This window comes from Dietzia psychralcaliphila (assembly GCF_003096095.1).
Classification (GTDB): Bacteria; Actinomycetota; Actinomycetes; order Mycobacteriales; family Mycobacteriaceae; genus Dietzia; species Dietzia psychralcaliphila.
The window spans coordinates 400,850-457,538 of the sequence record NZ_CP015453.1; the positions used below are offsets into that span (position 1 = coordinate 400,850).

A 56,689-nucleotide genomic window follows, 5' to 3' on the forward strand; every position below is an offset into this window, starting at 1 on the left:
CACCACCGACCAGATCATCGAGCGGGTGTCGATCCCCTGGGAGCAGGGCACGATGCCCGGGTGGTTCCTCCGGCCGTCCACCGATCCGGAGCCCCGTCGGACCCTGGTGATGGTCAACGGCAGTGACGGAGCGACCAGCGGGCTCTGGCACAACGGCGCGGCCGGTGCGCTCGCGCGTGGGTACAACGTGCTGCTGTTCGACGGACCGGGGCAGCAGTCCATGCTGTTCGAGCGCGGGATCGGCTTCCGCCCGGACTGGGAGTCGGTCCTCGCCCCCGTCGTCGACCTCCTCCTGGGCCGCTCCGACGTCGACCCCGCGAGACTGGCCGTCTACGGCCTCAGTCAGGGCGGCTACTGGGTGCCGCGGGCCCTGGCGTACGAACACCGCTTCGCCGCCGCGGTCGCGGACCCCGGGGTCGTGGACGTGGCGGCGTCGTGGAACGCGCACATCCCCTCCAGCCTGATGTCGTTGTTCCGGGCGGGCAAGAAGGAGGCGTTCGACCGCGACATGTCCCTGGGGATGAAGTTCTCGTCCTCGACAGCGCGGACGTGGGCGTTCCGTGCCCGCCCGTACGGCGAGACCGGGTACTTCGACACCCTCGCCGAGGTCCACCGCTACACGCTGACAATCGACGAGATGTCCGGGATCACCACCCCCCTGCTCGTGACCGATCCCGAGGACGAGCAGTTCTGGCCCGGCCAGTCCGAGCAGCTCGCCGCCGGCGCGAGCGGCCCCACCGAACTGGCGCGGTTCACCGCCGCCGACGGCGCCAACTTCCACTGTCAGCCACTGGCGAGGCAACTCACCGACGCGCGGATGTTCGGCTGGCTCGACTCGGTCTTGGCTTGACCGCCTGACCGCCTGACCGCCTGACCGCCTGACTGCCGGGTCCGCCGCTCGCGGGATCGTCGGTCAGGCTGTCGTCTCGTGCAGGTCCGCGGCCGAGACGTGGCGGATGATCTCGAGCACCCGCGGGTAGGCGCGGGAGTCCCCTGACACGAGGGAGACGTGGTCCTCGTCGTTGAACAGGATCATCTTGGCCTTCCCTCCGGCCTGGACGACCGCATCCACGTAGCGCTGGGAGTTCTCTGGTGACACGGTCACGTCGCGGGCACCGTGCATGGCGACCACCGGGGTGTCGGCGTCGATGTTCTGGATGGGATCCACCTTCGCGTAGCGTTCCGGAACCCCCGCCGGGGTGCCGCCCATCGCCGTGACGATCCTGTCGTCGCCGTGGGTGGCCGCGTAGACCATGTCCAGTGGCCCGGCGATCGAGACCACCCGCGTCGGTCGGAACGCCGGCTTCGCGCCGACCTCGTCGTCCTCCAGCAGGTGCCGGGTACCGCCCCAGACGGCGAGCTGTGCCCCCGCGCTGTGCCCCACCACCAACTCGTCGTCGGTGGTGATCTGTGGGAACTTCTTGTCCACCTCGGCCACGTGGTCCAGTGCGTTCGCCACGTCGTGGAAGGTGGTGGGCCATCCGCCGCCCGAACCCACCCGCCGGTACTCGATGTTGTAGACGGCCATGCCGCGGCTGGCGAGCTTCCGGGCGAGTGGATCGAAGGCGTCAGCCCCGATCTGGTCCTGCCACGCCCCGCCGTGGATGAGGACAGCCAGGGGGATCGAGTCGATCCGCTGTTCGCCTGCGGGGAGGTAGAGGTCCGCCCAGTTCTGCTCCGGATCCGGAGTGTCGTGCGTCGGGTACTCGAACCGCTGGACGGTGACCTCGTCGAGTCTGGCGGGGGCGCCGAGATCGGTGACCACGACCGGCGCCGCGCCGGTGGTCACGCATCCGGAGCCGAGCGCCAGGACGGTCGTCAGGCCCAGGCCGATCCGCGCGGCTCTCATGGGCCGTGAAGAGCGTCGTCGCTGTGGCATGACCACCCTTTTCTCAGGTTTGTATCAGGTTGAGCCGTTCGCAGGCTTCTGCTGGACGCCTCGGCCGACTACATCGATCCGGTAAGGGGTTCCGGATCGGGTAATGAAATCGATCTTAGAATGCGCGGCGCGAAAATACGAAGAGGCTCCAGTTAACAGGAGTGGTCAATGTTGGGTGGGGGTGGGCGGCCGTGGCCCTGATTGGCCGGGGCAGGCCCGTGCGGGGGCGCAGTGGCAGCACCCGCAGGCCGTTCGCTCAGTGCCGGCGAGTCGGAACCGTCAGTTGACGACCCGCACCCGCCCGAGGTCCGGGGCACGCAGAGGGCCCTCCTCGGTGACGTACCGGAGCAGCGCGTCGATGTCCGTGAGGCCGGCCTCGCGGCGTTCCCCGCGCTCGGCGAGGGGCGAGCCGTTGAACTCCGGGGAGGAGAGGAACTCGTTCACCACGACGGTGTACTCGCGGCCGGGATCGACCGGTTCGTCGTCGACGAGGAGCTCGGTGACCCGCTCGCCCGCCGGGCGCCGGGTGTCCACGGTGTAGCTCACGTTCGACGAGACCGCCGGGCCGTTGTTTCCGATGTCATCGGCGAAGTAGTCGAACGCGTCCTGCAGCTCCTGGCCCGTCACGGTCACCAGGTAGAGGCGGTCGCCGTAGGGCTGGACGGTGTGCAGGGTCGCGTAGTCCAGGGGGCCCTGAGGCAGGTCAGTGCGCAGCGAATCCGGGTTGGACAGCGCCAGTTGGGCGCCCCGGCCCCGGGTGGCGTGGAGTTGGCAGTCGGCGATGACGTTCGCCAGCGGGGACTCTCCGTTGGCGTCCATCCCCCGGGAGATGCTCTCGGTGGCGGAGCCGAGAGGCTTGCGGGCTTCGGGCGCGGCGGCGGCACCGGCCTGACGCACGAGTTCCTCGGTTCCCGGGTCGGGAGCGATGTCGAGGTTCACGGTCTGGTTGAACGCCGAGGTCTGGGGACGGATGACATCGCCGGTGGAGGGGTCGACGGCGAGGTCGACGACCGTGACCGACCGGCCGTGGGACGCCGGCGCCACCACCACCCGCTCGTCGTTGTCCGCGTCCAGCACCCGGCAGGTGGCGGGCCCGCCGGAGGCGCCGACGATCAACGCGTCGACGGCAGGGTTCAGGCGCTTGACCAGGTCGAGCTGGGTGAGTTCGTCCGGACAGGCGCCGGGGTCGAGGTTGCCGTGCACGGTGGTGGACTGCACCAGGCCCACGATCGCCTCCACGCCGAGGAACTTCAGCGACTCGACGGTCTCGTTGACAGCCCTGACGGGGTCGGCCAACCGGGTCGTGGTCTCGGGGGCGCTGTCGGAGGGGAGCGTGACCGCCACGACCCCCACGCGGACATCGCCGATCCGGTGGATCGCGAACGGGAAGGTGGGCGCGGCGTCGGGGGAGGGGATGACGTTGGAGGCGAGGAACGGGAAGGCCGCGCCGCGGAACGGCGGCAGGGGCGGGTCCACGCGGCAGTCCTGCTCGGTCCGGCATCCCGGCCTGACCAGGGCGCGGGTGTGGTCGGCACCCTTCTCCAGTTCGCGCCTCCCGACGCCGGCACCGTCCACGCCGAGGCGGTTGAAGAATTCGATGGTCGGTCGGTCGCCGAGCAGTGCTGCCTCCGGTGCGGTCCCACCGATGGAGTCGCCGGTGGCCAGTAGGAGCGCGTCTCCGGCCTGGTCGCGCAGCTTGCCCACCGTCGCCGCGAGATGCGCACCTCCACCTGCCGGACGCACGTTCCCCGAGCCGTCACGCAGTTCGCCCTGGAACCCCACCGGCCGCGACAGCGCGCCGGAGAACTCGCCGATGCCCAGGATGCGCACCGACTGCGTCTCGACCGCGGGCGTCCACGGCCGGCTCGACTCGCCGGTGTTGGCACCGGCGTGTGGCGTGGGTGCGAGCGTGAGTGTCAGTGCGCCTATCGCCACGATCACCAGTGTGATGAGCGCGGTCCGGCGGAGCGAGGGTGAGCCCTGGTCGCGGTCGAATCCGGAAGAGTGTGAGCCGGGCCATACGGACGTATCGACCGCCGAAGAGTTCACGTTGTGACATGAACCCTGCTGTGTCATCCGGCTCCTTCGGTCCCGATCCGTCGCGGCGCGCCGGATCACGAGCAGGAGTTCCACTCTGCCCACGCGAACCCCGCCCACTGTGCCGGTGTGAGGTCACGGGAGCCCGCCGGAAGAGTCACGTTCCGGTCACAAAACCGCGGGCGGCGTCCAGGAGACGGTCGTTCTCCACCGTGTCGCCGATCGTCACCCTCACTCCGTAGCCGCCGAAACACCTGGTGACGACGAGGTGGTCGCGGCAGTGTGAGTCGAATGCGGCCGCGGCGTCACCGAGCGGCAGCCACACGAAGTTGGCCTGACTCTCCGGCACGGAATGGCCCAGTTCGATCAGCGCGTCCCGGACCCTCGTGCGTTCGGCGACCACGGCGTCCGTGCGGTCGCGGAGCTCGTCGCCCGCCTCGAGGCAGGCGATGCCGGCGGCCTGGGCCAGCGAGCTCACCGAGAAGGGGACGACCATCTTGCCCACGGGAACCACCAGGTCGACCGGCCCGGTCAGGTAGCCCACGCGGAGGCCCGCCAGGCCGTACGCCTTGGAGAACGTTCGCAGCGCCACGACATTGGGCCTGGTCACGGACTCTGCCACACCGTCGACCGGGTCATCGGAGCGCACGTACTCGTAGTACGCCTCGTCCAGGGCCACCGTGACCCGCTCGGGAACCCGGTCGAGGAACGCGGAGAGCTCGGCGCGGGAGACTGCCGGTCCGGTCGGGTTGTTGGGCGTGCAGACGAAGATCAACCGGGTCCGATCGGTCACGGCCTCGGCGATCGCGTCGAGGTCCAGGGCACCGTCGGCCCGGTTCGGGACCGGGACCGGGACCGCGTGCGCGATGCGCGAGATGATCGGGTAGGCCTCGAACGATCTCCAGCCGAAGAGCACCTCGTCCCCGGGGGAGCACACCGCCTGGACGAGTTGTTGACACAGGGCCACAGAGCCGCAGCCCGCGGTCACGTTCTGCGCCGGGATGCCGAGGAACTCCGACAGTCGCGACACCAGCGCGCCGGCGGTGATGTCCGGGTAGCGGTTCGCTCCGGCCGCAGCGTCCGCGATGGCCGCCGCCACGCTCGGCAACGGCCCCGCGGTGGTCTCGTTGGAGGCGAGTTTGATCGCGCCCGGGACGGTCGCGCCGGGGACGTATGAGGGGATGGCGTCGAGGTCGCTTCGCACGTCGGGGGACATGCGTACAGAGTAGGACCACCGGATGAAGGCGAGGTGTCCGGGCGTTTTGCGTACCGCGCCGACCGGTGTGTACTGTTATCCCTCGTTGGCTCAGCAGAGCCTCCAGGAGGCGTGCCAGAGCGGCCGAATGGGACTCACTGCTAATGAGTTGTCCTCCTTAAAGGGGACCGGAGGTTCAAATCCTCTCGCCTCCGCCATGCTGGAGCACCGGGTAACCGGCTGAACTGGCACGACAGATGAATAATGCGCCCGTAGCTCAATGGATAGAGCACCTGACTACGGATCAGGAGGTTAGGGGTTCGAGTCCCTTCGGGCGCACCATTGCAGTATCGGCAACGCCCTCGTCCACGCGGACGGGGGCGTTCGTCGTTCGTCCCACCGCGGGCGCGGATCGGCACCTCACGGGGTCGCGTCTCACAGGGCCGTGGCCGTGTTCCGCCGGTGCGCCCGCAGTGTCTCGGTCTGGTCCCAGATGACGATCACCCAGATGGTGGCGATGACACTCCAGCGGATCGCCGCGGTGGACAGGTCGTCCTGACCCGCCGAGACGATGTCCGGGTGGATCACCGAGTCCTGGCTCAGCACCAGAACAGTGAGGAAGGCGCCGAACACGACGTCGGTGACCACCTCGATGGCCACCCGCCACCGGGAGCTGGCCGGGCGAGCAAGTCGCCACACCTGCACCAGCGCCAGCGCTCCGATGAGCAGCAGGTAGCCCGCGAGCCAGACGGTGGGGATGTCGGGATTCACCAGTGGCTCGCCGCCGTTGAGGTGGCCGATATAGAGGAACGTCGACGGCACGAATGGCACCGCGGCCAACAGTGCGAGGAGATTCAGCGAGACGATCGCGTCGATGCGGGTATCCGGTCGAACCCGGGGATGGTCGAGTTCGGACGGGTCCCAGATGGTCGACTTCGCGAAGGCGCTGCGTGCGCCCACGGGTGTGGACCGCTCGACGATCGTCACGATCAGGGTCCAGGCCGCGAACACCCACAACAGGGCGGACAGCGTCCCGCTGACGACCTCGCCGATGAGGCCACCCAGCTCGGCCTGTGGGGCGGTCGCGACGTAGATGATTCCGCTGGCGAGTGCGGCGAGGACGCCGACGATCGGGAGGAGCCACCGGAGCACCCGTGCCCAGACCGGGTAGGCCTCGGGCCCGATCAGATAGGGGCGCGCGCCCGAGTAGCGGCGTGCCAGTGCTGCGGGGTCGCCCAGTCGGCCGAGCACTGCGCGTTCGGCCGAGTCGGGATCGGGGGCTGCGGTCCCGTCACCGGGGGAGTGGAGCTCGGCCGCGACCATATCGTCGATGATCGCGGCGATCTCCAAGGAGATGTCGTCGCTCTGGCCGTCCGGCAGTCGCCGGATCACCTCGGCGATGTAGCGCTCGGTGAGTGTGGACATCACGTATCCGCCTTCCGTAGATCCGTGTAGCCGGCGCCCAGGGCCAGCCATTCGGAATGGAGTCGATCGGCGGTCTGGACGCCGAGCTCGGTGGTCTCGTAGTACTTGCGGGGTCGGGGTTCCTCGGTGCGCCAGGTCGAGGTGAGCAGGCCCTGCCCCTCCAGGCGGCGCAGCAGCGGGTAGAGCGTGTTGGCCTCGGTGGTGATGCCGGCCTCGGCGAGCGTGGTGAGCAGGGCGTACCCGTATCGCGGGCGCCTGCAGGCCAGCAGGCTCGCCAAGACCACCGATCCGCGCCGGAGCTCCTGCAGGTGGGTGCCGAGAACCGCGTCGGCGTCGTCGCTCATGTCTCACACGTTAGTGTGCGTCACACAGTATGTCTACTACGCACTGTGAAGTGGGGAGCCTCAGGCCGTGGGGCGTCGACCCGTCGCGATCCACCGGATCCTGATCCCTGCGAGACGTGCCCTGTCCCGGTGGAGTCGGTCCACCTCGTCGTCTAACGTTTGCGGTGTCCGGGGGGACACGGCCGAGGGCGGAAGTTGGTCGGTTCGAATGCGCGCCATCGCTCACACGGGACTCCTGGCAGTCGTAGGAGCGTCGCTCGCTACGGCGCTGACACTCTCCGGCTGCGCTGAGACCGTCGATGATCCGGTGAACACCCCCGGGAACGAGAGCGCACTGCCGGAGCAGACCGCCGAGGACTCCCCGGAACCACCGGCGGTGCTGGACCAGCAGGGCGTGAACGCCGGGCATCCGCTCGCGGCGGAGGCCGGGGTGGAGATGCTCGCCGCCGGCGGAACGGCGGTGGACGCGGCGATCGCCGCCGCGTTCGCTGTCTCGGTGGTGGAGCCCTACGCCTCGGGCGTGGGCGGAGGTGGCTCGGCCCTGGTCGCCACCCTGGACGCGGCTCCGGAGGCATTCGACTACCGCGAGGTCGTCGCCGTGGACGGCGTAATCCCGCCGTCGAACACCGGGATCCCTGGTTTCGTCGCCGGGATGGCGGAACTCCATGACCAGCACGGCACCCTCGAGTGGGCCGAGCTGCTGGAGCCCGCCGCGCGGATGGCCGAGGGCGGTGTTCCGGCCACCGCCACCCTCATCGGGAGGATCGCCGTGGGCGGCGCGGGCGCGATCGCCGGTCTCGAGCAGTTCTCACCGGGCGGGGCGCCGCTCCAGGCGGGCGCACCGCTGGTCCAGGCCGAACTCGGTGCCACGCTCCGGACGCTCCAGACCGAGGGGCCGGAGAGTTTCTACACCGGCGAGGTCGCCGGGCAGCTCACGGCTGTCGAGGGGATCGACCCCGCGTCACTGGAGCGGTACGAGGTCCAGCGCAGCGAACCCCCGCAGGGCCCCGTGGGGGACCACCGCGTGGTCTCGGGTGCTCCGGCGCTTCCGGGTGTCGCGCTCATCCAGATGCTGCAGGTGCTCGAGAGCCAGGGGATCTCCGGGGTGGACCCGGAGTCGACGGAGTATCTCCGCCTCGTCTCCGAGGCCTGGGTCCTGGCCGAGCAGACCGTCCGCACGGAGCTGGGCGACCCGGACTTCACCGACGTACCCGTCGACGAGCTCGTCGACCCGGTGAGGAATGCCGAACTCGTCGGCGGCGCCGCGCCCACGGCGCCGACCGGAGATGCACCGGCCGACCAGGGCGGGGACACTGCGGGCGGGGACACTGCGGGCGGGGACACTGCGGGCGGGGACACTGCGGGCGGGGACACTGCGGGCGGGGACACTGCGGGCGGGGACACTGCGGGAGGGGACACTGCGGGTGGTGACACGGTGGGCGAGAACCTGGAGACCCCGGGGAACACGACGCACCTCACCGTCGTCGACAAGGACGGCACGGTGGTGTCGATGACCAACACGCTCACGCAGTTCTGGGGTTCGGGAACCGAGGTCGGCGGGTTCTTCCTCAACGATCAACTCAGCAGGTTCGACACCGTGGACTCCCCCCGGAACCAGCCCGAACCGGGCAGACGATCGGTGACGTGGTCCAACCCGGCCCTGGTCCTGGACGACGAGGGCCGGCCGGTTCTGGGGATCGGCACCCCGGGTGGGGCGAACATCCTCAGCATCCTCGCCGTCACACTCACCCGGTGGGGACTGATGGGTCAGTCGCTGGAGGAGGCGGTGGACGCTCCGCGGTTCCGATTCGATTCCGCCTCGCAGACGCTCGTCGTCGAACCGGCGTTGGTGGGGTCACCGGCGGCCCAGGGGGTCGGTGCACTGGGGTGGCAGGTCTCGCAGTCCCCGGGAGGGCTCTTCGGCTCGGTACAGGCGCTGGAGATCGACTACGACGATCGGACGGTCTCCGGGCCCACCGATACTCGCCTCGAAGCCGGGACGGTGATCGAGGAGGCGGAGGGGTGATCGTGGACGGTCATCGTGGACGGTGATCGCGGACGCGGAGGAATGACCGTGGGGTGCGCGCCCGCCTGCCCGCCCGCTCGCTCGTTCGCCCGGTGCCGCACCCCGCGGCCGGGACGGGGGTGGGGCGCCCGTTCCGTACGACGACGAGGTCGGCCCCTTCGTAGGCTGTGACGATGACCACTCCCGCCCGAGACGCGATCCGCCGCAACGCCGGCCATCTGGCGTCGGTGGCACTGGTGATCATGTGGAGCTCGGGCTTCGTGGGCGCCGAGCTGGGGATCCGGAGCGGTGGTACCCCGCTGCAGCTGTTGGGCTGGAGGTTCTCGATCCTCGGCGCGCTGCTGGTGGCGGTGTGCCTGGTGCTGGGGGTGCGGTTGGCCGACCGGAGGGCCTGGGCACGGCAGGCGGTGTTGGGGCTGTTCAGCCAGGCAGTGTTCCTCTTCATGATCTTCGAGGGGGTCGCCCGCGGCGTCGACGGGGGGACGGCGGCGCTGATCGCGGCGCTGCAACCCCTGCTCGTGGCGACCGTCGCGGGCAGGTTCCTCGGCGAACGGACCACGCCGGTCATGTGGATCGGCATGCTCCTCGGGATGGCGGGCGTCGTGGTGGTGGTCTCCGGGGGGCTGGGAGCCGGGATCGCCCCGTGGTGGGCGTACCTGTTCCCGGTGGGCGGGATGCTCAGCCTCGCCACGGGCACGGTCCTCACCCAGCGTCTGCGGCCGAAGGAGACTCTGCTGCAGTCGATCACCATGCAGTCCGTCGTGGCGGCGGGGGCCCTGGTGGCGGCGATGCTACTGACGGGGCAGGGCAGGGTGCCGGTGGACACCGAGTTCTGGGTCGCGGTGGCCTGGTTGGTGTTCCTGTCCACGCTCTGTGGGTACGTCCTGTACGTGTTCGTCACCCGCACCCGGGGCGCCACCGTCGCCAGCGTGCTGCTCTATCTGACGCCGCCCACCACCATGATCTGGGTGTGGCTGATGTTCGGTGTGCCGATCACCCTCCTCGCGGTGGTGGGTATGGCCGTCAGCGCGGTCGGAGTGGTCCTGGTGCTGCGGTCCCGGGCCACGGCACAGGCTCAGCGCGGGCGCAGGTAGAACGCGGCGGGCCGACCGCGTAGCGCGGTGGCCAGGTCCGGCTCGCGGGGAGGCTGTGGACGCGGCGGCCCGGGCGGGAGAGTATTCACGGGTGAACCCGGAACAGCCCGACCACATACAGCGGACGCTCGCGGACCTCGATGCCCGGCTCGGGAGAATCGCCGCCGAGATGGCGGAGGTCCGGGCCGGTCTGGCGTCACTCGGTCGGCAACCGCAGCCCGGGCAACCGGCGCATCCGGGGCAACCGGGTCACGCCGCGCAGCCTGCGCCGGGCATGCCCCACCCGGCGACACCTGCCCGGGCGCCGCAGCCGCAGCAGGCGTACCCGCAACCGGCCCACCCGCAACCGGCCCACCCGCACCAGCCCGGGCCCGAGCGGGCCCCGGTGTGGCGCGCGGGAGCCCCACACGCCGGTGCTCCTGGTCACGGCGGATACCGCCCTGCCGGTCCGGTCGACGGGCCCCGCCCGCAGCCGGGCCCCGACCCCGCCCAGCCCGGGTGGCCGCGGCGCTCTGCAGAGCCCCGCCCCCGCCGGATGCCCCGGTTGACCGCCGCCACGGTGATCGCGGCGATCGGCGGCTCCGTGATGCTGGCCGGGATCGCGTTCCTGCTGGTGGTGGCGATCCAGGCCGGGTTGTTCCCGCCGATCGCGCGGGTCGTCGCCGCAGCGGTGCTGGCGCTCGTCCTGGTCGGGCTCGGGCTGTGGTTGCAGTCCCGGCACGAGGCCACGCCCGAGCGCCCCATCAACCCCGGTGCGTTGGCACTGGTCGGCACCGGCCTGGCTGCGGCGATGCTCGATGTGATCGCCTGCACCACCCTCTACCAGTGGATACCCGTTCCGGCGGCGTACATGTTCGTCGGCGGGTTGGCGCTCGCGGGTATGGCCCTGGCGCAACGATGGTCCTCCGGGCTGCTCGCGTGTCTGGTCTCGGCCGGCACGATGGTCCTGGCTCCGTTCATCTCCACGGGCGTGGAGCTGCCGGTCTTCCTGGTGATCCTGGCGATCGCCACCGCCGTGCTCGGAGCCGACCTCGGGGTCGCGGTCAGGGTGGTGTGGTCGGTGTTCCCGGCCCCGGTCCTGGCGGGCTACCTCTCGCAGACGCACCTCCACGACCGGGGCGAACAGATCGCCCTCATCGTGGCCGCCCTCGTCTTTGCCGCGGTGGGCGTCGGGGTCGGCTGGACAGACTCCGTGCGCCGCCGCCCGGCACCCGAGAACGCGGCTCTCGTCGTCGTCCCCACCGCCGTCCCCCTGATCCTCATCTCCGGACTGTCACTCCTGCGGCCGGGTTGGCCGGTCGGGTTGGTCCTGGCCGCCGCCTACCTGACGGTCGCGGTCCTGGCCGGACGGCGTGCCCAGGAACCGGGACCGGTCCTGCTGTCCGCGGTCTCGGGGGTCGTGGGCAGTGTGCTGCTGTTCGCCGCCTGGGTGGAGTTGGGCGGACAGGAGATGACGAGCCTCGCGCTGACCCTCAGCGCCACGGGGTACGTCGTGGCGGCGGGCCTGTGGGGCCGCCGTTGGATGGACTGGGTGGCCGGCATCGGCGCGGCGATCGCGCTGACCGTGTACCTGTTCGTCAACCAGCCGTTCCTCGCCCTCGACGAGGGGGCGGCGGTCCGCGAGCTCTCCTACTGGGACGTGGTGGCCGCGTTCGCGGTCACTGTCCTCGCCATCGCCGCGACGTGGTGGGCCTCCCGTCGGGTGCCGCGCCTGGCCGCCAGAGTGGTGATGGCGGGCGCCGTGGTGGCGCTGTTGGCCTTCTCGGTGATGGTGGTTGCGGCCGGCGTGGTGATCGGTGACCTGGCGGGGGCGTCCCGCAACGGGTTCCTCGTGGCGCATCTGGTGGTCACCGTGCTGTGGATCAGTTGCGCGGCCTGGCTGATCCTCACCCCGAGTCCGCGTCTCTCGGAGGCCCGCAAGATGGGCTTCGTGTTGGGCTCACTCGCGCTGGCCAAGCTGCTGTTCCTCGACCTGGCCACGCTGCCCGGCCTGTTCCGGGTGCTGTCCTTCATCGCGGTGGGCGCGGTGATGCTGGCCGTGGCCGTCCGCTACCGGGGTGGCGCGGACGGTTCCGGCACGGACGTGATGGGCACGGATGTGCGCGGCACCGACGGGACCCGCGGACCGTACTACCGCAGCGACACCGAGCCGTCGGGGAGCGGCTCCCCGAGATAGACGCGGAAGGCGCGCGGCTCCGCGCCGGACATCAGGACCTCGACCTCGGGATGGTCGACCTCGTCCGGGTCGTCCGAGTGCAGGCTCCAGACGACCTCACGGGAGTCGGTGAGGTCCCGCAGTGCGAGGCGCGTGGCGCGCACCCAGGTCACGTGCCGGAGCGCCGGTTCGTCGCGGAGATCGTCCCCGGCCATGCCGTCGCGGTCGCGGAGGTCGACCATGAGGCGTTCCCCGTCGGGGGCCTCGTACGCGGTGCAGACCTGGTCGACGAGGACGGAGAGTGGCCACGACGGGCCGGAGCCGAGCAGATCGACGATGATCATGCGTGCATCGCCGACCTGGCAGGCCGTCGGTGTGGTGAGGACCTGGAGCCTGTCGGCCACGTCCTCCGTGATCTCGATGAACTGAACGGTCATGGTGAACCCCTGTTCCGGCGCTGCGGTCGACGGAAGGGCTCGCGGCGCGGCCCGGGCCGTCCCGACTGTGACGTAGATCATACAATACGGCCGTGGCCGAAGAATCTCGGTCAGATGACGATCACGGAAACAAGGACGCGTGATGACAGTCGGAACCGCAGGTCAGTGGATAGGGTCGGCACGTGACCACACCGCAGACCGGACCCGGCGACACCACCACGACGGTGCAGTCCGACGCCTTCACGCTGTCCTACACCGGGTTCGATCCGGGCGAGGAGGGACTGCGGGAGACCCTCACCTCCACGGGAAACGGTTACCTCTGCACGCGCGGCGCTGCCGAATGGGAGGACGCGGACGGGGTCCACTACCCCGGGACGTATGTCCACGGTCTGTACAACCGCGCGACCACGATGCTCGGCGGGGTCCCGGTGCACAACGAGGACCTGGTCAACCTCCCCAACTGGCTACCGCTCAAGCTCCGCATCGGCGGCGCGGAGGTGCTCCGGCTCGCGGACGTGGAGGTCCTGGACTACCACCACGAGCTCGACTTGAGGTCGGCCATGCTCACCAGGCGGCTGCGATTCCGGGACAAGGAGGGCCGCGAGACCGATCTGGTCAGCCGCCGGTTCGTCTCCATGGCCTCCTTGCACCACGCCTACCTCGAGTGGACGATCACTCCGCTCAACTGGTCGGGAGAGGCCGAGGTGGTCACCGCGCTCGACGCGCGGGTCACCAACGACGGTGTGCCACGCTACCGCCAGCTCGAGAGCGACCACCTGCGACCGGGGAGCACGGTGTTCCCCGAGTCGAAGGTCATCGCCGTCAAGTCCAAGACGCGGCAGTCCGAGGTCGTCGTCAGCCTGGCCGCGCGCACCCTCGTCCGCTCGGCCGGGGAGGAGATCGACGTCCCGCGCGCGGACTTCCGGACCCCGGACTACATCCAACAGACGCTGAGCCTGGACCTCGAGCGCGGGGTCCCGGTCACCGTCGAGAAGTCGGTGTCACTGTTCACCTCGCGCGACCCCGCCACCGGGGACACGACCTTGCGGGCCTATCGGTCGGTGGCCCGCTCCCGGCCCTTCGAGGCCGCCTACGCGCACCATTGTGAGTCGTGGGACCGCCTGTGGCAGGCGTGTGACATGCAGGTGTTCGGCGACGACGAGGCCCAGCACCTGCTGCGGGTCCACATCTGCCACATCCTGCAGACGTGCTCCCACCACACCGCGGACCTGGACGCCGGGGTGCCCGCCCGCGGGATCAACGGGGAGGCCTACCGCGGGCACATCTTCTGGGACGAACTGTTCGTGTTCCCCTTCCTCACCTTCCGCACCCCGGATGTCACCCGGGGCCTGCTGATGTACCGCTACCGCCGGGTGTCGGAGGCGCGGGCGGCGGCCGACGCCGCCGGCTATGAGGGCTTCATGTTCCCGTGGCAGAGCGGGTCGTTGGGCACCGAGGAGACCCAGGAGGTCCACCTCAACCCGCTGTCCGGGAGGTGGGACGAGGACCTCTCCCACAACCAGCGCCACGTGAGCGCGGCCATCTTCTACAACGTCTGGCAATACGTCACCCTCACCGAGGACACCATGTTCCTCGAGTACCGGGGGGCGGAGATGATGCTCGGCATCGCCCGCTTCTGGTCGTCGATCGCCCACTACTCGCCGGAGCGGGACCGCTACGAGATCCACGGCGTGATGGGGCCGGACGAATACCACGAGAAATACCCCGGGTCGTCCGAGGGGGGCTTGCGGAACAACGCCTACACCAACGTCTTCGTCGCCTGGATCTGCGATATCGCGGCCAGCCTCCTCGATCTCCTGCCCGCTCCCCGCGCCGACGCGGTGCGCGCCCGGCTCGAGTTACGCGAGGAGGAGATCGCCCGGTGGAAGGACATGAGCCGCAAGATGTTCGTCCCGTTCCACGACGGGGTGATCAGCCAGTTCGAGGGATACGAAGACCTCGAGGAGCTCGACTGGGACGCCTACCGCGCCGAGTACGGCAACATCCAGCGGCTGGACCGGATCCTCAAGGCAGAGGGTGACACTCCGGACCGGTACAAGCTCGCCAAGCAGGCCGACGCGGTGATGCTGTTCTTCCTCTTCAGCGACTCCGAACTCAAGCGCATCGTCACCAGGCTCGGCTACGACTTCCCGGCCGACGCCGCCCAGCGGACCATCGAGTACTACGACCAGCGGACCTCCCACGGGTCGACCCTGTCCTACATCACACATGCCGGCGTCCTGGCCCGGTTCGATCCGGACGCCTCCTGGGAGCGGTTCAAGGTGGCGTTGGCCAGCGACGTCAACGACATCCAGGGTGGCACCACCCGCGAGGGGATCCACATGGGGGTCATGTCCGGGACGGTCGATCTGGTGCAGCGGTTCTACGCCGGGATGCGGGTCAGTGGCGGGATGCTGCGACTCGACCCCAACCTGCCCGGCGGGATCGACGGGGTCTCGTTCAACATGACCTACCTGCGATCACCGCTCACGGTGACGGTGATGAGGGACCGGGTCACGGTGCAGCACCGCGACGGGGTGATCGACGCGACCCCCGTGAAGGTTCGGGTGGGTGAGGAGGAGCGGATGGTCGCTGTGGGTGGCGCGGAGACCTTCACCCTGGCGTGACGTTCAGCCGGGGTGGCGTTCAGCTGGGGCAGCGCTCAGCTCGAGGTGACACTCAACCCGAGGGGACACTCAGCCCGAGGTGACACCGTGCCTCAACCGGCGCCGCTCCTCCTTCTCGCGGTGGCGGGCCTCGTGGCGCTCCCTCTCACGCTCGGTCTCCACCTCGTGGTCGTACGGGTTCCCCCGGAAGCGCCGGATCGAGTAGACGATTAGGGCCAGGCCGATCAGCCCGGAGGCGATCAGGCTCCCGCCGGTGCCCCAGCCGCCGATGAACCACCAGTCGGGATCGAATGGCCACCACCCTGGCGCCGGGGGATGTTCGCCCCAGTAGATCCCGAGTCCGACGAGCCACGCCACCCCGAGGACCGACCCGGTGATCCTCGGCCAGGTCTGCACCCCGCGGGACGCGCCCTCGAGGGCCACACGCTTGACGGGGTCGACCCGCTTCTCGAACCACTCGTACTGCTGGGAGAGCACCACCATGCCCGCGAAGAGTGTGAGCAGCCCGGGGCCGGGGAGGAACAGCGCGGCGATGCCCAGAACGACGAGTGTCCATCCGAGCGTCTCGAGCGCCAGGCGCTTGGCCGCGACGTAACCGAGTCTTCTCACCAGACCATGGTGGCAGAGATCGGGCGGGCGGGTTCCACGGCGAGATCAGGCCGGGACCGGCGAGCCGAACGCCCGTGCGGCTCGGACGCCCGCCTCGAGGTCGACCTCCGGCCACCCGTCGGGGGAGTGGAGGACAGCCGCCAGATCCCGGGCGGACAGCTGCGCACCGGCGGCGAGGAGCGCGTCGACCGCTCCGGCGGCGGGGGCGTCGAGCAGGGTGTCGTCGGCCAACTCGTCGATGATGTCCCGCACGGCCGCCGTGGTCACCGGGTAGATCTCCGGGTCGAAACCGTCGTCGGTCGGCTGGTCCAACCGCCACCACCCGGCCCCGTCCCAGCCGTACAGGAAGCCCAGGTAGAGGCCCTTGGACCGGGCGTGCTCGACGCCGCGACGCCACCACCCCGGAGCATCCCCGACGAGATCGGTCCCGGCCTCACCGGCGCGCCCGCTGCCCTCGGTGAGCGAGAACTCGTGGTGCCAACCGGCCAGGAGTGCGCGTCCCTCGCCGGGCCGGACCAGCGCCATCCACATGCCCTCCTCCCCGCTCCAGTGCAGGGCGGAGGTGGACGGTGGGCTGTGCTCCAGGCCCACTGCCTGCCGCACCGCGGCGTCCACGGCGAGGAGGGAGACGATGTCGTCGGGCGTCGAGTCCAGGTCCACCGGGAGCAGGGCCATGCGGGTCACACTAGGCCAAGTCGAGGGCTTGGTCGATTGTTCTTCGGTGAACAGTCGGCGAGCCGGGGATGGACGGCCGGACCCGGGTAGCGGGTACTCGGCCGCCCGCACCGGGTCTCCGCCGTGCGTTCACTGGCGCGACACCTCAACGGCGCGTTGCCGTTTCCGCCGGGTCCTAGCGTCGGAGCCCGCGCGTCGGAGCCCGCGCGTCGGAACGGCCGGCTGCGGGAAGAGGATAGCCGAACCATGGAAGAAATCAAGATCGATCGTCGTAAGTTCCTCGTTGGCGCGGCTGCCGCCGGCGCGGGAATGTACGTCGCGGGCAACCTCACCGGCACCTTCACGGGCTCCGGTGCCATCGCGAGCGCCACGGGTGTCGGTACCGAGGGCTACGGGGACCTGGTGCTGGACCCGAACGGCCTGCTCGATCTGCCCGAGGGTTTCACCTACTCGGTGGTCACCCACGCCGGTGAGACCACCATGGAGGGCGGCGCGAAGTCCCCGTCCGACCCCGACGGCGCCGGGTACTTCGAGGCCTCCGGGTTCCTCGGTTCGCTCGGAGTGGGCGCAGGGGGCGGGTTCCTCATCCTGAACCACGAGATCAGTAACAATGAGCCCCATGTCGTGCCGGTGACCGAGGGCGTCACCTTCGACGACCAGGCGGGCGGGGGCTGCACGGTGATCGCCGTCGACTCCAAGGGCGTACGCAAGTCGCAGTACGTGGGCGTGGCCGGCACGGTGAACAACTGCGCGGGCGGCGTCACACCGTGGGGAACGTGGCTCACCTGCGAGGAGACCGAGGTCCGGGCCGGCGGCAGGTCGCTCGCGGGAAAGACCGCGTCGGTGGACCACGGCTGGGTCTTCGAGGTCTCGCCGGACACGGCGCTCAACCAGGCCCAGGCCGCGGTGCCCCTCAAGTTCCTCGGGCGTTTCGCCCACGAGGCCGTCGCGGTGCACCCCACCACCGGCGTCATCTACCTCACCGAGGACGCGGGCAATCCCAATGGCCACGTGTACCGCTGGACCCCGCCGGCGGGCTTCCGCCCCGGCACCGGTGCGCTCGCCGAGCTCGCCCGCTCGGAGGGCGGCGACACGGCCGGGACCTTCGAGATGATGCGGTGCGTCTCCGGGGGTGCGCACGTCCCGGACCTGTCAGTGGCCACCACCGTCGGAACGACCTACCAGATCGAGTGGGTCGAGGTTCCGGGGCGTGACCGCCTCGCCGAGACCACCTCGATCCGTAGGCAGTCCTACGGCGAGCGCGGAACCCGCTCGCGCAAACTCGAGGGCGCGTGGTGGAAGGAGGGCGCGTACATCGTGGCGTCGTTCGCCAGGATGGGGGACGGTTCGGCGGCCGAGCACGACGGCCAGGTCTGGCGCATCGCACCGGACGGCGCGTCCATCACGCTGTATTCGATCTTCGGGAAGAACCCGGACACGTCCGTCGAGCTCGCTGACGGCGGGAGCTTCGACGGCCCGGACAACATCACGGTCTCGCCCCACGGCGGCGTAGTGATCTCCGAGGACGGATCCGGGATCCAGCACGTCGTGGGCGTCAACGACCGAGGTCAGGCATACCCCATCGCCCGCAACCGCGTGAGCAACTCGGAGTTCGCCGGCCCGGTGTTCAACGAGGACGGGTCGGTGATGTTCGTCTCGATCCAGGGCGACGGCATCACCTTCGCGGTCACCGGCCCCTGGGCGCGCCTCGCCGGGAGCGCCGGCGCCGGCACCGGCTCCCTCGGCAGTGCGGGCCTGGGACGCTGACGCTTGTCGCCCGCCGGCCGCGCCGACACCTCCCGCAGCTGGGGAGGTGTCGGCGCGGGGTGGCGCCTCTTCGCCCGACCGGCTGCGGCGGCACCAGTCGACTCCTACGGTGTGACCATGGATAACGGTGTTCCCTCCGGCCCACGTCTGCCCGGTCTGGTGCAGGCTCTGCTCACATTGTCGGCACCCGCGGTCGTCTTCCCGGCCGCGGCCAGGCGTTACGGGGTGCCGTTCACTCTCGAACTCATGCCCAAGGGGCGGACGGTGGTCGCGGTCGCCGACCCCGCGGACATCAAGGACGTGTTCGCCGGCTCGCCGTCGGTATTCCACGCAGGCAAGGGCAACGAGCTGCTCCGACCGCTGCTCGGGGACGACTCCCTGCTCCTCCAGGACGGGGATGCGCACGCCCGGGCCCGCCGCCTCCTGGCGCCCGCGTTCGGTCGGCGCGAGATCGCCGGGTACCGCACGTTGGTCGAGGAGGTCACCGCGGAGCAGCTGAGTCGCTGGCCGCGTTCCGGCCGGGTCCGCGCCCACGTCCTGCTCAACGAGCTCACGCTCGAGGTGATCCTGCGTGTGGTGTTCGGTGTGACCGACTCCGAGCGGCTCGACCGGATGCGTCCCGTGGTGGCCCGGACGGTCGACGCCGGCCCCGTGATGATGATCGGCCTGGCCATTCCCGCACTGCGCCGTCTCTGGCCCTGGACCAAGGAGATCCGCGACCTCGCGAGCATCCACGTCTTCCTGGACGAGCAGATCGACTCGGCGCGCCGGGATCCCGCGCTCGCCGACCGCCGCGACCTGCTGGCGCTGCTGGTCCGCGCCTCCGCGGACGATGCGCAGGGCTTGACGGACGAGGAACTGCGGGACCAGCTGATGACCCTGCTGGCGGCCGGCCACGAGACCACCGCCACGGCGATGGCCTGGTCGATGCTCGAGTTGGCCCGGCACCCACACATCCAGGACCGGTGCGCGGCGGAGATCGCCCGGGGCGAGCAGACGGACTATCTCGACGCCGTGCTCAAGGAGTCACTCAGGCTGCACCCCGTGGTCCCGCTGGTGATGCGGGAGCTGCAGGAGCCCGCCACCGTGGGCGGCCGCACCTACCCGCGGGGCACCACCATCTCGCCGTCGATCATCCTGGCCCACCGGGCGCCCGCCGCCTACCCGGCGCCGAAGGACTTCGACCCGGAGCGCTTCCTCGGTGACGTCCCGACGCCCACCACGTGGTTGCCCTTCGGCGGCGGCGCCCGTCGGTGCATCGGCGCCTCCTTCGCGATGATGGAGGGCGAGGTGATCCTGCGGCAGGTGCTGGAACGCTATCGGCTCGACCGCGTGGGCAGCGGACGCGAGTGGCCAAGGGCGCGGAACGTGACGCTGTACCCCTGGCGGCGCGCGCGGCTGGACCTGCGTCCGAGGTGACCCAGCCTTACCGCAGTCGGCCATTGATGTGCGTTTCGGTGGAGATTTTCCTACCGTAGGGGGCGTGAACGCTTCTCAGTCGCCCTCGCCGCAGGCCGAAGCGCCGCGCGCCTCGGCTCCCCGCATGTACACGTGGATCTCCGAGACCGGCAGGGTGATCGAGCAGGTGAGAATCGTCCGCAAGGGCGAGTCCTCCCGTGCCCGCGGCCGTATCGTCTCCGCCGCACATCCCGACCACCAGGCATTCACGCTGGAATACCAGGTGGAGATCGGCTCGGACCTGGCGCCTCACCGGGTGCAGCTCACCGTCTCCACCGAGGAGTACGAGCGCACCATCGACCTGGTCCGCGACGCCGAGGGGTCCTGGCTGCTCGACGACCCCTCCGACATCCGCTCCCGCGTGGGCGGCGGTGGCGTAATCGACGTGGACGTGACGTACAGCGTGTTCTTCGCCAGCGTCATCAGCCGACGGCTCGGCCTGCACTCGCAGCCGGGTTCGGTCGAGCAGCGGGTGCTCTCGGTGGACTCCCTGACGCTCGACGTCAGCGAGGACTCGGTCACCTTCTCCAGCGACGACGAGATGGTCCACGGGATCACGGCCACCGCGGCCACGAGCGCGACGGTCGACTCCGACGGGTTCATCGTCGACGTCACCGGGCTCAGCCGGAGGGTCTGACCTCCAGCCCCGCTGCCCCCGCCCTGCGGAGTTCCCCGAGCCACCCCGGCGCCCCCGGGGTCACCGACACGGGTGCGCCGCCGCGCTCCGCCCGCGCCTCCTCGTAGGCGCGTCGCGCGCGGTGCCCCTCGTCGACGAGCGCCCCGAGCGTCCCCTCACCGGCCAGCGAGTCCCGGGCGGCCGTCAGATCTGCCAGGCATTCGTCGAGGACGGTGAGCAGTGCGTCCCGGTTGGGCTCGCAGATCGCCCGCACGAGGTCGGGCGCGGTGCCCGCCACGCGGGTGCCATCGCGGAACGACCCGGCGGCCAGGGCCAGGGCGAGATCGCCGCCCCGGCCCCCCGCGGACGCCAGTGCCTCGGCCACCACGTGCCCCAGGTGGGAGATCCTCGCCACGGCAGAGTCGTGGTCGGCGGAGGTGGCCGAGACGACCCGGGCGCCGCAGTCCACCGCCATCCCGGCCACACGGGACCAGGTGGCGGGATCCGCGTCGTCGTCCGCGGCCACGAGCCACGTCGCACCACGGAAGAGTTCCGGGTCGGTGGCCGCCCAGCCGGAGTCCGCGGTACCGGCCATGGGGTGGCCGCCCACGAAGCGCGCGCCCAGCCCCCGCTCCCGCACCGCGGACAGGACCGGCCCCTTGACGCTCACCACGTCGGTCAGGGCCGCCCCGGGTGCGTGCTCGGCCACCGCGTCGAGGATCGCGCCGAGGGCGGGGAGGGGGACGCCGACGACGACGAGGGCGTCCGCCCGCGCGGCCCGGCGGAGCGTGTCGGACAGATCCGTGGAGACGTGGAAACCGTCAGCCGACGCCGCCTCCGCGCCGGTGGCCGAGCGGTTCCATCCGAACGCCCGATCCGGACCCAGCGCCCGCAGCAGCGAACCGCCGATCAGACCCGCCCCCAGCACGCACACGTCCGTCACCGCCGTCACCTGACAAGGTTCTCACAGCCGACTACGGTTGGGCCCATGGCCAGCACCTCCGACCGAAGCACCCGCGACAGCGACAGCAACGACGACACTGTCACCGGTTCCGCGTTCGGGGTGTTGCAGGCGGGCGGCTCATGGCAGATCACCCGCCTGGACGACGCCGCGTTGACCAGTCTCGACGACGCAGCCCGTCAGGTCCGTTCGCTGCGCACCGAGGGGGCCTCGTTCGGACTGATCGACGTCGACCACGAGTTCTTCGTGATCCTGCGTCCCGGTCCGTCCGGGATGCGACTCATGCTCTCCGACGCGACCGCCTCTCTGGACTACGACCTGGCGGCGGACGTGCTCGACGAACTCAACGTGGACCTGCCGGACGATGATCTCGAGGACGCCGACCCGTGGGGCGAGGGGGACATGGCGATCCTCGAGGACGTGGGGCTGCCGCCCGGGGTGCTGGAGATCATCGTGTCGGAGACCGACCTCTACGCCGACGAGCAGCTGCAGTCGGTGGCCGAGCGGATGGGCTTCGGCGAGGAGCTCGAGCGGCACCTGCCCGACTCGTGAGGCGGCCATGTCCGTGCCGCCTGGGTCGACCGTGCCGCTTGGGTCGACACGGCAGACAGGCCCGCCGGTGGTATCCGTGTCCCTGACGTCTCACCGATCCGCGGACGAGCAGCTGGTCCGGCGGGCCCTGGTGGTGGCCGGCGACACGCCTGAGCAGGACGTGCCGGTCGGGGCGATCGTGGTGGGCCCGGACGGTCGGGAGCTGGCCGCCGCCACCAATCGCCGCGAGGCCGACGGGGATCCCTTCGCCCACGCCGAGGTGCTGGCGCTGCGCGAGGCGGCCCGGGTACTGGGCGACGGCTGGCGCCTGGAGGACTGCACCCTCGTCGTGACCCTCGAGCCGTGCACGATGTGCGCGGGCGCCGCGGTCGCGGCGCGGGTGGGCCGCGTGGTCTTCGGCGCGTGGGAGCCCCGCACCGGGGCCTGCGGTTCGCTCTGGGACGTGGTCCGCGACCGTCGACTGGTCCACCGCCCGGAGGTCCGGGGCGGGGTGCTGGAGGCCGAGTGCGCAGCGCTGCTGGAGCAGTTCTTCCGCGCCCGGCGGTGACGGGAACGTGACCGCGGTCCGGTGGAGGCCTGCCGCTCATCTCCGTACGGTGGGTGAGGAGAGGCGCCGGGCACCGGCGCCGCGATCGAGAGGAGCACCACATGGGTGTGGGAGATAAGTTCTCGAACAAGGCCGAGGAGCTCGGCGGCCGCGCCAAGGAGTCCGCCGGCGCCGCGACCGGCGACCGCGACCTCCAGGCCGAGGGCCAGGCGGACCAGGGCAAGGCCGGCATCAAGCAGGGCGCCGAGAAGCTCAAGGACAAGGCCAACGAGGCCGCGAGCAAGCTCACCGGCAACGACAAGGCTTGATACGCCCCGTCGAGCAGGCGATTTCCGCCTGCGGCCGCATGTGAAGTAGCCTGATCGGCGGTGGCGTGTCCGAGCGGCCGAAGGTGCAGCACTCGAAATGCTGTGTTGGGTAACCCCCAACCGTGGGTTCAAATCCCACCGCCACCGCCACGGGAGAGTCCCGGAACTCATCGGAGTTCCGGGACTCTCCTCATTTCTCGGAGTGCGTAGAACTGCTCCGGTGGACCGGGTCGTCGCCCGGGAAGACTTCCGAGACGAAGTCCGGCAGGGCGGCGACTGCATGCAGAGTCGTGATCGCGGACTCGATCACGGTCTCCTGCGGCAGCCCGGACTCCTCGCCCAGCAACGCCAGCTCCTCGACACCGGCCAACCATGCGCGCGTGAGGACCAGCGCCATCGGGCCGGGCCGGGTCACCCCGATGCTGTGGAGGATGCGCAGGCTGATGGTGCGGTGCATGCCGTCGACGACCTGCTCCAGCATCGGGTCCACGGACCTGCCCGACCGCAGCACCGCCACGTAGTTGTCGCGGCGCCGCTGGATGTAGCGCACCAGGGCCGTGATGATCGCGCGGGTCCCGTCCTCCGCGCTCGTCCCCTCGGGCACCTGGGTGAGCGACAGGACGTGCTCGGCGGCCGCGTGGACCACCGCCGTGAGATAGGTCAGCTTGGTGGGGAAGTAGTGGAAGAGCAGGCTGCGGGAGACACCGGCCCGCTCGGCGACGTCATCCATCGAGAGGGCGTGAAAAGGGACCGTCTCGAGGAGCCGGACCCCCAGGACCACGAGTTGGTCTCGGCGTTCGTGCCGGGAGAGCCGTCGGCCGCTCGTACCGGTCATCGCTCACCTCGTCGTCGTCGTTTCCTGCCGCCGTCGTTTCCTGCCGCCGTCGTTTCCTGCCACTGCGTTTCCTGCCGCGGCGTTTCCCGCCGCCGTCGCGGGCTGCCGTCGTCGATTCCCCCCATCGTAGGGCCACGGCCGGCCGCCCGGACCGTCGTGCCACGATGGGACCCATGTCGGATCACACACCCCCCACCCCGCGCGCGACCACCTTCGACGTGGGTTCCCGGATGGTCCTCGACGGCACCGCGGGGGGCCGGACCGGCGTCATCCACACCCCGCACGGAGACATCGCGACCCCGGCGTTCATCCCGGTCGGCACCAAAGCGACGGTCAAGACCCTGACGCCCGAGCAGGTCCGCTCGACCGGTGCACAGGCCGTCCTGGCCAACGCGTACCACCTGTACCTCCAGCCGGGCCACGACGTGGTCGACGCCGCCGGAGGCCTCGGTGAGTTCATGCGCTGGTCCGGGCCCACCTACACGGACTCCGGGGGCTTCCAGGTGATGAGCCTCGGGGTGGGGTTCAAGAAGGTGATCGAGATGTCGGCGGGCGCCGCCACGGCACCGGACGACTCCGCCACCAACAAGGGCCAGGGCCGGCTCGCCAAGGTCGACGAGGACGGTGTCACCTTCACCTCGCACCTCGACGGTTCGCCACACCGCTTCTCCCCGGAGGTGTCGATGCGGATCCAGCACGGCCTGGGCGCCGACATCATGTTCGCCTTCGACGAGCTCACCACCCTGATGAACACGCGGAAGTACCAGGAGAGTTCGGTGGAGCGGACCCGACGCTGGGCGCAGCGGTGCCTCGACGAGCACCAGCTGCTCTCCGAGCAGCGCACCCACCGGCCCGGGCAGTCGCTGTGGGGCGTGGTTCAGGGCGCGCAGTTCGAGGACCTGCGGCGACAGGCCGTGCGAGGGCTCGTGGAGATGAGCGACCGGGCTGAAGGCCAGGGGCGGCGCGGGTTCGGCGGTTACGGGATCGGCGGGGCGCTGGAGAAGGAGAACCTGGGCACGATCGTCGGCTGGTGCACCGAGGAGCTGCCCGAGGATCGGCCGCGCCACCTGCTGGGGATCAGTGAGCCCGACGACATCTTCACCGCCGTCGAGAACGGGGCCGACACCTTCGACTGCGTGGCCCCCACCCGTCTGGCCCGCCACGGCGGCATCTACACGCTGGACGGGCGGGTCAACGTCACCCGCGCCCAGTTCCGGCACGACCACACCCCGCTGGATCCCGAAGGCCCGTCCGAGGTCTCGCGCGATTACAGCCGGGCGTACCTCCACCACCTGTTCAAGGCCAAGGAGTTCCTCGGCTCGACCCTGCTGACGCTGCACAACCTGGCGTTCGTGGTACGTCTGGTCGACGAGGTACGCGCCGCGATGGAGGCCGGGCCGGATGAGTACGCGGCCTACAAGGCCGAGTTCCTGGGGCGGTACTACTCGGCAAAGGTCTGAGTCTGAGCTGGACTGCGCGCGGTGAGAAGTGCGCCCCGGAACCCGACGCGGCTGCCACAGCGGGGATGTCCTGGCAGGGTGGGGGCGTGACGAACGACCGACGCGACCTGCCTGCGGAGCTCGAGGCCGAGATGGCGAGGCGGACCCCGTACGGGCTGCATCCCGAAGCGAAGACCGGGGCGCTCACAGAGCTCAGTGAAGCCGCCGCCGACGCCGCACGGAACCTCCTGGACAAAGCCGCCAGCCGGCTCGCCAGGGGGCAGGACGACCGGGCCGACCGCCTGATCGCCCGCGTCGTGGCGATGCCGTACGACGAGCACTGGGGATGCTGGCACGGGACCGCGATGGCCGGGCAGCTCCTGTTCGACGCGCTGTCCACGATCGCCGAGGAATGGGCGGAGGCCCAGGAATCCCCGGAGGACTACGAGTCGGTCTACTGGCTCCACGAGGACATGAACTGGGCCGTCGACGTCATGGACCCGGACAACCTCGCCGTCCTGCGAGAGACCCTGGAGACCATCGTCGCCGACGCCACCCTCCTCGGCATCAGCCCTCGCGAGTCCCGCGGGCTCGCTGCGGCCGCGGAGAGGATGCCCGCCCCGTCGATGCCGAAATCCGGGTGGACGGTCCCGCCCGACGCCTCCGAGATGCGTCGTGAGGAGATGATTCGCATCTACCTCGATGTCCTCGTCGATGTGATGAGGGTGATCGACACGAGCGGCGGCCCTCAGGACTCAAAGTAGAGCCGGTAGTGCAGCGAGCACCCCGGATTAAATGCGGTTCCGCAGGCCGGGCAGGCGCCGGTGGCCTGGTACTCGCTGATCTTCAGCGTGGTCCGGCACGCGCCACAGAGCAGGGCATCGGTGTCGAACTCGTCCCGCGGCCACACCGACAGCGCATGGTCGGTGGCGTCGGCGTGGCAGCGGAAACAGGGATAGAACTCGCCGCAACAGTGGAAGCGGATCGCGATGACGTCCAACGGGCCGTGGTAGTGGATGCACCTGGTCTGGTCGTCGACCGTCGCGCCGAGAACCGTCACCGCGGCGGGTCGAGCGGCGTCGCGCCCGTCGTCTGCGTCCCGGTCAGCGGAGGTCATACCGCCGATTGTGACAGGGAACCCGACAGTGCGGTCTGATAGCTGGGCTCGCGCTTCTTGATCCACGCGATCACCACGTACGTCACCGGCAGCAGGACCGCCTCGATGAGGGTCTTCCAGACGAACCCGATCACCACGTAGTTCCAGTAGTCGCCCGACCCGAGGACCATGCCCAGGGCGGGGGCGGCGATGGTGCAGAAGACGATGGTGTCCGCGAGCTGGCCCACCACGGTCGAGCCGAGCAGCCTGGCCCACAGGGTCTTCTCCCCGGTACGGCGCTTCATCCACACCAGGACGTAGCTGTTGAGCAGCTCGCCCACCACGTAGCCGGCCAGACCGGCAAGGAAGAACTGCGGGATCACGCCGGCCACAGCCTCGAACGCGTCCTGGTTCTCGTAGAACGGGGCCGGGGGCAGATGGACGGTAAACGTGAAGCTCAGCGCGGCCAACGCCAGGACGGCGAATCCGGAGAGGACGACTCGGCGCATCGCCTTGAAGCCGTACACCTCGCTGATCACGTCGCCCAGCACGTACGCCAGTGGGAAGAGCAGGAAGGCTCCGTCGGTGACGAGCCCGTCGAGTGAGAGGAACCCGAGCTCGAAGCTCAGGTCGGGGAAGAGCAGGACGCCCTTGGTGCCGGTGACGTTGCTGATGAGCATGACGCCCACGAACAGGGCGATCAGGTAGCCGTAGTACGGGCTGGCGATGGTGGCGAAGACTGCGCGGTCGGTCCCGGTGCGGTCGCCGGGGGAGGCGTGGCCGGTGGGGGTCGGGTCGGAGGTGGTCGGGTCGGAGGAGTCCCGGGTGCTGCGCGCCGGCTCGGGAGTGGTCCCGTCCGGCCGCCCAGGCCCGCGGGGGTCAGGGTTCTGCTGCGATGAAGTGGTCACGGGCGTCGATTATCCGCGCCCGTCCGGCAGCCCGCGAATCCCGCGTATCCCGAGTCACCCCGGTTGGCGGACAGCCCCACCTAGTTGGCGGACTCCTCGCCGATTCTCGGGCCGGATCTCGCGCGAGAAGTCCGCCAGGCGCGGGTCGATGTCCGCCAACCGGGATGGGGGATGGGGGACGGCCGGGGGATGGGGGGATGAGGGGATGGCGGGGCGTAGGGCGAGGGTCGGAGTGCGACGGGCAGGTGTGCCAGAGCCCAGGGTCAGGCGACGACCCAGGGGCCGGATCGGAGCGTGTCGGCGGTGACGACCCCGCGCAGGGCGTCGATCGAGTCCGCGCCGGGCGGTCCACCGAGCGAGGCGACGATCCGGGCGACGGCGGCCCTCGTCGTCGTCCCCTCCCGTGCCAGATCGGCCAATGTCACCGCGCCGTCCCGCTTGGCCAGGCGCTCGCCGGCCGCGTTGACCGCGAGCGGAACGTGGACGTATTCCGGCCGGGCCAGGCCGAGGAGCCCGGCCAGGTAGGCCTGGCGGGGGGTGGAGGGGAGGAGATCCTCGCCGCGGACGACCTGGTCCACGCCCTGGTCGGAGTCGTCGACGACGACGGCGAGGTTGTACGCCCACACGCCGTCGCCGCGACGCAGCACCACATCGTCCACAACACCTGTATAGGGACCGTGGACGAGATCGTCGACGGTGAACTCAGGGATGGCGGCGCGCAACCGCAGGGCCGGCACGCGACCGGGACCGAGCGCCTCGCGGCGCAGTGCCCGCTCGGCGTCGGGGAGGTCGCGGCAAGTACCGGGGTAGGCGCCGGGCGGGGAGTGAGGGGCGCGCGGGGCCTCGGCGATCTCGCGGCGGGAGCAGTAGCACTCGTAGACCAGGCCGCGGCGGGCCAGGCGGTCGGCGGCGGCGGCGTAGGCGTCCGAGCGCTCGGACTCCCACATGATCTCGCCGTCCCAGTCGATCCCGATCGCCGCCAGGTCGGCGAGTTGGCGCTCGGCCACGCCGGGGCGGGCGCGGGCGGTGTCGAGGTCGTCGACGCGCATCCGGAACGCGCGGTCCGAGTCGCGGGCCAGCACCCACGCCACCACCGCGGTGCGCAGATTACCGAGGTGCAGGTCGCCCGACGGGCTGGGCGCGTACCGGCCGGCGCCGCGGAGAGGGATGCTGGCGGGGGATTCCACGCCCTCAGGGTAGGCCGCGCGCCTGGCGAGGGCAGACGTGGCGGGAAGTGCCGGGCGCGGCGAGAGGTGCCAGACTGGACGGCATGAGCGCAGACGCCGACAACGCACGCCCCGACGCCGACGAGCGGACCCGCCTGACCGAGGAGCAGATCGCCGAGGGCCTGGCAGACCTGCCCGGCTGGGCGTTCTCCGAGGGGTCGCTGACCTACACCGCGGTGTGCGAGTCGCCGCAGGCAGCGATCAACCTGGTCTCCGCGATCGGCCAGGCCGCCAACTCTCAGGACCACCACCCGGATCTGCTGTGGAGCTACGACGAGGTGACCCTGGACCTGCGCAGCCACGACGTCGACGGGGTGACCAAGCGGGACCTCCGGTTGGCGCGGTCGGTCTCGGCGCTGTCCGGGGAGTTCGACGCCACCCCGCTCGGGATGGACTGACCTACCCCATCGAGAAGAGCGTTCCGCACACTTGCTCTCGGCAGATGCGGGCGGAACGCTCTTCTCGACGAGGACTGAGGCTCACCAGGCGAACGTGGAGGCGGCCTCTGCGAGATCGAGCAGCGGCTGCGGGGCGATTCCCAGTACGACGGTCACGACCGCCGCAACGCCGACCACGGCCAGCGTGACCGGCTGCCGGGCGAACGCGACGGCAGAGCCCCCGGCATCCGCGCCCCCGGAGCCTGAGCCACCGGAGCCCGCGCCCCCGGAGCCTGAGCCACCCACGCCCGACCCACCCACGCTTGAGCCCCCGGCATCCGCGTCCCGGAAGAACATCACCACGATCACACGCACGTAGAACGAGGCCGCGATCGCGCTGGTGAGTACGCCGATCAGCACCAGGGCTACCGCGCCCCCGGCCACGGCCGCCGAGAAGACGGCGAACTTGACGATGAACCCGCTGGTTAGCGGGATTCCCGCGAGGGCGAGAAGGAGCACCGCGAATGCGCCAGCCACCAGCGGCTGGCGCCGACCCAGCCCGGACCAGGCCCTCAGGTCGCTGATCTCGGCGCCGTCCGCGTCCCGGACCAGCCCCGCCACCGCGAACACGCCCACCGTGCTGACGGCGTACGCCGCGAGGTAGAACAGCATCGCCGTGAGCCCTGCGGTCGGGGACCCCATCATGCCGGTCAGCAGGAACCCGGCGTGGGCGACGGACGAGTAGGCCAACATGCGCTTGACGTCGTTCTGCGCGACGCCCACGACCGTGCCGACGATCATCGTCAGCGCCGCGATCACCCACAGCACGGGAACCCATTCCGCCTCGAGGCCGGGAACGGCTGTGTAGAAGAACCGCAGGATCGCGCCGAACGCGGCGACCTTGGTGCCGGCGGCCATGAATGCGGTGATCGAGGTGGGCGCGCCCTGGTAGACGTCGGGCGTCCAGGTGTGGAACGGAACGGCGCCGACCTTGAACAGCAGGCCCACCGACATCATGGCGATGCCGATGAGGATCAACGAACTGCGGCCGTCGGCAGCCACGGCCCGGTCGATCCCGCGGAAGTCCACGGTCCCGGCATAGCCGTACACCAGCGCGATGCCGTAGACGAAGAACGCGGACGAGAACGCGCCCAGGAGGAAGTACTTGACCGCGGCCTCCTGCGAGAGCAGTCGCCGTCGGCGGGCCATCCCGCACAGGACGTACAGCGGCAGGGAGAGCACCTCGAGCGCGATGAACAGCGTGATCAGGTCGTTGGCCGCGGGGAACAGTAGGAGGCCGCCGGTGGCGAACAGCGCGAGTGGGAACACCTCGGTCTGTGTGAATCCGGCGCGCTCGGCGTCGCGTTCGCCCGAACCTCCGGGGGCCACGGCGGCCTGGGGTGCGAAGCCCGCGAGCACCTTTCTCCGGGAGGCGGAGGGGATGACGGTGCGCTCGCCGATCAGCAGCCCGGCGCCGATGGCCACGATCACCGTGACTCCCTGCAGGAACAGCGCCGGCCCGTCGACCGCGACCGACCCCTCGGCCGTGACGATGCGTGTCCCGGCCAGCAGTACCACCGAGACGAGTGCGGCGGCGAGCCCTCCCAGGTAGACGACCATCTGTGTGCCGTAGCGGTACCGGGCGGGCACGAACGCCTCCACCAGCACGCTGATGATCCCCGCGCCGAACACCACGAGCAGTGGCGCGAGCGATCCGTACGCGATGTCCGGGGTCATCGGGCTCCTCCCACCAGTGCGACGGTGTGGGCGACCGCCGGTTCGATCACGTCCAACGCAGGCTGCGGATAGAGGCCCAGCGCGATCAGCGCCACCACCAGCGGGATCACCACCACGAGTTCCCGGGCGCCGAGATCCGGCGTCCCCGCCAACCCGGGCGCCACCGGCCCGCCCATCACCCGCTGGTAGGTCCACAGGATGTAGATCGCCGCCAGGACGAACGTGCTCGTGGCGAGCACAGCGGCCACGGGGTAGGGGCCGAAGGTGCCGACGAACACGAGGAACTCGCTGACGAACGGGGCCAGCCCGGGCAGTGAGAGGGTGGCCAGGCCGGCGATGAGGAACGTTCCGGCCAGCACGGGCGCGACCTGCTGAACGCCGCCGTAGTAGCCGATCTCCCGTATGCGGTGCCGGCGTACGAGAAACCCTGCCACCAGGAACAGCGCGGCCGTGGCGACGCCGTGGTTGACCATGTAGAGCGCCGAGCCGGCGGCGGACTGCTCAGTCCTGGCGAAGATCCCCAGGACGATGAACCCGAAGTGGGAGATGGAGGCGTAGGCGATCAAGCGGAGCAGGTCGGTCTGGGCGATGGCCATGACGCCGCCGTAGACGATGCTGATCACCGCCAGCGTGATGAGCACCGGCGCCGCCGTGGCGGCGGCGTCCGGGAACAGCGGCAGGCTGTAGCGCAGCATCGCGAACGTGCCGACCTTGTCCACCACGGCCATCATCAGGACCGCGGAGGCGGGCGTGGCGGCAACGGCCGCGCCGGGCAGCCAGGTGTGGAACGGCCACAGCGGGGCCTTGATCGCGAAGGCCAGGGTGAAGGCGGCGAACATCAGCAACGCCGCGCCGGGCGGGATCTCGAGCCGGCCGTCGGCCACGGCCGCGGTGATGAGCCGGTAGTCGAACGTCCCCGCCCCGATCGATCCGTCGTCGGGCCCGATTCCCGCGTGGGCGGTGAGCACGTACAACCCGATCACCGCGACGAGCATCACCAGCCCACCGAGCAGGTTGTAGATGAGGAACCGCACCGCAGCGGCGGCCCTGTCGCTGCCGCCGAAGCCGCCGATGAGGAAGTACAGCGGGATGAGCATGGCCTCGAACGCGACGTAGAACAGCAATACGTCCAGGCTGGTGAACGCCACCAGCGCCAACCCCTGCGTGGCCAGCATCAGCGCCGGATAGGTCTGCGCGCGGCGGCTGTGAGGACCGCGGTCGGCGGCGCCCGCCTCCCGTGCGTGAGCATTCGTCGGGCTGTCGGACGCGGGGACGTCGTGCCACCCGGCCAGCAGGAGCAGCGGCATGAGGGCGGCCGTGAGCAGCACCAACACCAGCGCGATCCCGTCGAGCCCGAGCGAGTAGGTGGCGCCGAAGGCGGGGATCCACGGGCGGGACTCGACGAACTGGTGGGTGGCGCCACCGGGGTCGAAGCCGACCGCGAGCGCGATCGCCACACCCAGCACGACCAGCGAGGTGGCCAGGGCGAGGGGCCTCGCCGCGCGGCGCGCGCCGGACGGCAGGACGACGACGACGAGGGCGCCGATCAGGGGCGTGAGCCACAGCGCGGAGAGCAGACCGAGGCCGTTCACAGCACACCTCCGGCCGCCATGGCGGCGATGATCAGGGCCGCGCCGATGAGCATGTACAGCGCGTAGGACCGGGTGAGTCCGGATTGCAGGAGTCGGCCGCGGGCGGACAGGAACCCGATCGTCGCGGCGACCCCGCCCGTCGCGCCGCCCACCACCCTGCGGTCGACCACCGCGGTGCCCGCGACCAGGGCCTGCCCCGGCCGCATCAGTGCGCCCTCGTTGACGGCGTCGGCGTACAGGTCGCGGCGGGCGGCGCGGGTGAGCGCGGAGACCTCCGACGGGGCCTGCTCCGGGATGGCAGCGCGACCGTACTGCCGCACCGCGACCGCGATCCCGGCGGTAACGACGATCAGCGAGGCGGTGGTGACCAGCCACACCGGCACCACGTGCTCGGCACTGTGGTCGCCGACGACCGGGGCCAACCAGTCCTGCAGCCTCCCGCCGATCGCGAGGAATGCTCCGGAGACCACCGACCCCACCGCGACGAGGAACATCGGCGCCGTCATGGACACCGGCGACTCGTGGGGGTGGGCTCCCTCGTGCCACCGCCGCCGCCCGAAGAACGTCAGGATCATCACGCGGGTCATGTAGAAGGCGGTCAGGCCGGTTCCGAGCAGCGCCACCGCGCCGAGCAGGTATCCCGCCGCTCCGCCGCCGCCCACGTCGAACGCTGCGGAGATGATGCCCTCCTTGGAGTAGAAGCCGGAGAACGGTGGGACGCCGATGATCGCGAGGTAGCCGAGTCCGAAGGTGACAAAGGTGACCGGCATGACCGCGCGCAGGGCGCCGTAGCGGCGCATGTCGACCTCGTCGTCCATCCCGTGCATCACCGAACCCGCCCCGAGGAACAGCCCGGCCTTGAAGAAGCCGTGGGTGAGCAGGTGCATGATCGCCAGCGCATACCCGGCGGGGCCGAACCCGGCGGCCATGACCATGTATCCCACCTGGCTCATGGTGGAGGCGGCGAGGACCTTCTTGATGTCGTCCTTCGCGCAGCCGATCACCGCGCCGAACAGCAGCGTCACCGCGCCCACGGCGATCACGGCCGTCCGCGCCGCCGGCGCCGCGTCGAAGATCGGGTTGGCCCGGGTGATGAGGTAGACGCCCGCCGTGACCATGGTGGCCGCGTGGATCAGCGCCGAGACCGGGGTGGGGCCCTCCATGGCGTCGCCGAGCCACGACTGCAGCGGGACCTGGGCGGACTTGGCGCAGGCGCCCAGCAGCAACAGCAGTCCGAGTGCGGTGACCAGGCCGGTGCTGACCCCGGGCGCGGCACCGTCGTCGGCGCCGCTGAGGGCGGCGAAGACCCCGTCGAAGGACAGGGTGCCCAGCTGCGTGACCATCACCATCAGGGCCACGGCGAGCCCGATGTCCCCGACGCGGTTGACCAGGAACGCCTTCTTTGCCGCGGTGGCCGCGGACGGCTTGTGCTGCCAGAACCCGATGAGCAGGTAGGAGACCAGGCCCACGCCCTCCCACCCCAGGTAGAGGACCAGGAAGTCGTCCGCCATCACCAGCAGCAGCATCGCGGCCAGGAACAGGTTGAGGTAGGCGAAGAACTTCCGTCGCGCGGGGTCGGCGGCCATGTACCCGGTCGAGTACACGTGGATGAGCAGGCCGACGCCGGTCACCAGCAGCACGAACACCATGGAGAGCTGGTCCAGTCGCAGGCCCAGGTCCACGTGGAGTTCGCCCACCGAGATCCAGGTGAACAGCGTCTGTTGCAGGGTCCGGTCGGAGGCCTCGCGGCCGGCCATGGCGGCGAACTGCCAGGCGGCCACGCAGAACGCGGCGACGGCGGTGGCGCAGCCAAGCAGGTGTCCCCACGGGTCGCTGCGGCGGCCCAGGATGAGCAGGAGGGCGGCGCCGAGCAGCGGCAGACCGGGGATCAGCCAGAGCGTCACGTCAGGAGTCATCCGCGCGTCCTCAATACCTGAGCAGACTGGCGTCGTCGATCGAGGCCGACCTGCGGGAACGGTAGATGGTCATGATGATCGCGAGACCGATCACGACCTCGGCCGCGGCCACGACCATGACGAAGAACGCGAACACGTGCCCGCCCACGTCGCCGTGCATCCGCGCGAAGGTCACCAGGGCGAGATTGGTGGCGTTGAGCATGAGCTCGATGCACATGAACACCACGATCGCGTTGCGCCGCAGCAGGAACCCGGCCGCACCGATGGTGAACAGCACGGCCGAGAGGTAGAGGTAGTACTCGGGGTTCACGAGCGTCCCCCCTCGCCGGATCCTGCCGAGCCGGCGGTCTTCTCCGCGCCTCCGGATCCCGACGCGTCGCCGGACTCCAGCTGCCCGCCGTTGCCGTGGCGGCGCAGGACCTCGCTCACCGAGTCGGTGGAGTCCGAGCCGTCGGGCAGCCGGGCGGGCATGTCCGCGGAGTTGCGCCGCGCGTAGACACCGGGGCTGGGCAGTGGCGTCACGCGGGCGTCGCCGTCGTGCTGCCAGTCCAGGAAGCGCTGCTCGGACATCTCGCGTTGGGTCCGGCGCCCGGAGAACCGTTCGCGGTGGGCCAGCACCATCGCGCCGAGGGTCGCGATGATGAGCAGCACCCCGGTGAGCTCGAACGCCCACACGTAGCGGGTGAACAGCAGGTCGGCCAGGGCGGGTACCTCGTTGTGGTCGGGGCCGAAGCCCGTGAACGGGGGCAGCTCCGCCCGGGCCAGTCCGGTCGCCAGGAGGACCCCGAAGCCGAGTCCGGCGACGATCGCCGCCACGCGGTGACCACGGATCCGTTCCACCAGGGACTCCGAGGACTCCACGCCGATGAGCATCACCACGAACAGGAACAGCATCATCACCGCGCCGGTGTAGACGACGATCTGCCCGACGCCCAGGAACACCGCACCCTGGGCGATGTACAGCACGGCCAGGCCGACCATCGTCATGGCCAGGCACAGGGCCGAGTAGACCGCCTTCTTCGCGGAGACCACCCCGAGCGCGCCGACGACGACGATGGTGGCGACCACCCAGAACAGGATCGACTCCCCGGTGGACACAAGCTCAGTGGCCATCAGGACTCCTCCCCGTGGTGGGGCGTGACCCGGGTCGGCGGGGCTGCCTCGCCCGGCGCGGCCCCGTGGGATTCACTCTGCGCCGCGCGGAGGACATCGCCGCGGTAGTAGTCGGCGTGCGTCGTCCCCGGGGCCATGGCGTGCGGGGCGGGGACCATCCCGTCGAGCATCGGTCCCAGCAGGTCCTGCTTCTCGTAGATGAGTCCGGCGCGGTCGTCGCCGACCATCTCGTACTCGTTGGTCATGGTGAGCGCGCGGGTCGGGCAGGCCTCCACGCAGAGCCCGCAGCCGATGCAGCGCAGGTAGTTGATCTGGTAGATCCGCCCGTAGCGTTCGCCGGGCGAGTAGCGCTCGTCCTCGGTGTTGTCGTCACCCTCCACGAAGATCGCGTCGGCCGGGCACGCCCACGCGCACAACTCGCACCCGATGCACTTCTCCAGGCCGTCGGCATAGCGGTTGAGCTGGTGGCGGCCGTGGTAGCGGGGAGCGGTGGGGACCTTCTCCTCCGGGTACTGCTCGGTGTGCTTCTTGCGGAACATCGTCGCGAACGTCACCCCGAACCCGGCGATCGGTTCGAGGAATCTCGGCACCCTAGGCATTGCGGGCCTCCTCCGATGCGGAGCGCTGGTGTGATTCCGTGCGCTGGTGGGGCAGCGGTGGGACGGGGAACCCGCCCGCCACCGGGTTGAAGGGCGCGGCGTCGAGGGCTGCAACGGGTGAACCGGGAGCGGCGGCGCTGCCGTGGTGCCGCCGAGCACTGCCGTGGCGAGCGCTGCCGTGGCGAGCGCTGCCGTGGCGAGCGCTGCCGTGGCGAGCGCTGCCGTGGCGGGAGCGGGCACCGATCCGGGTGCGGAGTGCCACCACGATCACGGCCGCGGTGATCACGCCCACGGTCACGAGCGCGATGGTCAGTCCGTCGTACCCGGCGTTCGAGAACGCACGGATGGTCGCGACGGCCATCACCCACGCCAGGGAGACGGGGATGAGCACCTTCCAACCGAAGCCCATGAACTGGTCGTAGCGCAGCCTCGGCAGGGTGGCGCGCAGCCAGATGAACAGGAACATGAAGCCCCACACCTTGATCACGAACCACAGCAGCGCCCACCATCCGGAGTCCGCGCCGTCGAACAGCGAGAACGGGAGCGGGGCCTGCCAGCCGCCGAGGAACAGGGTGGCCGCCAGCGCCGACACGGTGGTCATGTTGACGTACTCGGCCAGCATGAACATGGCGAAGCGCAGCGAGGAGTACTCGGTGTGGAACCCGCCCACCAGCTCGCCCTCGGCCTCGGGCAGGTCGAAGGGGGCGCGGTTGGTCTCGCCGACCATGGAGATCACGTAGATGAGGAACGAGGGCGCCAGCAGGAACACGAACCAGACTTCGGACTGCGCGGCGACGATCCCCGAGGTCGACATGGTGCCGGCGAACAGGAACACGCCCACGAAGGACAGCGCCATCGCGATCTCATAGCTGATCACCTGCGCCGTGGACCGGAGTCCGCCGAGCAGGGGGTAGGTGGAGCCGGACGACCAGCCGGCCAGCACGATCCCGTACACGCCGATCGAGGTGACGGCCAGGATGTAGAGCACTCCCACGTGGAGGTCGGTGAGTTGCAACGGCGTCCAGTGCCCGAAGATCGAGACCTCGGGGCCGAACGGGATCACGGCGAACGCCATGAACGCCGGGATCACCGCGATGACCGGTGCGAGCAGGAAGATGGGCTTGTCCACCCCGGCGGGGATCAGTCCCTCCTTGAGGGCGATCTTGACGCCGTCGGCCAGGCTCTGCAGCATCCCCAGCGGCCCCACCCGGTTGGGTCCCACGCGCATCTGCATCCAGGCGATGACCTTGCGCTCGAGGTAGATCGCGGCAAGCACCGTCACCACCAGGAACACGAAGACCGCGAGCACCTTGATCAGCACCAGCCACCACGGGTCGGTGCCGAAGGCGGACAGATCCGTGTACCCGGCCGCGATCGGGGTCGTGGCAATGGGGGTCGTGGCGACCGGTGCCGCTGCGATCGGCGTCATGACGTGACCTCCCCGGCGCCGATCCCGCCGGTGTCGCCTGCGCCGATCCCGACGATGTCCCCGGCGGCCGCGGCGAGCGTGGCGTTGACGGGCGAGCCGGGTGAGTTCTGCGGAAGCCACACCACACGATCGGGCATCTCGGTGACCGCGCAGGGCAGGGTGATCGACCCGCGCCCCGTGGAGACGGTCAGGGGTTCTCCGTCCTCGGCACCGACCTCCTGCGCGGTGGCCCGGGAGAGCCTGGCGACGGGGGTGCGGGCAGTCCCGGCCAGGTGCGGTTCGCCGTCCTGCATCCGCCCCGAGTCCAGCAACATCCGCCACGTGGCCAGAACGGCCTGCCCGGCGTCGAGCTCGGAGATCCGATTCCGGCCCGTGGGAGCTGACCGCGTCGTCGTCGTGGTCTTGTCCTGTTCCTCGCGCGCCCCCACTTCCTCGCGCGCCCCCACTTCGTCGCGCGCCCCCACTTCGTCGCGCGTCCCCTCGTCCGACCCGAGTGCCTCGGCCACGAGTGCGAGCTCGCGGCGCACGGATTCGACGTCGGTGAGGCCGAACCAAACCCCCATCTCCTCGGCGAGGGCGTTGAGGACACGGTGGTCGGGGAGCGCGTCGCTGCGGGTCAGCGCGGCGGCGAAGGGTCGCTCGCGGCCCTCCCAGGTGAGGAAGGTGCCGGCCTTCTCGGCTGCTGGGGCTATCGGCAGGACCACGTCGGCGCGGTCGGTGATCTCGCTGCGGCGCAGCTCGATGCTCACCACGAACCCGGCGGCATCGATCGCCTCCAGGGCGGCCCGGGGGTCGGGCAGGTCGGCGGCCTCGACACCACCCACCAGCAGCGCGGTCAGTTCTCCCGAGGCGACCGCGCGGAGTTGATCGTCGGTGGACCGGCCGGGAGAATCTGGCAGCGGCTCCGAGCGCCACAGTTCGGCGAGTGCGCGGCGCGCGCCCTCGTCGGTGACGGGTCGACCCCCGGGCAGCAGGCCGGGCAGGCAACCCGCCTCGAGGGCCCCGCGCTCACCGGCGCGACGCGGGATCCACGCCAGGCGCGCCCCGGTGGCATCGGCGAGTGCGGCCGCCGCCGACAGCCCCCCGGGGACCGCGCCCAGTCGCTCGCCGACCAGGATCACGGCCCCGGGAGCGCGCAGGAGTGCGGATAGGTCGGACAGGTCGGGCAGGGGGGACAGGGTCTCGGCCGCCGCGTGGGTTCCGCTCTCCGCTCCACCCTCCACACCGCCCTCGGCACTCCCGCCGGCCTCCCGGGCCAGCGCGGCGAGGACCTCCGGCTCGGCACCCGGCACCGTGGGCACGAGCGTGGCGGCGGTCTTTCGGACGGCGGGCGAGGCGAACGGGGCCACCGAGAAGACCCGCACCCCGCGGTCGCGCGCCGCCCTGCGCAGGCGGAGGAAGACGATCGGCGACTCCTCCTCGGGGTCGAAGCCCACGAGCAGTACGACCGGCGCGGTCTCGAGATCCGCGTAGGTGACCGCCTCGGCGTCACCGGGGCGGCGGTCGACCACGCGCCGCGCGAGGAACCCCGCCTCCTCGGGGGACTGGTGGCGCGCGCGGAAGTCCACGTCGTCGGTCCCCAGGACCGCGCGGGCGAACTTGGCGTAGGCGTATGCGTCCTCGCGGGTCAGGCGCCCGCCGGCCAGGACGCCGGTGCGACCGCGTGCGGCGGACAACCCGGCGGCCGCGGTGGCGAGAGCAGTGCTCCACGGGACCGGTACCAGGCCACCGTCCAGGCCGCGGATCATCGGGGTGGTCAGGCGATCGGGCTGCGTGGCGTAGGCGAACGCCCACCGGCCCTTGTCGCAGTTCCACTCCTCGTTGACGGCCGGGTCGTCCCCGGCCAGCCGACGCAGCACCTTCCCGCGGCGGTGGTCGGTGCGCTGCCCACAGCCACTGGCGCAGTGTTCGCAGACACCGGGGCTCGAGACCAGGTCGAACGGGCGCGCCCGGAAGCGGTACGCCGCACCGGTGAGCGCCCCGACCGGACAGATCTGGACGGTGTTGCCGGAGAAGTACGACTCGAACGGCTCGTTCCCGTAGACGCCCACCTGCTGCTGGGAGCCGCGTTCCATCAGGTCGATGAACGGGTCGCCCGCGACCTGGTCCGAGAACCGGGTGCACCGGGCGCACATCACGCACCGCTCGCGGTCGAGCAGGACCTGCGACGAGATCGCGATCGGCTTGGGGAACGTGCGCTTGACCTCGGTGAACCGGGAGCGGCCGTGGCTGCTGGAGAGCGCCTGGTTCTGGAGAGGGCACTCGCCGCCCTTGTCGCAGACCGGGCAGTCCAGCGGGTGGTTGATCAGCAGGAGCTCCATGACCCCGCGCTGGGCCTTGTCCGCGATCTCGGAGGTGAACTGGGTGCGCACCACCATGTCCTCGGTGACCGGGGTGGTGCAGGAGGTCACCGGCTTGGGCGCGCCCTCGACCTCCACGATGCACTGGCGGCACGCGCCGGCCGGCTCGAGCAGCGGGTGATCGCAGAACCGCGGGATCTGCACCCCGATGCGCTCGGCGGCGCGGATCACCAGCGTGCCCGCGGGAACGGAGACCCGGTGGCCGTCGACGGTCAGGGTGACCAGCTCCTCGGCCTGGCCGGGCGTCAGATCAGCGGCGGTGTCGTCGGCGCGCGGGGTGATCTTGTTGTCCACGGGGTCACCTGTGTCATGGCCCGCTGTGTCGGCGCCCGCTGCGTCGGCTCCCGGTGTGCCGGCGCCCGCTGCGTCGGCTCCCGGTGTGCCGGCGTCGGCTGTGTCGGCTCCCGCGGGGTCGTTCGCGCGGTCGGGTGTGTCGGGTGTGGCGCGTCCGGTGGTCATCGGGCCACCTCCTCGGTCCGGGCGAAGACAGTGGAGCGGCTGTGGTCGAAGGGACAGCCGTCGGGGATGTGGGCCAGGTACTCGTCGCGGAAGAGTGCGATGGAGGAGATGATCGGGGTGCCGGCGGCGTCACCGAGCGCGCAGAACGACTTGCCGACGATGTTGTCCGAGATGTCGAGCAACCGCTCCAGGTCGTCCTCCGTGGCGGTGCCGTCCTCGAGCCGGCGCATGATCTGCACCAGCCAGAAGGTGCCCTCGCGGCACGGGGTGCACTTGCCGCAGGACTCGTGGGCGTAGAACTCCGACCAGCGCAGCACTGCCCGCACCACGCACGTTGTGTCGTCGAAGATCTGCAGCGCCTTGGTCCCGAGCATGCTGCCCGCGGCCGCGGTCCCCTCGTAGTCCAGCGGCATGTCCAGCTGGGCGTCGGTGAGGATCGGGGTGGACGAGCCGCCGGGGGTCCAGAACTTGAGGGTGTGACCCTCCCGGATTCCGCCGGCCTGCTCCAGCAGCTCGCGCAGGGTGATCCCGAGCGGCGCCTCGTACTGTCCGGGCCGGGTGACGTGGCCGGACAGTGAGTACAGCGTGAAGCCGGGGGACTTCTCCGACCCCATCGAGCGGAACCACTCGGGGCCGTGTTGGAGGATCGACGGCACGCTCGCGATGGACTCCACGTTGTTGACCACGGTGGGACAGGCGTAGAGGCCCGCGACGGCGGGGAACGGCGGTCGCAACCGGGGTTGCCCGCGCCGGCCCTCGAGCGAATCGAGGAGCGCGGTCTCCTCGCCGCAGATGTAGGCTCCGGCCCCCGCGTGGACCACGATGTCCAGATCGAACCCGCTGCCCAGGATGTCCCGACCCAGGTATCCGGCCTCGTACGCCTCGGCGACCGCGGTCTGCAGTCGGCGCAGTACCGGGACCACCTCGCCGCGGAGGTAGATGAACGCGTGGGAGGCGCGGATGGCGTACGCCGCGATCACCATGCCCTCGATCAACACGTGGGGCGTGGCCAGCATGAGGGGCATGTCCTTGCAGGTGCCGGGTTCTGACTCGTCGGCGTTGACCACCAGGTAGTGGGGCTTGGCGGCGGGGTCGGAGGCCTCCGGATCCTCCTGGGCGTCGGGGCCGGGGGCCTGTGGGATGAAGCCCCACTTGCGGCCGGTGGGGAAGCCCGCCCCGCCGCGGCCCCGCAGACCCGCGTCGAGCACGGTGGAGATCACCTCGTCCGGGCCGGTGGCCAGGGCGTTCCGCAGGCCCACGTAGCCGTCGTTGGCCAGGTAGGTCTCGAGCGTCCAACTCTCCGGGGCGTCCCAGTAGCGGCTGAGGTACGGCGCGAGCGGCATGTCAGGCCTCCTCGTCAGAGCGTGCGGAGGGCTGGGTCTCGGGCGCGGCGGTCGCGGGCGCTGTGGTTTCGGGCACGGCGGTTTCTGGCGCTGTGGTTTCTGGCGCTGTGGATTCGGGCGCGGTGACCTCGGAGTCGAAGGTCGGGGCCGGGGCGGGCGCCTGCATCCCGCCCTCCCGCGCGGCGCGGAGGCCGGCCAGGGTGGGCCCGCCCGGCGGGCCGTCGTTGGCGCCGGGACGCGTGTCGGGAAAGCCGGCGAGAATGCGGGCGGTCTCACGGAAGGTGCACATCGGGGCGCCGCGGCTGGGGGTGACGGGCCGCCCGGACCGCAGGTCGTCGACCACCCGCCGGGCTGAGGCCGGGGTCTGGTCGTCGAAGAACTCCCAGTTCACCATCACCACCGGGGCGTAGTCGCAGGCGGCGTTGCACTCGATGTGCTCGAGGGTCACCCGGCCGTCGTCCGTCGTGCCGGAGCCGTCGAGGTCAAGGTGCTCGGCGAGGGACGCGAAGATCTCGTCGCCGCCCATCACCGCGCAAAGCGTGTTGGTACACACTCCCACCAGGTAGTCGCCCGTCGGCGTGCGCCGGTACATGGAGTAGAACGTGGCCACTCCCATTACCTCGGCGGCGGTCAGGTCGAGGACCTGCGCACAGAACTCGATGCCCGCCGGGGTGATGTGACCGTCCTCTGCCTGCACGAGGTGCAGTAGCGGCAGCAGCGCCGACCTGTCCTGCGGGTAGCGGGCCACCATCTCGCCGGCATCGGTGGCCAACCGCTCCCGGACCTCATCCGGGTAGGCCTGCCGCGCGCCCGGGCGGACGATCGCCCCCGGTTCGTCGGGCTTCTGACCGAACTCCAGGAAGACCGGTTCGCTGCTCATCGGTCCACACCCCCCATCACCGGGTCGATGCTGGCGACCGCGGCGATCACGTCGGCGAGCATCCCGCCCTCGCACATCGCGGCCACCGCCTGCAGGTTGGTGAACGACGGGTCGCGGTAGTGGACCCGGTACGGGCGGGTGCCGCCGTCCGAGACCATGTGCACCCCCAACTCGCCGCGGGGCGACTCGACCGGCACGTACACCTGTCCCGGGGGCACGGGGAATCCTTCGGTGACCAGCTTGAAGTGATGGATCAGAGCTTCCATCGAGCTGTCCATGATGTGGCGGACGTGCTCGGCGGAGTTGCCCAGACCGTCGGGCCCCACTTTGAGCTGGGCGGGCCACGCGATCTTGGGGTCGTCGACCATCACCGGGCCGGGTTCGAGCCGGTCCAGGCACTGCTCGACGATCTTCAGTGACTCCTTCATCTCGTCCACCCGGACGACGAACCGGTCGTAGCAGTCACTACCCGACCCGGTGACCACGTCGAACTCGTAGGTCTCGTATCCGCAGTACGGATCGGTGCGGCGCACGTCGTGGGGCAGCCCGCTGGCCCTCAGTACCGGGCCGGTCACCCCGAGGGCCATGCAGCCGGTGAGGTCGAGGTATCCGATGCCCTCGAGCCGCATCTTCCAGATGGGATTCTGGCGCAGCAGAAGTTCCATCTCACGGATGCGTCCGGGCATCACCTCGAGCAGCTCGCGAACCTTGGGCACGGCCTCGTCGGGCAGGTCCTGGACCACCCCGCCGGGCCGGACGTAGGCGTGGTTCATCCGCAGGCCGGTGATCATCTCGAAGACGTCCAGGACCAGTTCCCGATCCCGGAATCCGAACAGCATCGGGGTGCTGGCGCCGAGTTCCAGGGCGCCGGTGGCCAGCGCGACCATGTGCGAGGAGATCCGGTTGAGCTCCATGAGCATCACCCGGATCACCGACGCCCGCTCCGGGATCTGATCGGTGATCCCCAGCAGCCGCTCCACCCCGAGGCAGTAGGCGACCTCGTTGAAGAACGGCGAGAGATAGTCCATCCGGGTGACGAACGTGACGCCCTGGGTCCAGTAGCGGAACTCGAGGTTCTTCTCGATGCCGGTGTGCAGGTAGCCGATCCCGCAGCTCGCCCGGGTGACGGTCTCGCCCTCGATCTCGAGGATGAGCCGCAGCACCCCGTGAGTGGACGGGTGCTGGGGGCCCATATTGACGACGATGCGGTCGTCGTCGGCGTTCCGTGCCGCGTCGCTGATCGCGTCCCAGTCCTGACCGGAGGCGGTGAGGACGGTGTCCGAGTCTGTTCGGTCGGAGCGGCCGCGGGACGAGGAGGTGTGGTCGGCCATCAGCTGTAGGCCCTCCGCTGGTCCGGGGGCGGGATGGTGGCGCCCTTGTACTGAACGGGGATCCCGCCGAGCGGGTAGTCCTTGCGCTGCGGGTGGCCCTCCCAGTCGTCCGGCATCTGGATCCGGGTGAGCGAGGGGTGTCCGTCGAAGAGGACGCCGAAGAAGTCGTAGGTCTCGCGCTCGTGCCAGTCGGTGGTCGGGTAGACTCTGGTCAGGGAGGGGATGTGCGGGTCGGAATCGGGCGCCGACACCTCCAGCAGCAGCCGGCGGTTGTGGGTGATCGACTGGAGCGGATAGACCACGTGGAGCTCGTGGCCCGCGGCGTCGGGGTAGTGGACCCCGCTCGCCCCGAGTGACATCTCGAAGCGCAGGGCCGGGTCGTCGCGCAGGGTCAGGGCGACGAGCGGCAGGTGCCGGCGCCGGATGTGCAGGGTCAGCTGCCCTCCGTGGACGACGACCTTCTCCACCGCGTCGTCGAAGGTCGGCCCGCCCCGCGATGCCAGGGCCGCGGTGAGCGAGGTGACCAGCTCGTCGTCGTCACCCCCGTCGGGCGGCCGGGTACCGCCCGGCATGTCGGTGGGGCGGACCAGACCGCCGAAGCCGGAGGTGTCCCCGGAGCCCCGGACCCCGAACATGCCGTGGCGGACCCCTACGGTGTCCGTGTCCACCGTGTCCACCGTGTCCACCGTGTCCACCGTGTCCGCGGTGTCACCTGGGCGCGGTTCGACCGTGTCCGGGGCCGCGGAGTCGTGCGCACCGGGGGTCGCGGGTCGGTCGTCGGCGTCGCGGGGCTCAGGCCGATCAGGGCGGTCCGTCATCGGAACATCCCCTCGACCGGGATGAGCGGGCGCTGGTCCAGGGCAGCCTGCTCCGCCGCGCGGATGGCCTCGGCCCGGTTGGCGCCGAGGGGCATGTGCTGGATCTTGTCGTGCAGGGTGATGATCGCGTGCATGAGCATCTCGGGCCGGGGAGGGCATCCGGGCAGGTAGATGTCCACGGGTACGACGTGGTCGACGCCCTGGACAATCGCGTAGTTGTTGAACATCCCGCCCGAGGACGCGCAGACGCCCATCGCAAGCACCCACTTGGGCTCGGCCATCTGGTCGTACACCTGGCGCAGGACCGGGGCCATCTTCTGACTGACCCGGCCGGCGACGATCATCAGATCAGCCTGGCGGGGGGAGGCCCGGAACACCTCGGTCCCGAACCGGGCCAGGTCGTAACGTCCACCGCTGGTGGCCATCATCTCGATGGCACAGCACGCCAGGCCGAAGGTCGCGGGCCAGAGCGAGCCCTTGCGCATGTATCCCGCGAGTTGCTCGACCGTGGTCAGCAGGAACCCGCTCGGCAGCTTCTCTTCCAGTCCCATGGCTGTCTCCTCCTCTCGATCCCGGTCAGTCCCAGCTCAGTCCGCCCCTACGCCACTCGTAGGCGTAGGCGACGGAGACGTTGAAGACGAACAGGGCCATCGCGGCCAGCCCGAACAGGCCGAGGTTGTCGAAGTGGACCGCCCACGGATAGAGGAAGAGGATCTCGATGCCGAAGATGATGAACAGCATCGCGGTGAGGTAGTACTTCACCGGGAACCGTCCGCCCCCGACCGGCTGCGGGGTGGGCTGGATGCCGCACTCGTAGGCCTCGAGCTTCGCCCTGTTGAACCGGCTAGGGCCGGCGAGTGAGGAGACCAGCGAGGAGAAGACGGCAAAGGCGACGGCGACGGCCCCGAGGGCCAGGATCGGCACGTACTCGTTCATCGCGTCACTCCTCGCGTGTTCCTCGAGAAGGCACCTGTGGGCACACTTCTCCTGCAACCGCATGGGACTCGAGGTGACCGGTGTGGTGGGTTCGCGGTCGCTTCGGATCCCCGGCGGGTCGGACGGTGTCCGTCCCGCAGCTGTGACTCTACTCACATTGCTTTGACGCTTGTCTGGACTTTCGGGAGTCGGTTTTTCCCCTCGTCAGTCGTCCTCGAGGAGTACGGTCACGGCCTCCCGGAGCCGCAGCGGGTCGATCGGGTGGGGGACCGCGGCGTCCGCGCGGGACCAGTCGGCCAGCCACCTGTCGTCCGGTCGGCCGGTGAGGACGAGGATTGGCGGGCAGGTGTCCAACTCGTCACGGAGTTGCTTGGCCAGGCCCAGTCCTCCGGTGGGGGCGGCCTCGCCGTCGAGGATCGCGAGGCCGACGCCCCCGGCGTCCATGTGTTCGATCACGACCGGCGCCGTGGCGACCTCGGTGTAGTGCAGCCGGGGGAGGTCGGGGTGCGGGCGCGTGCCCAGAGCGGACATGACGCGGCTGCGGGTGCCGGCGTCGTGGCTGTAGACGAGCACCCGTAGCTCGACGTCCGGACTGGTGATCTGGCTCACGTTGGAGATGCTACCGAGCGGGAGCGGCCGCGGTGGGGGATGCCGGGGTGGGGTCGAAATGAGAGACGCGGCCCGGGCTCGAGAGCACCGGGCCGCGTCTGCGGCGGAGGATAGGGGATTTGAACCCCTGAGGGGCTATAAACCCCAACCCGCGTTCCAGGCGAGCGCCATAGGCCACTAGGCGAATCCTCCGTGGACGAGAGTACCCAGCGCGGACAACCGGTGGCAAACCACGGTCGAACCACCGGTACGACACCAGCGCCCGGCGGGAGATCGTGGGCTGCGTGCAACAGCGGAGGCGGCACGGCTAGACTCGTACCCGGACCCCGCGCGGCGTCCATCCTGTGAACTCCCCCAGGGCCGGAAGGCAGCAAGGGTCAGCGGGCTCTGGCGGGTGCGCGGGGTCCCTTTACGTCTGGGTACACACACCACCGACGATGTCGACCTCCCGGAGGCCACTATGGCGCTGTCCGATCTCACCGCCGACGACCTCGGCCAACTCGAATCGGAGCTGGCCGCCCAGTACGCCGCGCTCGGCGACCGGGGCCTGTCCCTGGATCTGACGCGCGGAAAGCCGTCGCCAGAGCAATTGGACCTTTCCGAGCGACTCCTGTCGCTGCCGGGGGAGGGCGACCACAAGGCCGGCAAGACTGACGTCCGCAATTACGGCGGCGGCGCGGGGCTGCCCGAGTTGCGGGCGATCATGGCCGAGCTCCTGGGCGTTGACGCCGACCGCGTGATCGCACAGGACAACGCGAGCCTGTCGATCATGTACGACCTGCTGTCGTTCTCGATGCTGTTCGGCACGCCCGACTCCGAGCGGCCATGGAAGGACGAGCCAAAGCTCCGCTGGCTGTGTCCGGTCCCCGGTTACGACCGGCACTTCGGCATCACCGAGGCCCTCGGTATCGAGATGATCCCCGTGTCGCTGGACGAGGGCGGCCCGGACATGGACGAGGTGGAGCACCTCGTGGCCACCGACCCCTCGATCAAGGGCATGTGGTGCGTACCGATCTATTCCAACCCCACCGGCACCGTCTACAGCGACCACACCGTGTCCCGGTTGGCGCGGATGTCCGCCGCCGCCCCGGATTTCCGGGTGATCTGGGACAACGCCTACGTGGTGCACACGCTGACCGAGGACTTCCCCAAGGTGCCCGACGTCGACACGCTCGCCGCGGAGGCCGGGCATCCGAACCGGTTCCTCCAGGTGTGCTCGACCTCCAAGATCACCTTCGCGGGCGCGGGCGTGTCGTTCCTGTCCTCCTCTCGGGAGAACCTGGACTGGTACCTGGGGCACACCGGGATCCGGTCGATCGGTCCGAACAAGGTCAACCAGTTGGCCCACGCGCGCTTCTTCGGCGACGCCGAGGGGGTGCGGAGCCACATGCAGAAGCACCGCCAGATCGTGGCACCGAAGTTCGAGGCCGCAGACGCCGCACTGAGACGCCGGCTCGGTGGGCACGACGTGGTGGCCCGGTGGTCGCGTCCCGAGGGCGGGTACTTCATCGACCTTGAGGTGCCGGACGGTACCGCCACGGAGACCGTCCGTCTGGCCAAAGAGATCGGGGTCGCGCTGACCCCGGCGGGATCGGCCTATCCGTACGGCCAGGACCCCGACGACCGTCACATTCGTCTGGCCCCCACGCTGCCGCCACTGGCGGAGGTCGAGACGGCGATGGACGTGGTGGGTTTGTGTGCGCTGCTGGCGGCGTGCCGTACAGCCCGCGACGGGATGTAACAGCGCCTCTCCCTTCGTTAATCACCTTCACGGGGCTACCTCCTCGCAGGCGCTTCTCGCCCCCGGGGCCCCCGTGGCGCCGCCCTCACCTGCAAGGCCGGGGAAACGTGATCTACAACACGTTCCCATTTGGTGAACTCGCCGGCCTGTGCGGCGGCAGGGCCGCTGACGTGCATGAATGTGAGCAGCGCCGCTGTTGAGCAATAGTCAATAAATGTAGGTTCTTGATCGCCGCAGGTCAGTCTGGTTGTATCTCTACCGTCCGGACCCCACAAGGGATCGGGCACCGGAGTGCGGCTGAGGGGCTGCGAGGGGCCGGTGCCCAGATCCTGGTCCGGAACCGCGCCGCGAGGGTCTGAGGGGGCCCGCACCGCCGCGCGAGGGACGTCGGGAGGGGCTGCGGAGACGCGGCCCCTCCGGTCATTTCCGGAGGTTGTGTTTCCGGACGCGTAGGGCGGACCTCGTCGTCGTACCCCCTGGGTACCCTCTTGCATGTGGCCCTCTATCGGAAGTACCGCCCCGCCTCCTTCGCCGAGGTCGTGGGCCAAGAGCACGTCACCGAACCGCTCTCGGTGGCCCTGTCCTCCGGTCGCATCAACCACGCCTACCTCTTCTCCGGCCCACGCGGCTGTGGCAAGACGTCGTCCGCGCGCATCCTCGCCCGGTCGCTGAACTGCGTACAGGGGCCCACCGCCACACCGTGCGGGGAGTGCGACTCCTGCGTGGCACTGGCGCCCGGGGGCACGGGAACGCTCGACGTCACCGAGCTCGACGCGGCCAGCCACGGCGGCGTGGACGACACGCGCGACCTGCGTGAGCGGGCGTTCTTCGCGCCGGCGTCGTCGCGGTACCGGGTGCTCATCATCGACGAGGCCCACATGGTCACCAACGCGGGCTTCAACGCGTTGCTCAAGATCGTGGAGGAGCCGCCGGAGCACCTCATCTTCATCTTCGCCACCACCGAGCCGGAGAAGGTGCTGCCGACCATCCGCTCGCGGACGCACCACTACCCGTTCCGGCTGCTCACGCCGTCGTCGATGCGTGGGTTGGTCGAGCGGATCAGCGAACAGGAGGGAGTGCGGGTCGACCCGACCGTGTTCCCGCTGGTCATCCGCGCCGGTGGGGGGTCACCGCGCGACACGCTGAGCGTGCTGGACCAGCTCATGGCCGGCGCGGGCGAGGACGGCATCACCTACCCGCGTGCGGTGAGCCTGCTGGGGGCCACGGAGGTCGCGTTGATCGACGACACGGTGGACGCCCTCGCCGCGGGGGACGGTGCCACGCTGTTCCGGACCGTCGACAAGGTCATCGAGTCCGGGCTTGACCCCCGGCGATTCGCCGCGGATCTGCTCCAGCGGCTCCGGGACCTGATCATGGTGCAGTCGGTGCCCCAGGCCATCGAGCGCGGGCTCGTCGACGCCCCGGTCGAGCAGGCCGAGACCATGCGCCGCCAGGCCGAGACCGTCGGGCCGGCCACCCTCGCGCGGTGCGCGGACATGGTGCACGAGGGCATGGGGTCGATGCGCGGGGCCACCTCGCCGCGGCTGCTGCTGGAGATCCTGTGCGCCAAGCTCCTCCTGCCCTCGGCGGATGACTCCATGGTCGCGCTGCTCCAGCGGGTCGAGTCGCTCGAGTCCGGCACCGCGCGTCCTGCTGCGGCGCGGCAGGACGGTGCCGGGGGTGTCCGCGCCCAGGGCGTGAGTCCGGCCGGTGTGAGTGCGGCGGGCGCAGGAGTGCCTGGTGACGACGACGAGGTGCGCCCCGGCCCGGACGGCGCCCCCGCCTCGCAGTCGCAAGCCCAGCAGGAGGGGCGTCCGAAGTTCGTGCGCCGCTCCCAGCGGCCGACACCGGAGCCGGCCGCCCAGCAGGAGCAGCCGGGCCCGGCGCCGCAGACACAGGCGCCCGGGTCGCAGGCACCAGCGCCCGCACCGCAAACACAGGCACCAGCGCCTGCGCCGCAGGACCCCGAGTCGGCGCCCCAGGTGCCCGAGCCCGCGGCCCGACCCGTGCAGGCCGCGGCCGCCGAATCGGCCGTGCCCGCCGAATCCGTCGCGCAGCAGCTGGCCGAGAATCAGCGGTCGTCTCGTGGACCCGCGGCTCCCGCCCCGGAGACCGCGCCGCAGGTAGCCGAACCCGGGCCTGCGTCGACCGGGACGTCCCCCGAGGTGGCCGCCGATGCCGCATCCCAGGCTCAGGTCCCGTCCGCGGAAACCGGACGGCCGGTATCCGCCGCCCCGCGGTCGTCGTCGGTCGAATCCGAACCGGCACCCGAATCGGCATCCGAGCCTGCACCTGCACCAGCATCCGAGCCGGCACCCGAGCCTGTACCCGCCTCCGGACTCGAGCCCGCCCACGAGCCCGGCCCTGAGCCAGTGGCGGACCCATGGCGTGAGCCGCAGGTCGAGCCCGAGACCCCGGCTCAGCCGGAGTCCAGGTCGGAAACGGGAACGGCGCCGGGACGTGAACCCGAGCCCGCCGCGGCCCCCGGGCTGGAGGCGGAGGACATTCGTCGCGCGTGGCCCGCGATCCGGGACGCGGTCCGCAAGAGGACCCGCACGGTCGAGGTGATGCTCGCAGGCGCGACCGTCGCCGGGGTCGACGGCCGGGTCATCCACCTCGTGCACGACTACGCCCCGCTGGCCAAGCGACTGTCCCAGCCGCACAACGCCACCGCGATCACCGACTCGGTTACCGAGGTGGTGGGCGGGGACTGGACGATCCGCTGCACTTCGGGCGGGGCGCCGGCCGCGGCAGACGGGGCCCCGGCTCCCGCCCCGGCCCGTGGAGGCACCCCGGGACCGGCGGACGCGCCCGCGAACACCCAGCAGGCCGAGCCTCAGGGGTGGCAGCGCCGACTGCGCGGGGGCGACGCCGGTCAGGGGGCGGGTTATGGCCGATCCGGCGAGGGGGGTGCGCCCGGCGGCGGGTACGACGACATCCCGCCACCGCCCGAGGAGCCGGAGCCGGAGGCCGGGGAACCCGACGGCCCGCCACCGCCCCCGGTGAGTGAGGAGGACATGGTGAACGAGGCCCGCAGTGGGCCGCAGAACATCGATCACCGGACCGGCGAGGACATCGCGCTGCAGCTGCTCAAGGAGCATCTCGGGGCCCGCCCGCTCGAGCGCTGACCGGCACGGCCCGCCGCGCGGCGGGGCACGCTGTCCGATGGTGCGGTTACCCTGGGTTCCGACCGCCCGGGGCCGCCCCGGCCCAGAACGGCACCAGCCGAAAGGACCCGCCATGCAGCCCGGACCCGATATGAACGCCCTCCTCGAGCAGGCCCAGCAGATGCAGGCACAGCTCGCCCAGGCGCAGCAGGAGATCGCCGCGAGCACGGTCGACGGCCAGGCCGGTGGCGACCTCGTCACTGTCACGATGCGCGGCACCGGTGAGGTCACCGGGGTCACCGTCGACCCCAAGGTCGTGGACCCCGAGGACATCGAGACGCTCCAGGATCTGCTCGTCGGCGCGTTCGGTGACGCACACACCAAGGTCCAGCAGCTCGCGGAGTCGCGGCTCGGTCCGCTGGCCTCCGGCGGCGGCCTCGGCGACATGATGGGCGGCCTGGGCATGTGAGCCCGGCGGGATCCGGGGAGATCCGGAACCCGCCACCCGGCGTCGCATCCGACGCCGGGAACGAAAGAGCACAGGAACGGCGATGTACGAGGGACCAGTCCAGAACCTGATCGACGAGTTCGGCAAACTGCCGGGCGTCGGTCCGAAGTCCGCGCAGCGGCTGGCCTTCCACCTCCTGCAGGCGGAGCCGGAGTCGGTGGAGCGGCTGCGGTCCGCACTACAGGCGGTGGTCGACGGCGTCACCTACTGCGAGGTCTGCGGCACGGTGGCGGCCGGTGAGCGCTGCCGTATCTGCTCCGACCCGCGGCGCGACCCCACGCTCATCTGCGTGGTCGAGGAGCCCAAGGACATCGAGGCCATCGAGCGCACCCGCGAGTTCCGCGGGCTCTACCACGTGCTCGGTGGCGCACTCGATCCCATCAACGGCATCGGCCCCAACGAGCTGCGCATCGCCGGCCTGATGAGGCGGGTCGGGGAGGAGTTCGAGGGTGAGGAGATCGCGGAGATCATCATCGCGACCGACCCCAACACCACCGGCGAGGCCACCTCCACGTACCTGGCCCGGCTGCTGCGGCCGTTCCCCGAACTCGTGGTGAGCCGCCTGGCCTCCGGCCTGCCCATGGGCGCGGACCTGGAATTCGCGGATGAGCTGACCCTGGGAAGCGCCCTGTCCGGCCGCCGCATCCTGTCCGGCGGGGCCGCTCAGCCCGCGCGATCGGGTGGCGTGCTCCGGCCGGAGCAGATCGAGACCCCGGCCCCACAGCCACCCCCCGAATCGGCGCCCCGGCCGTCCCCCGAGTCGGCTGGTGCGGCGGACCGGACCGATCTGTCAGAGACCGAAGAGCCTCGCGGCGTTACCGTGCCACACCGCCCGTAACCAGTCGTCGCCCATCCCCAGTCCCACCAGGGCATCGAGTTGGTGCGCGAACGGGTAGGGGATGTTGGGGAAGTCGGTCCCCAGCAAGATCTTGGGCCCGAGGTCGGCGAGCCGCCCGCGCTCGGAGGAGGGGAACGGGCTGATCTCCACGACGAAGTCGGTGAACGCCATGGTCGTGTCCAGGTAGACGCCGCTGTACCGCTCGGCCAGGTCCAGGAACTCCGAGTACTCGCCCATGCCCATGTGGGCGATGATCAGCGGCAGGTCCGGGAACCTCTCGAGCACGGCCGCGACCGGCTCCGGCCCCGTGAAGGTCCCCGCCACGGGGCCGCTCCCGCAGTGGATCACCGTAGGCACCTGTGCCTCCGCGAGCTGACCCCACACCGGGTCCAGCAGCGGATCGCGCGGGTCGTACTCGCCCACCTGGATGTGGGACTTGAACACCCGGGCCCCGGACTCGATCGCGTCCCGGACGTAGTCGCCCGCGGTCGGTTCGGGGAAGAAGGTCGCGGTGTGTAGGCAGTCGGGGTGCCGTGAGGCGAAGTTCGCCGACCAGGAGTTGAGCCACGCCCCCATGTCGGGCTTGTGCGGGTACAGCATCGACGAGAACGCCAGCACCCCGTAGGACCGCAGTCGCTCGACGCGCTCGTCCTCGGCCTCCCGGTAGGTGATCGGCCACGTCCGCCCGATCTTGGGGCCGGCGGCGTCGAAGTAGTCCCACACCTTGGCCATCACCCGGTCGGGCATGAAATGCGTGTGGACGTCGATGATCCCGGGCAGACCCAGCGGCTCCCACAAGGCGCGCACCTGCGCTGCCTCTGCGGCGGGATCGGGAGGGGTCACGGAGCCGGTGAGGGTTGCGGTGCCGTGGTGGATACACATGGATCCGAGGGTAAGGCCAGGGCGCTCCTCCGGCTGACTGATCGGGCTGCTCCGAGGGAGCCCACCCCCGAGCGAGCCCACCCCCGAGTCGTGACCGCCCCGGGGGCGCGCGGCGCCGACCAAGAAAATGTTCTTGACAAGAAAGATTGTCGGTAGAAGGCTGGGGTCATGCAGGACATCGGAGTGATCGACAGCGCCGAGGTGGCGACCGCCGCCCTTGCCCCGATCCGCACGCGACTACTGGCCGAGCTCTCCGAACCGGGGTCGGCCACCACGCTCGCCGCCCGCCTGGGGATACCGCGGCAGAAGCTCAACTATCACCTGCGGCAGCTCGAGAAGCACGGGCTGGTCGACCTGGTCGAGGAGCGACGGCGGGGGAACGTCCACGAACGGATACTGAGGGCCTCGTCGTCGTCGTATGTCGTCTCCCCAGAGGTGATGGGGCGGGTCCAGCCGGTCGTCGGTGCCGACCGCGACCAGGCCTCGCCACGGTGGCTCCTCGCGCTCTCCTCGCGCATGGTGCGCGAGGTGGGTGAACTGATCGTGGGGGCCCGCCGGACCGGCAAGCGGGTCGGGACGTTCGGTCTCGACGGCGAGGTCCGCTTCGCCACCCCGGCCGACCGCGCCGCGTTCGCCGACGAGCTCACCGACGCCGTCACCACACTCGTGTCCAAGTACCACGACGACTCCTCCGACGGGGGCCGCCGACACCGGATCATCGTGGGGATGCACGCCGTGCCACCCGACAGTGCTGTTCAACCCGAGAGTGCCCACACGCCCGAGAGTGAGGAGAAAGACGATGTCTGACCAGCACAAGCGGATCGAGAAGGCCATCGAGCTCGACGCCACGCCGGAGGAGGTATGGGAGGCCGTCGCCACAGGTGAGGGGATGGCGTGCTGGTTCGTGCCACACCGGTTCGACCCACCGGAGGGAGGAGTCGGCGCCCGCGTCGTGTCCGACTTCGGTTCGGGCAACATCTCCGAGGCCACGGTCCGCGAGTGGGAACCCGGGCGGCGCTATTCGTCCTCTGCGGACGGTCAGACGGAGGTCGTGGAGTTCCTCGTGGAGGGGCGGGACGGTGGCGGAGCGGTACTGCGGCTCATCCACAGCGGCATCACCGGTGAGGACTGGGAGGCCGAATACCACAGCCACGGTTGGGACGGTTTTCTGGCGAACCTGCGCCGCTACTTCGAGCACTTCCGCGGGCTCGCGCCGGTCACCGTGTCGATCATCGCGTTCACCGAGCTCGACAAGGACGGCATCTGGGCGCTGTTCGACGGCGCGCTGGGCATCGACGGACAGCCGGCGGTCGGCGACACCGTGCACCTGACGCCCCACGGGCTCGATCCGATCGACGGCGTGGTGGAGGTGGCCGAACCGGGCAACCTCGGCATCCGCAGCGACCGCGGCGCCCACTTCTTCAGCGGTGACGGTGCGTGGGGGATGGTCACCGTCGTCCACTACTTCTTCGGCGAGGGATTCGACCGCGACGCGCTCACCGCCGACTGGCAGCGCTGGGCCGACGGTCTCTTCCCGCCGCCGGCCGACTCGCCGACCGCCCCGCCGACCGCCCCGCCGACCGCCCCGCCGGCGGGCTAGCAGGCGTCAGCGGCGGGCGGCGGTCAGGCGTTCGCGACGCAACTGCTCGACCGCCGGCACCTCGACGGGCGGCAGCGAGTCCACGCCCAACGCGCGGCACAGCAGCAGGTCCGCCAGCTCGGGGTTCCGCGCGAGCACCGGGCCGTGCATATAGGTCGCGATCATCGAGCCCTGCACCACTCCCTCGACCCGCGTGCCCTCGACCGATCCGCCCGCGCGCGCGGGCTCACCGGCCGGGACGCCGTTGCCCACGCCCGAGGTCACCTGCCCCAGCGGAGCGGCATCGGGGCCCAGCACGGTGGCGCCCATGTGGTTCTCGAAGCCGGTCAGGGTCTGGGTGAGCCCGGCCAGCTCCGGCGCCACCACCAGCTCGCCGATCGAGCGCGTGGCCTGCGGCGAGGTGGTCACGTCCAGCAGGCCCAGCCCGGGCGCGCGGGAGCCGTCGGAGACCATGAACCACTCGCCGAACACCTGCATCCCGGCGCAGATCGCCAGCACCGGCACCCCGCGCGCGACCGCCCGCTGCACGCCGGGCGAGCCCGACAGGTGCCGGGACGCGAGCTTCTGGGCGGTGTCCTCGCCGCCACCCACCGTGTAGACGTCACACGAGTCGGGAACGGCGTCGTCGAGGGTGATGCGGACGATCTCGGCGTCGTACCCGCGCCACCTCAACCGCTGGCGCAGGATCAGGGAGTTGCCGTCGTCGCCGTAGGTGCCCATCACGTCCGGGAGCACCAGACCGATGCGCACGGTCGACTCGGTGGGCCGTGGGGAATCGGGGGAGACGGTGTCGAGCGGTGAGGCGGAGGCCCCAGCGTCGCCGCCCGGGCCCTGGTTGGTGCGGGCGCCCTCGTCGTGTCCGGTCATCGCTACTGCTCCTTCCGGGCGGCGATCGCGCGCCCGAGGTCGCGGAACGCGGTGTAGTTGGCAAGCACCTCGACCCGGCCGGGTGGGCATCGTCTGATCGCGGTCAGCGGGTCGGGCTCGAGCTGGTGCTCGACCCCGGCGTAGGTCAGGCGCACGGACAGGTCGGCGGCGCGCTCACCGGAGGCGTAGACAGACACACCCTCGAAGCTCTCGAACCGCACGTCCCACAGCCAGGACAGGTCCACGCCGTCGGCCACCTGGCCGTTGACCGCGATCACCAGGCCGTCGGCGGAGGTGTCGATCATCCCGAGCGCCTCCTGCCACCCGGCCGGGTTCTTGGCCAGCAGTAGATGCGCGGCGCGGCCGTCGACGTCGACGGTCGAGTAGCGGCCCGCCACGTCGTCGACGCCCTCGACGGCCCGGACCGCGGCCATCGGGTCGGCCCCCATCGCCACGGCTGCGGCCACGGCCTGGGCGGCGTTGCCCCGGTTGGCCCGCCCCGGGATGGCCAGTGTCATGGGAGCGGTGAAGCCGTCGGGCCCGTGGATCGCGTCCTCGGTGACCCACCAGTCCGGCTCGGGCCGCGCGAAATGTCGACCGTCGGGCAGGGTGCCCTTCGCCTGCCAGTGCACGGCGCCGGTCTCGTCGACTGTGCGGGTGATCGGCTCACCGGTGCGCGGGCAGCTCACCGAGTCGCCGGCCCATGCGTTGCCGGCCGCCACCCACACCACCGACGGGTTGTCGAAGGCGACGGAGGTGATCATCACGTCGTCACAGTTGGCCACCACGGTGGCCTGCGGCTGCGCGGCCACACCGGCCCGCAGCCGCCGCTCGATGGAATTGATCTCGCCCACCCGGTCCAGCTGGTCGCGGCTCAGGTTGAGCAACACGATCGCCTCGGGGGTGGTGTTCTCCGCGACCGCCGGCGTGTGCAGCTCGTCCACCTCGATCGCGGCCAGCGGGGCCGCCCGGTCGGCGCCGAGCGCGGACACGATCCCGGCGTCCATGTTGTCGCCGTTGGCGTTGGAGGCCACCGGAGCCACCGTCGACAGCGCGGAGGCGACCATCCTCGTCGTCGTGGACTTGCCGTTGGTCCCGGTGACCAGCACGGTCCGCCGTCCGGCGGCGAGCTGGGACATCAGGCCGGGGTCCAGCTTGAGCGCGACCAGGCCGCCGATCATCCCGCCCGACCCGCGGCCGGACACCCGCGAGGCCCAGGTGGCCAGACGGGAGACGGCCACGGCTGCGCGGCCACGGGGGGTCAGTGCGGAGTGCGCGCGGGAACTCATGCGACGAGTCTAGGCAGGCGCACCGGTTCAGAAACGAACCGCACCGCCGAGCGCCCGGGCCACGTCGCGCCCGAGCCCGGAGATCACTTCGTCCTGGGTGCCGTAGGTGCCCGCGGCGGTGGAGATCACGGCGATCGAGTAC

General features: G+C 70.6%; 52 protein-coding genes, 4 tRNA genes, 1 other RNA gene and 1 pseudogene (2 of these 58 cut by a window edge). 24 read left to right on the forward strand and 34 right to left on the reverse strand.

Features of this window, described 5'->3' with window-relative positions:
- Positions 1–850, forward strand: the 3' portion of a protein-coding gene (locus A6048_RS01710) for an alpha/beta hydrolase family protein (RefSeq protein ID WP_107747956.1). Its footprint begins 386 nt before the window's first position; 850 of the gene's 1,236 nt are visible here — the last part of the coding sequence; the start codon falls outside the window, past its left edge; the stop codon is at positions 848–850.
- Positions 851–913: 63 nt separating this feature from the next.
- Here the strand turns inward: A6048_RS01710 and A6048_RS01715 are convergent, their stop codons facing one another.
- From A6048_RS01715 to A6048_RS01725, 3 genes are all read right to left on the reverse strand, one after another.
- Positions 914–1,849 carry an alpha/beta hydrolase family protein gene (locus tag A6048_RS01715; protein ID WP_107747957.1) on the reverse strand — a complete coding sequence of 312 codons (936 nt, stop codon included), beginning with the start codon at positions 1,847–1,849 and terminating at the stop codon, positions 914–916.
- Between the two features lie 309 nt (positions 1,850–2,158).
- Positions 2,159–3,814: a bifunctional metallophosphatase/5'-nucleotidase gene (locus tag A6048_RS01720; protein WP_235027382.1), complete on the reverse strand. Its 1,656-nt coding sequence runs from the start codon at positions 3,812–3,814 to the stop codon at positions 2,159–2,161.
- A gap of 259 nt (positions 3,815–4,073) precedes the next feature.
- On the reverse strand, positions 4,074–5,132 hold the full coding sequence (locus A6048_RS01725) for a pyridoxal phosphate-dependent aminotransferase (RefSeq protein ID WP_107747959.1): 1,059 nt from the start codon (positions 5,130–5,132) through the stop codon (positions 4,074–4,076).
- A 105-nt stretch (positions 5,133–5,237) separates the two neighbouring features.
- Here A6048_RS01725 and A6048_RS01730 point away from each other — a divergent pair.
- A tRNA-Ser gene (locus tag A6048_RS01730) sits at positions 5,238–5,329 on the forward strand.
- A 48-nt stretch (positions 5,330–5,377) separates the two neighbouring features.
- A tRNA-Arg gene (locus A6048_RS01735) sits at positions 5,378–5,453 on the forward strand.
- A gap of 93 nt (positions 5,454–5,546) precedes the next feature.
- Here the strand turns inward: A6048_RS01735 and A6048_RS01740 are convergent.
- Both A6048_RS01740 and A6048_RS01745 read right to left on the reverse strand, forming a co-directional pair.
- Positions 5,547–6,536 carry a hypothetical protein gene (locus A6048_RS01740; RefSeq protein ID WP_107747960.1) on the reverse strand — a complete coding sequence of 330 codons (990 nt, stop codon included), beginning with the start codon at positions 6,534–6,536 and terminating at the stop codon, positions 5,547–5,549.
- The gene (locus tag A6048_RS01745) at positions 6,536–6,880 is read right to left on the reverse strand and encodes a PadR family transcriptional regulator (RefSeq protein ID WP_107747961.1); all 345 of its coding nucleotides are present in this window, start codon (positions 6,878–6,880) and stop codon (positions 6,536–6,538) included. Before A6048_RS01745 ends, A6048_RS01740 begins: the two co-directional genes overlap by 1 nt.
- A gap of 307 nt (positions 6,881–7,187) precedes the next feature.
- On the opposite strand from A6048_RS01745, the gene A6048_RS01750 reads away from it, so the two are divergent.
- Positions 7,188–8,906: a gamma-glutamyltransferase gene (locus tag A6048_RS01750; protein WP_162533918.1), complete on the forward strand. Its 1,719-nt coding sequence runs from the start codon at positions 7,188–7,190 to the stop codon at positions 8,904–8,906.
- Positions 8,907–9,079: 173 nt separating this feature from the next.
- Entirely contained in the window at positions 9,080–10,000 is a 921-nt protein-coding gene (locus A6048_RS01755) for a DMT family transporter (RefSeq protein WP_107748095.1), read from the forward strand.
- A 196-nt stretch (positions 10,001–10,196) separates the two neighbouring features.
- Here A6048_RS01755 and A6048_RS18165 read toward each other — a convergent pair whose 3' ends face one another.
- Positions 10,197–10,427 carry a hypothetical protein gene (locus A6048_RS18165; protein WP_162533919.1) on the reverse strand — a complete coding sequence of 77 codons (231 nt, stop codon included), beginning with the start codon at positions 10,425–10,427 and terminating at the stop codon, positions 10,197–10,199.
- Positions 10,428–10,544: 117 nt separating this feature from the next.
- Here A6048_RS18165 and A6048_RS01760 point away from each other — a divergent pair, with 117 nt between their 5' ends.
- On the forward strand, positions 10,545–12,176 hold the full coding sequence (locus A6048_RS01760) for a DUF2339 domain-containing protein (protein ID WP_159110175.1): 1,632 nt from the start codon (positions 10,545–10,547) through the stop codon (positions 12,174–12,176).
- On the opposite strand, the gene A6048_RS01765 is transcribed toward A6048_RS01760, so the two are convergent.
- Complete coding sequence (locus A6048_RS01765) at positions 12,131–12,592, reverse strand: hypothetical protein (protein WP_235027285.1); 462 nt, start codon at positions 12,590–12,592, stop codon at positions 12,131–12,133. The two genes, A6048_RS01760 and A6048_RS01765, sit on opposite strands and share 46 nt — an antisense overlap.
- 182 nt (positions 12,593–12,774) lie before the next feature.
- Between A6048_RS01765 and A6048_RS01770 the strand changes: the two genes are divergently transcribed.
- Positions 12,775–15,219 carry a glycoside hydrolase family 65 protein gene (locus tag A6048_RS01770; RefSeq protein ID WP_107747964.1) on the forward strand — a complete coding sequence of 815 codons (2,445 nt, stop codon included), beginning with the start codon at positions 12,775–12,777 and terminating at the stop codon, positions 15,217–15,219.
- 69 nt (positions 15,220–15,288) lie between these two features.
- On the opposite strand, the gene A6048_RS01775 is transcribed toward A6048_RS01770, so the two are convergent.
- Positions 15,289–15,828 (reverse strand): PGPGW domain-containing protein, encoded by a 540-nt coding sequence (locus A6048_RS01775; protein ID WP_107747965.1) that lies wholly within the window; start codon positions 15,826–15,828, stop codon positions 15,289–15,291.
- A gap of 45 nt (positions 15,829–15,873) precedes the next feature.
- Positions 15,874–16,503, reverse strand: coding sequence for a hypothetical protein (locus A6048_RS01780; protein WP_107747966.1), 630 nt, complete (start codon positions 16,501–16,503; stop codon positions 15,874–15,876).
- 246 nt (positions 16,504–16,749) lie between these two features.
- Between A6048_RS01780 and A6048_RS01785 the strand changes: the two genes are divergently transcribed.
- The 3 genes from A6048_RS01785 (at position 16,750) to A6048_RS01795 (ending at position 20,365) form a co-directional block, all read left to right on the forward strand.
- Positions 16,750–18,270, forward strand: a complete 1,521-nt coding sequence (locus tag A6048_RS01785) for an alkaline phosphatase PhoX (protein WP_107747967.1) — start codon at positions 16,750–16,752, stop codon at positions 18,268–18,270.
- Between the two features lie 117 nt (positions 18,271–18,387).
- Entirely contained in the window at positions 18,388–19,689 is a 1,302-nt protein-coding gene (locus A6048_RS01790) for a cytochrome P450 (RefSeq protein ID WP_107748096.1), read from the forward strand.
- A gap of 64 nt (positions 19,690–19,753) precedes the next feature.
- A complete protein-coding gene (locus tag A6048_RS01795) occupies positions 19,754–20,365 on the forward strand; it encodes a putative glycolipid-binding domain-containing protein (RefSeq protein ID WP_235027616.1) in 612 nt (203 codons plus the stop codon).
- Here A6048_RS01795 and A6048_RS01800 read toward each other — a convergent pair.
- Positions 20,349–21,296 (reverse strand): prephenate dehydrogenase, encoded by a 948-nt coding sequence (locus tag A6048_RS01800; protein WP_162845708.1) that lies wholly within the window; start codon positions 21,294–21,296, stop codon positions 20,349–20,351. The genes A6048_RS01795 and A6048_RS01800 overlap by 17 nt on opposite strands.
- 36 nt (positions 21,297–21,332) lie before the next feature.
- On the opposite strand from A6048_RS01800, the gene A6048_RS01805 reads away from it, so the two are divergent.
- The 4 genes from A6048_RS01805 to A6048_RS01820 all read left to right on the forward strand — a co-directional run bounded on the left by A6048_RS01805 (position 21,333) and on the right by A6048_RS01820 (position 22,862).
- The gene (locus A6048_RS01805) at positions 21,333–21,857 is read left to right on the forward strand and encodes a tRNA adenosine deaminase-associated protein (protein ID WP_211310056.1); all 525 of its coding nucleotides are present in this window, start codon (positions 21,333–21,335) and stop codon (positions 21,855–21,857) included.
- A gap of 82 nt (positions 21,858–21,939) precedes the next feature.
- Complete coding sequence (locus tag A6048_RS01810) at positions 21,940–22,404, forward strand: nucleoside deaminase (RefSeq protein ID WP_107748098.1); 465 nt, start codon at positions 21,940–21,942, stop codon at positions 22,402–22,404.
- A 101-nt stretch (positions 22,405–22,505) separates the two neighbouring features.
- Complete coding sequence (locus A6048_RS01815; protein WP_017838254.1) at positions 22,506–22,712, forward strand: CsbD family protein; 207 nt, start codon at positions 22,506–22,508, stop codon at positions 22,710–22,712.
- Between the two features lie 59 nt (positions 22,713–22,771).
- Positions 22,772–22,862: transfer RNA gene (locus A6048_RS01820), tRNA-Ser, on the forward strand.
- A gap of 40 nt (positions 22,863–22,902) precedes the next feature.
- Here A6048_RS01820 and A6048_RS01825 read toward each other — a convergent pair.
- Complete coding sequence (locus A6048_RS01825) at positions 22,903–23,547, reverse strand: TetR/AcrR family transcriptional regulator (protein WP_107747970.1); 645 nt, start codon at positions 23,545–23,547, stop codon at positions 22,903–22,905.
- A 173-nt stretch (positions 23,548–23,720) separates the two neighbouring features.
- On the opposite strand from A6048_RS01825, the gene tgt reads away from it, so the two are divergent.
- Together tgt and A6048_RS01835 are read left to right on the forward strand one after the other, a co-directional pair.
- Positions 23,721–25,007 carry a tRNA guanosine(34) transglycosylase Tgt gene (gene tgt, locus A6048_RS01830; protein ID WP_200837370.1) on the forward strand — a complete coding sequence of 429 codons (1,287 nt, stop codon included), beginning with the start codon at positions 23,721–23,723 and terminating at the stop codon, positions 25,005–25,007.
- Positions 25,008–25,093: 86 nt separating this feature from the next.
- Positions 25,094–25,750 (forward strand): hypothetical protein, encoded by a 657-nt coding sequence (locus A6048_RS01835; protein ID WP_146166359.1) that lies wholly within the window; start codon positions 25,094–25,096, stop codon positions 25,748–25,750.
- Here A6048_RS01835 and A6048_RS01840 read toward each other — a convergent pair.
- From A6048_RS01840 to gluQRS, 3 genes are all read right to left on the reverse strand, one after another.
- Positions 25,735–26,103 (reverse strand): CHY zinc finger protein, encoded by a 369-nt coding sequence (locus tag A6048_RS01840; protein ID WP_107747972.1) that lies wholly within the window; start codon positions 26,101–26,103, stop codon positions 25,735–25,737. The genes A6048_RS01835 and A6048_RS01840 overlap by 16 nt on opposite strands.
- Positions 26,100–26,990: a queuosine precursor transporter gene (locus A6048_RS01845; RefSeq protein WP_412523678.1), complete on the reverse strand. Its 891-nt coding sequence runs from the start codon at positions 26,988–26,990 to the stop codon at positions 26,100–26,102. Before A6048_RS01845 ends, A6048_RS01840 begins: the two co-directional genes overlap by 4 nt.
- 263 nt (positions 26,991–27,253) lie before the next feature.
- Entirely contained in the window at positions 27,254–28,177 is a 924-nt protein-coding gene (gene gluQRS, locus A6048_RS01855; protein ID WP_107747973.1) for a tRNA glutamyl-Q(34) synthetase GluQRS, read from the reverse strand.
- Between the two features lie 83 nt (positions 28,178–28,260).
- On the opposite strand from gluQRS, the gene A6048_RS01860 reads away from it, so the two are divergent.
- Positions 28,261–28,614 carry a 4a-hydroxytetrahydrobiopterin dehydratase gene (locus tag A6048_RS01860; RefSeq protein ID WP_107747974.1) on the forward strand — a complete coding sequence of 118 codons (354 nt, stop codon included), beginning with the start codon at positions 28,261–28,263 and terminating at the stop codon, positions 28,612–28,614.
- A gap of 81 nt (positions 28,615–28,695) precedes the next feature.
- On the opposite strand, the gene nuoN is transcribed toward A6048_RS01860, so the two are convergent.
- From nuoN to A6048_RS01945, 16 genes are all read right to left on the reverse strand, one after another.
- Entirely contained in the window at positions 28,696–30,330 is a 1,635-nt protein-coding gene (gene nuoN, locus A6048_RS01865; RefSeq protein WP_107747975.1) for an NADH-quinone oxidoreductase subunit NuoN, read from the reverse strand.
- On the reverse strand, positions 30,327–31,922 hold the full coding sequence (locus A6048_RS01870; protein WP_107747976.1) for an NADH-quinone oxidoreductase subunit M: 1,596 nt from the start codon (positions 31,920–31,922) through the stop codon (positions 30,327–30,329). The genes nuoN and A6048_RS01870 overlap by 4 nt, the downstream gene beginning before the upstream one ends.
- A complete protein-coding gene (gene nuoL, locus A6048_RS01875) occupies positions 31,919–33,838 on the reverse strand; it encodes an NADH-quinone oxidoreductase subunit L (RefSeq protein WP_107747977.1) in 1,920 nt (639 codons plus the stop codon). The genes A6048_RS01870 and nuoL overlap by 4 nt, the downstream gene beginning before the upstream one ends.
- Before the next feature lie 10 nt (positions 33,839–33,848).
- Positions 33,849–34,148, reverse strand: coding sequence for an NADH-quinone oxidoreductase subunit NuoK (gene nuoK / locus A6048_RS01880; protein ID WP_107747978.1), 300 nt, complete (start codon positions 34,146–34,148; stop codon positions 33,849–33,851).
- Entirely contained in the window at positions 34,145–34,951 is an 807-nt protein-coding gene (locus A6048_RS01885) for an NADH-quinone oxidoreductase subunit J (RefSeq protein ID WP_107747979.1), read from the reverse strand. The genes nuoK and A6048_RS01885 overlap by 4 nt, the downstream gene beginning before the upstream one ends.
- Complete coding sequence (gene nuoI, locus A6048_RS01890; RefSeq protein WP_107747980.1) at positions 34,951–35,541, reverse strand: NADH-quinone oxidoreductase subunit NuoI; 591 nt, start codon at positions 35,539–35,541, stop codon at positions 34,951–34,953. The genes A6048_RS01885 and nuoI overlap by 1 nt, the downstream gene beginning before the upstream one ends.
- Position 35,542: 1 nt before the next feature.
- Positions 35,543–36,979, reverse strand: coding sequence for an NADH-quinone oxidoreductase subunit NuoH (gene nuoH, locus A6048_RS01895; RefSeq protein ID WP_107747981.1), 1,437 nt, complete (start codon positions 36,977–36,979; stop codon positions 35,543–35,545).
- Entirely contained in the window at positions 36,976–39,621 is a 2,646-nt protein-coding gene (locus A6048_RS01900) for an NADH-quinone oxidoreductase subunit G (RefSeq protein ID WP_107748101.1), read from the reverse strand. The genes nuoH and A6048_RS01900 overlap by 4 nt, the downstream gene beginning before the upstream one ends.
- A 173-nt stretch (positions 39,622–39,794) precedes the next feature.
- On the reverse strand, positions 39,795–41,141 hold the full coding sequence (nuoF, locus tag A6048_RS01910) for an NADH-quinone oxidoreductase subunit NuoF (protein ID WP_107747982.1): 1,347 nt from the start codon (positions 41,139–41,141) through the stop codon (positions 39,795–39,797).
- 1 nt (position 41,142) lies between these two features.
- A complete protein-coding gene (nuoE, locus tag A6048_RS01915; RefSeq protein ID WP_107747983.1) occupies positions 41,143–42,021 on the reverse strand; it encodes an NADH-quinone oxidoreductase subunit NuoE in 879 nt (292 codons plus the stop codon).
- Positions 42,018–43,352 carry an NADH dehydrogenase (quinone) subunit D gene (nuoD, locus tag A6048_RS01920; protein ID WP_107747984.1) on the reverse strand — a complete coding sequence of 445 codons (1,335 nt, stop codon included), beginning with the start codon at positions 43,350–43,352 and terminating at the stop codon, positions 42,018–42,020. Before nuoD ends, nuoE begins: the two co-directional genes overlap by 4 nt.
- The gene (locus tag A6048_RS01925; protein WP_107747985.1) at positions 43,352–44,170 is read right to left on the reverse strand and encodes an NADH-quinone oxidoreductase subunit C; all 819 of its coding nucleotides are present in this window, start codon (positions 44,168–44,170) and stop codon (positions 43,352–43,354) included. The genes nuoD and A6048_RS01925 overlap by 1 nt, the downstream gene beginning before the upstream one ends.
- Entirely contained in the window at positions 44,167–44,721 is a 555-nt protein-coding gene (locus tag A6048_RS01930; RefSeq protein WP_107747986.1) for a NuoB/complex I 20 kDa subunit family protein, read from the reverse strand. Before A6048_RS01930 ends, A6048_RS01925 begins: the two co-directional genes overlap by 4 nt.
- Before the next feature lie 25 nt (positions 44,722–44,746).
- Positions 44,747–45,106, reverse strand: coding sequence for an NADH-quinone oxidoreductase subunit A (locus A6048_RS01935; RefSeq protein ID WP_107747987.1), 360 nt, complete (start codon positions 45,104–45,106; stop codon positions 44,747–44,749).
- Positions 45,107–45,310: 204 nt separating this feature from the next.
- The gene (locus A6048_RS01940) at positions 45,311–45,715 is read right to left on the reverse strand and encodes an Rv3143 family two-component system response regulator (protein ID WP_200837318.1); all 405 of its coding nucleotides are present in this window, start codon (positions 45,713–45,715) and stop codon (positions 45,311–45,313) included.
- 104 nt (positions 45,716–45,819) lie between these two features.
- A tRNA-Ser gene (locus A6048_RS01945) sits at positions 45,820–45,907 on the reverse strand.
- A gap of 126 nt (positions 45,908–46,033) precedes the next feature.
- Between A6048_RS01945 and ffs the strand changes: the two genes are divergently transcribed.
- The 5 genes and pseudogenes from ffs to recR form a co-directional block, all read left to right on the forward strand.
- An RNA gene (gene ffs / locus A6048_RS01950) (signal recognition particle sRNA small type) lies at positions 46,034–46,128 on the forward strand.
- 47 nt (positions 46,129–46,175) lie between these two features.
- Positions 46,176–47,456 (forward strand): aspartate aminotransferase type Ic, encoded by a 1,281-nt coding sequence (locus tag A6048_RS01955; protein WP_107747989.1) that lies wholly within the window; start codon positions 46,176–46,178, stop codon positions 47,454–47,456.
- Between the two features lie 494 nt (positions 47,457–47,950).
- The gene (locus A6048_RS01960) at positions 47,951–50,584 is read left to right on the forward strand and encodes a DNA polymerase III subunit gamma and tau (RefSeq protein ID WP_107747990.1); all 2,634 of its coding nucleotides are present in this window, start codon (positions 47,951–47,953) and stop codon (positions 50,582–50,584) included.
- 112 nt (positions 50,585–50,696) lie between these two features.
- Complete coding sequence (locus A6048_RS01965) at positions 50,697–51,032, forward strand: YbaB/EbfC family nucleoid-associated protein (RefSeq protein ID WP_107747991.1); 336 nt, start codon at positions 50,697–50,699, stop codon at positions 51,030–51,032.
- An 82-nt stretch (positions 51,033–51,114) separates the two neighbouring features.
- A pseudogene (gene recR, locus A6048_RS01970) lies at positions 51,115–51,720 on the forward strand (recombination mediator RecR); the annotation flags it as partial.
- 141 nt (positions 51,721–51,861) lie between these two features.
- Here recR and A6048_RS01975 read toward each other — a convergent pair.
- The gene (locus A6048_RS01975; RefSeq protein ID WP_107747993.1) at positions 51,862–52,791 is read right to left on the reverse strand and encodes an amidohydrolase family protein; all 930 of its coding nucleotides are present in this window, start codon (positions 52,789–52,791) and stop codon (positions 51,862–51,864) included.
- A 168-nt stretch (positions 52,792–52,959) separates the two neighbouring features.
- Here A6048_RS01975 and A6048_RS01980 point away from each other — a divergent pair, with 168 nt between their 5' ends.
- Together A6048_RS01980 and A6048_RS01985 are read left to right on the forward strand one after the other, a co-directional pair.
- A complete protein-coding gene (locus A6048_RS01980; RefSeq protein WP_107747994.1) occupies positions 52,960–53,598 on the forward strand; it encodes an ArsR/SmtB family transcription factor in 639 nt (212 codons plus the stop codon).
- Positions 53,591–54,391 carry an SRPBCC family protein gene (locus A6048_RS01985; RefSeq protein ID WP_107747995.1) on the forward strand — a complete coding sequence of 267 codons (801 nt, stop codon included), beginning with the start codon at positions 53,591–53,593 and terminating at the stop codon, positions 54,389–54,391. Before A6048_RS01980 ends, A6048_RS01985 begins: the two co-directional genes overlap by 8 nt.
- A 6-nt stretch (positions 54,392–54,397) precedes the next feature.
- On the opposite strand, the gene A6048_RS01990 is transcribed toward A6048_RS01985, so the two are convergent.
- The 3 genes in view from A6048_RS01990 to A6048_RS02000 are tightly spaced (at most 27 nt apart) and all read right to left on the reverse strand, a layout consistent with a single transcriptional unit that may run on beyond the window.
- Entirely contained in the window at positions 54,398–55,258 is an 861-nt protein-coding gene (locus A6048_RS01990; RefSeq protein ID WP_107747996.1) for a type 1 glutamine amidotransferase, read from the reverse strand.
- Between the two features lie 2 nt (positions 55,259–55,260).
- On the reverse strand, positions 55,261–56,547 hold the full coding sequence (locus A6048_RS01995; protein WP_107747997.1) for a MurT ligase domain-containing protein: 1,287 nt from the start codon (positions 56,545–56,547) through the stop codon (positions 55,261–55,263).
- A 27-nt stretch (positions 56,548–56,574) separates the two neighbouring features.
- Positions 56,575–56,689, reverse strand: partial view of a serine hydrolase gene (locus tag A6048_RS02000; protein WP_107747998.1) — the final stretch only. It continues 986 nt past the right edge of the window; only the last 115 of its 1,101 coding nucleotides appear in the window; its start codon lies off the right edge, out of view — the gene reads right to left on this strand; the stop codon is at positions 56,575–56,577.

Coding starts and splice junctions, on each gene's coding strand:
- A6048_RS01715 (WP_107747957.1), bottom strand. CDS start 1,849: ATGAGAGCCGCGCGGATCGGCCTGGGCCTGACGACCGTCCTGGCGCTC.
- A6048_RS01725 (WP_107747959.1), bottom strand. CDS start 5,132: ATGTCCCCCGACGTGCGAAGCGACCTCGACGCCATCCCCTCATACGTC.
- A6048_RS01740 (WP_107747960.1), bottom strand. CDS start 6,536: ATGTCCACACTCACCGAGCGCTACATCGCCGAGGTGATCCGGCGACTG.
- A6048_RS01745 (WP_107747961.1), bottom strand. CDS start 6,880: ATGAGCGACGACGCCGACGCGGTTCTCGGCACCCACCTGCAGGAGCTC.
- A6048_RS01755 (WP_107748095.1), top strand. CDS start 9,080: ATGACCACTCCCGCCCGAGACGCGATCCGCCGCAACGCCGGCCATCTG.
- A6048_RS01765 (WP_235027285.1), bottom strand. CDS start 12,592: ATGACCGTTCAGTTCATCGAGATCACGGAGGACGTGGCCGACAGGCTC.
- A6048_RS01780 (WP_107747966.1), bottom strand. CDS start 16,503: ATGGCCCTGCTCCCGGTGGACCTGGACTCGACGCCCGACGACATCGTC.
- A6048_RS01785 (WP_107747967.1), top strand. CDS start 16,750: ATGGAAGAAATCAAGATCGATCGTCGTAAGTTCCTCGTTGGCGCGGCT.
- A6048_RS01790 (WP_107748096.1), top strand. CDS start 18,388: ATGGATAACGGTGTTCCCTCCGGCCCACGTCTGCCCGGTCTGGTGCAG.
- A6048_RS01805 (WP_211310056.1), top strand. CDS start 21,333: ATGGCCAGCACCTCCGACCGAAGCACCCGCGACAGCGACAGCAACGAC.
- A6048_RS01815 (WP_017838254.1), top strand. CDS start 22,506: ATGGGTGTGGGAGATAAGTTCTCGAACAAGGCCGAGGAGCTCGGCGGC.
- A6048_RS01825 (WP_107747970.1), bottom strand. CDS start 23,547: ATGACCGGTACGAGCGGCCGACGGCTCTCCCGGCACGAACGCCGAGAC.
- tgt (WP_200837370.1), top strand. CDS start 23,721: ATGTCGGATCACACACCCCCCACCCCGCGCGCGACCACCTTCGACGTG.
- A6048_RS01840 (WP_107747972.1), bottom strand. CDS start 26,103: ATGACCTCCGCTGACCGGGACGCAGACGACGGGCGCGACGCCGCTCGA.
- A6048_RS01860 (WP_107747974.1), top strand. CDS start 28,261: ATGAGCGCAGACGCCGACAACGCACGCCCCGACGCCGACGAGCGGACC.
- nuoN (WP_107747975.1), bottom strand. CDS start 30,330: ATGACCCCGGACATCGCGTACGGATCGCTCGCGCCACTGCTCGTGGTG.
- nuoL (WP_107747977.1), bottom strand. CDS start 33,838: ATGACTCCTGACGTGACGCTCTGGCTGATCCCCGGTCTGCCGCTGCTC.
- A6048_RS01885 (WP_107747979.1), bottom strand. CDS start 34,951: ATGGCCACTGAGCTTGTGTCCACCGGGGAGTCGATCCTGTTCTGGGTG.
- nuoH (WP_107747981.1), bottom strand. CDS start 36,979: ATGACGCCGATCGCAGCGGCACCGGTCGCCACGACCCCCATTGCCACG.
- nuoF (WP_107747982.1), bottom strand. CDS start 41,141: ATGCCGCTCGCGCCGTACCTCAGCCGCTACTGGGACGCCCCGGAGAGT.
- nuoE (WP_107747983.1), bottom strand. CDS start 42,021: ATGAGCAGCGAACCGGTCTTCCTGGAGTTCGGTCAGAAGCCCGACGAA.
- nuoD (WP_107747984.1), bottom strand. CDS start 43,352: ATGGCCGACCACACCTCCTCGTCCCGCGGCCGCTCCGACCGAACAGAC.
- A6048_RS01925 (WP_107747985.1), bottom strand. CDS start 44,170: ATGACGGACCGCCCTGATCGGCCTGAGCCCCGCGACGCCGACGACCGA.
- A6048_RS01930 (WP_107747986.1), bottom strand. CDS start 44,721: ATGGGACTGGAAGAGAAGCTGCCGAGCGGGTTCCTGCTGACCACGGTC.
- A6048_RS01935 (WP_107747987.1), bottom strand. CDS start 45,106: ATGAACGAGTACGTGCCGATCCTGGCCCTCGGGGCCGTCGCCGTCGCC.
- A6048_RS01955 (WP_107747989.1), top strand. CDS start 46,176: ATGGCGCTGTCCGATCTCACCGCCGACGACCTCGGCCAACTCGAATCG.
- A6048_RS01965 (WP_107747991.1), top strand. CDS start 50,697: ATGCAGCCCGGACCCGATATGAACGCCCTCCTCGAGCAGGCCCAGCAG.
- A6048_RS01975 (WP_107747993.1), bottom strand. CDS start 52,791: ATGTGTATCCACCACGGCACCGCAACCCTCACCGGCTCCGTGACCCCT.
- A6048_RS01980 (WP_107747994.1), top strand. CDS start 52,960: ATGCAGGACATCGGAGTGATCGACAGCGCCGAGGTGGCGACCGCCGCC.
- A6048_RS01985 (WP_107747995.1), top strand. CDS start 53,591: ATGTCTGACCAGCACAAGCGGATCGAGAAGGCCATCGAGCTCGACGCC.
- A6048_RS01990 (WP_107747996.1), bottom strand. CDS start 55,258: ATGACCGGACACGACGAGGGCGCCCGCACCAACCAGGGCCCGGGCGGC.
- A6048_RS01995 (WP_107747997.1), bottom strand. CDS start 56,547: ATGAGTTCCCGCGCGCACTCCGCACTGACCCCCCGTGGCCGCGCAGCC.